A 57671-nucleotide genomic window follows, 5' to 3' on the forward strand; every position below is an offset into this window, starting at 1 on the left:
TCGCGCCTGGCTGAGATGAGCGGCCAACTGGATCGTGCCAAGCTGGAGTTGCGCGAGGCTACCCAGGCTCGCGACGCGGCGCGAGCGCAGCTGGAAGGTGAACGGACCCGTGGCACCAATACGACCACGCAGAGCTTGATGCAGGAGTCGGCACTGACCGTTAGTACGCCCGAACTTGATGCCCGCATCGACGGCCTGAAGCGCAACCTTGACGCCTTGCTGCAGCGCTTCACCGAGCAGCATCCGGACATCGTGTCCGCGCGCAAGTTGCTCAAGGATCTCGAAGAACAGAAGCGAAAAGAGGTAGCAGATCTGCGCAAAGCAGCCATCGCAGCGCAGTCGGTACCAAACGGGCAGCCGTCCAGCTTGGCTCAGCAGGAGTTGGCGCGAATGTTGGCGTCTTCGGAAGTCCTTGTGGCCGGCCTGCGAGCTCGAGTTGATGAATATTCTTCTCGTTATGCCCAGGCATTGGCCGCAGTTAAGACAGCGCCTCAATTGGAGGCGGAGTTTGCCCAGCTGAATCGCGACTACTCAATTCACAAGAAGAACTACGAAGATCTGGTGGCACGTCGCGAGTCGGCTTCGCTGTCTGGTGAGCTCGATGTTGCCAGCGGCGTTGCGGACTTCAAGCTGATCGACCCGCCCCGTGCCGACCCCAAGCCTGTGGCCCCGAATCGCTTGCTGCTCCTGGCTGGCGTGCTGGCTGTCTGCCTGGTGGCAGGTGTGTTCGCGACTTTTGTCGGCTCACAGCTGCGCCCGGTTTTCCATGACGCGGGCGAACTGCGCCTGCGCACCGAACTTCCGGTGTTGGGTGTCGTTTCCCGGCTGATCAGTGATGCTGAGAAGCGCCGTGTACGTGTCGATCTGGTTCGCTTCGGCGTGGCCAGTGGTGGCCTGGTGGTCGTGTTTGCCGTGGGCCTATCCATCATGGCGATTCTGATGAGCAAGCAGGTGGGTTGAACATGAGCAGCCTGATCGAACAAGCAGCACAAAGGCTGGAGCAACTGCGCCAGGCGGGCGTGATCCTGCCGGACGCGCCGGTGCAAGCCCCGCCGCAGCCCGAACTGCCGCCGGCGATGCCGGCGGCCGAGCCGGAATCCGAGGTACCAGCCCTTCAATCCAAGCGCGTCGAGCTGGACCTGATGGCCCTGGCTGCCCAAGGGTTCCTCGTGCCGACCGCGCCTCGCACTTTCATCGCCGATCAGTACCGGGTTGTCAAACGGCCGCTGATCAAGAACGCGATGGGCAAGGGTACCGAAAAGCTCAATCATGGCAACCTGATCATGGTGACCAGCGCCTTGGCTGGCGAGGGCAAGAGCTTTACCTCTCTCAACCTGGCGTTGAGCATTGCAGCCGAGCTGGACAACACCGTGATGCTGGTGGACGCCGACGTGGCCCGCCCCTCGGTGCTGCGCATGTTGGGCCTGCCACAGGGCCCGGGCCTCCTCGACGTGCTGGAAAACCAGGTCGACATGGCTGACGTGCTGCTGCGCACCAATATTGACAAGCTGACGATCCTGCCCAGCGGTACACCGCATCCAAGGGCGACCGAGCTCTTGGCCAGCGATGCGATGACGGCACTGCTGGCTGACATGGCCCAGCGCTACCCGGACCGCATCATCATTTTTGATTCGCCGCCGCTGCTGCTAACCACCGAATCTCGCGTGCTCGCTTCGCATATGGGGCAGATCGTCATCGTTGTGCACGCTGACAAGACGCTGCAAGGCGCGGTGCAGCAGGCTCTGGCCAGCATCGAGTCCTGCCCGGTCAAGATGATGTTGCTCAACCAGGCGCATGCTGGTTCCGAAGGCAGTTACGGCTATGGCTATGGCTATGGCTATGGCTACGGATATGGCAATGATCCCAAGCCGGAGTGATTTGCGAGGACTTCGCGTGCCGGCACTGAGGTACTTGACTCAGGCGCTGTTGCTCCTGTTGGCAAGTGAGATGGCCTGGGGCCAGAGCGAGGAGCGGACGGCTGAGCGTCGCATCTTCAGCATCCAGCCCTTGCTCTCAATCAGCGGTACTGCCACCGACAGCCTGAGCACACCGCAAACCGGCGCCAAAGATAGGGCCTTAATCGGCGTAATCTCGCCGGGCCTGAGCCTGCGCAGCTACAACGGCGCGTTCCGTGGCTCGCTGGACTATTCAATGGATGGTCTGGTGTACCTCCGTACCAGCCAGCGCGACCGCGTTCAGCATCATCTGACTTCACAGGCGACTGTGAACTTGCTTGATGGACGCTTCCTCATTGACGTTAGGGCCACTTTGGGCCAGCAGGCACGTTCTGCCTTTTCTGCAGAGCAATCCGTCAGTTCCAATCTTGGTAACGCCAACCAGGCGCAGCTGGCGAACCTCATGGTAGCCCCCAGATTGCGCGGCATCGTGGCCTCCGTGGCCAGTTACGAATTCAGCGCCACTGCTGTCGAGAGCAGGGTCAAGAATTCGATCATCGGCGATGGTCGCAGTGGCCAGGTCGCAGCGGGATTTGAGGGGCTGGGCGGCGCGCATCGGCTGATCAACTGGAACTTGTCAGCCAACGCGCAGCGCACCAGCGGAAATGGCCAGGCACGCAGCGTCGCAACCGACAGTGTGCTGGCGGGCATCCGCCTGCGCCCGAATCCGGACCTCAACCTGAACTTGCAGGCCGGCAAGGAGCGAAGCAACTACATGACGCTGAATCAAGTCACGGCAAGCACCTACGGACTGGTGCTTGCTTGGGCGCCGACGGAGCGCACTACGCTCAACGCGGACTGGCGTCGCCACCATTATGGAAACTCCCATAGTCTGGGATTCTCCCACCGCATGGCGCGCTCTTCGTGGCGCTATGCCGACTCGCAGATGGTGAATTCCCCCGGCGCTGTCGGTGCGTCCGGGCGATTGACCAATTACGCGCTCTACGATTCGATCTTCACGGCCCTCGAGCCCGATCCGGTCAAGCGCGATCTGCTGGTCCGAACCTACCTGCAAAACAATGGCTTGAATCCTGATGCACTGGGCAACAGCGGCTTCCTGTCCGGTGCCGCGACTATGACTCGCATGCAAACAGGCGCCGCCTCACTGTTGGGTGTGCGCAGCACGGCGACCGTAACCTTGAGCCAGGGCAAGACGCGCCGTCTGGACCCTTTCAGCTCGGTGGTGGATGACCTAAGCGGCGGCGGACTGTTGCTGCAGCGATCGGGAGCGTTCACGTTCTCGCACCGGCTTTCACCCGCTAGTGCGGTTAGTTTGACTGTGTCCGAGCAACGTAGCAGCAATGTGACGACCAGCCAGGCCACAGATCTGAAGAGTTTGTTGGCCAGCTGGAATGGCCGGATCAATCCATACCTGTCCTACTCGGCCAACCTGCGGCATGCACGCTTCAACAGTGCGCAGCGCTCCTATCAGGAGAACGCAGTGACACTTACCCTTACTCAGCAGTTCCAGTAGCAGCCATGTACGAAGCCTTTTACGGGCTCAGCAGCAAGCCCTTCCAGCTGAGCCCGGACCCGAATTTCTATTTCGGCAGCAAGCAGCATCGCCGGGCCAAGGCCTATCTGGACTATGGCGTGCTGCGCAATGACGGCTTCATCGTCATCACCGGCGAGATCGGTGCCGGCAAGACCACGCTCTTGCGCGGCCTGCTGGACAGCCTGAATCGCAGCAACGTGGTGATCGGCAATCTCGTCACCACCCAGCTCGACGCAGAAGATACGCTGCGCATGGTGGGGGCTGCCTTCGGCGTGCGCGTCAAGGACCTGCAGAAGTCCGAGCTCCTGATGACGCTGGAGGCCTTCTTCGTCAGCCAGGTCAGCCTGGGCAAGCGCTGCCTCTTGATCGTCGACGAAGCGCAGAACCTCTCGGCCCGCGCGGTCGAGGAGCTGCGCATGCTGTCCAATTTCCAGTTCAGCAACCAGTCGCTCTTGCAGACCTTTCTGGTCGGCCAGCCAGAGTTCCGCGGCATCCTGGCGCGGCCCGAGATGGAGCAGTTCCGCCAGCGCGTGGCGGCCACCTGCCATATCGGCCCGCTCGATGAAGACGAGACTCAGCGCTATATCGAGCACCGTTTGAAGTGCGCGGGCGCGGCCGGCAAGCCGACCTTTGAAGCCGATGCCTTCCCGGCCATCTACAAGGCCAGCCAAGGTATTCCGCGGCGCATCAATTCGCTGTGCGACCGATTGCTGCTGCTGGGCTTCATGGCCGGCAAGACCCACTTGGCGCTGGCTGATGTGCAGGAAGTGCTGCGGGACGTCGAAGCCGAGACTGCGGTGCCCGTCAAGCCCTCGGCCAGCAAGCTGGACGACCTGAGCTCGCTCACCGGTGAAGTCGAGATCGATTTGGACCTGCGCGATAGCGAGATGAGCCGGCTCGACGGTGAACTCTCGGCGCTGAGCCAATCACAGCAACTGGAGCGCTTCCAGCGTCTGGAGGCCAGCCTGCAAAGGCTGGAGAAGATCAATTTGCAGACCCTGGGTCTGCTGCAGAAACTGGTGAAGGCCGTGCGGCCCACCACGACAGAGACGCGCGAATGAGTGATGTTGCTGCAAAGAGCCTGGGGCCAGTGATGTGCATCGTCGGCGCCCGGCCCAATTTCATGAAGATGGCGCCCATCCTGCGCGCCCTGGCCCAGCATCAGCCGCCGATTCCTGCGCTCCTGGTGCATACCGGCCAGCACTACGACACCGACATGAGCAAGAAGCTCTTCGTCGACCTGGGCCTGCCCACACCTGATATCAATCTCGAAGTCGGCTCCGGCTCGCACGCCGTGCAAACCGCCGAGGTGATGAAGCGTTTCGAACCGGCGCTGGACGAGCACAAGCCCAGCTGCGTCCTTGTGGTGGGCGATGTGAACTCGACCCTGGCCTGCACACTGGTCGCGGTTAAGAAAGACATCCCGGTGGCTCATGTCGAAGCCGGCCTGCGCAGCTACGACCGCAAGATGCCGGAAGAGATCAACCGTCTCCTGACCGACCAGGTGGCCGATCGCCTCTACACGACGGAACGCAGCGCCTTGGCCAACCTCGTGCGCGAAGGCATTGCCGAAGAGCGCGTGGTGTTCGCCGGCAATGTGATGATCGATTCGCTGGAAGCCAGCCGTCCGCATGCGCGTACGCCGGCTGACACGCTGGCCTCGCACCAGCTCGACCCGGCGTTGATCAAGCATCCCAAGGGCTATGGCGTGGTCACGCTGCACCGCCCCTCGAACGTGGACGATGCCGAGACGCTGAAGTCCCTCTTGACCGTGCTTGACACGGTTTCGAAGGACCTGCCGTTGGTGTTTGCGATGCATCCGCGCACCCGCAGCAATATCGAGCGCTTCGGTCTCAAGGACATGCTGGACCCGTCCCGCGTGGCCGTGTTGCCGCCGCAGGGATATCTTGAAATGCTGGGCTTGATGGGTGGCGCCACGCTGGTGCTGACCGACTCCGGCGGCCTGCAGGAAGAAACCACGGCCTTGGGCGTGCCCTGCCTGACGCTGCGCGAAAACACCGAGCGCCCGATCACGGTGGAGCAGGGCACCAACACCATGGTCGGCCTGGACCGCGAAGCGATCCTGCGCGGCGTGGCCGAGATCCTGGCTGGCCAGGGCAAGCGCGGTCGCGTGCCCGAGTACTGGGACGGCCACACGGCCGAGCGCATTGCCGCCGACCTCTACCAATGGCTCGGGGCCTGAAAGCAGGCAAGCAAGCAAGATGTTGATGCCCACCCAGCGCGGTACGCGCAATGCGATGACCATCGACGTGGAAGACTACTTCCAGGTCTCGGCCTTCGCGCCCTACATCCAGCGCAGTGACTGGGACTCGCGCGAGTGCCGCGTCGAGCGCAATGTGCAGCGCATCCTGGCTCTGCTGGCGCAGGAGGGCAAGCAGGCCACGTTCTTCACACTCGGCTGGGTGGCTGAGCGCTATCCGCAGCTGATTCGAGACATCGTAGCTGGCGGCCATGAACTGGCCAGCCATGGCTATGGGCACCAGCGTGTCAGCGACCTGAGCCGCGAAGAGTTTGCGCAAGACATCCGCCGCGCCAAGCAGTTGCTCGAAGACATTGGCGGTCAGTCGGTGCTCGGCTACCGCGCACCGAGCTTTTCCATCGGCCAGGCCAATCTCTGGGCTTTCGACGTGCTGCTGGAAGAGGGCTATCGCTACAGCTCCAGTGTCTACCCGGTCAAGCACGACCACTACGGCATGCCCGACGCGCCTCGCTTCGCCTATCCGGTGCGCGAGGGTCTGCTCGAGATTCCGCCCACCACGCTGCGCCTTGCCGGTCGCAACCTGCCCAGCAGCGGTGGCGGCTATTTCCGCTTGCTGCCCTACGCGCTGTCGCGCTGGATGGTGGGCCGCGTGAATGAGAGCGAGCAGCAGTCGGCGATCTTCTATTTCCATCCCTGGGAAATCGATGCCGGCCAGCCGCGCATCGAAGGCATCGACGCCAAGACCCGCTTCCGCCACTACGTCAATATCGAGCGCATGGAGGGCCGCATTGCCCAGTTGCTGCGCGACTTTGACTGGGGCCGGATGGACGAGATCTTCCTCGGGCGCCGCGCTGATGCGCTTGCCGCTGCCCAATGAGCTCGTCCTTCACAGTCAAGCGCCTGCAAGCCCAGGACGCTGAAGCCATGCGGCGCTGGGACGAGTTCGTCTTTGCGCAGCCCAACGCCAGCTTCTTTCATCGCGCCGGCTGGCTGCGGGTGATCAGCCAGGTCTGGGGCCATGCCTGCTTCTTCCTATACGTCGAGCAGGAAGCTCGCATCGTCGGCATCCTGCCACTGGCGCAGGTGAAGAGTCGCCTGTTCGGCCATGCCCTGGTGGGGCTGCCTTTTGCGGTCTATGGTGGCGTGGTCGCTGAAGACGAGAGCGTGGCCAAGGCCCTGGAAGCCGAGGCCGGCAACATCGCCCGCCAACTCGGCGCCGAGCATCTGGAGCTGCGCCAGGTTCATGCCCGCAATGCAGACTGGCCACGGCAAGACCTCTACGTCACCTTCCGCAAGGAAATTCTTGCTGAAGAAGAAGCGAACATGCTGGCCATTCCGCGCAAGCAGCGTGCCATGGTTCGCAAGGGCATCAAGAACGAGCTGCAGAGCCACATCGATGCCGACGCCGGCCGCTTCTTCGCACTCTATGCCGACAACGTCCACCGCCACGGCACGCCAGCCATGCCGCGCCGCTGGTTCGAGGCGCTCCTGAAGGAATTCGGCCAGGACGCTGAAGTGCTGACGGTGACCGATGCAAACGGCCGGCCCCTGAGTTCGGTGCTGAGCTTCTATTTCCGCGATGAAGTGTTGCCGTACTACGCCGGCGACGACGAAAGCGCCCGCGACCTGGCCGCCAATGATTTCAAGTATTGGGAGCTGATGCGTCGCGCCTGCGCCCGCGGTTTGAAAGTCTTCGACTATGGCCGCAGCAAGCAGGGCACCGGCTCCTACAGCTTCAAGAAGAACTGGGGTTTCGAACCCACTCCGTTGAACTACGAGTACCAGCTGTACAAGCGCGACGCCATTCCGCAGAACAACCCGAACAATGCCAAGTACCAGCTGCTGATCAAGACCTGGCGCCGCATGCCGATCAGCTGGGCCAACTGGCTGGGTCCGTTCATTGTGCGCAGCCTGGGCTGAGAGAGAAGCAGTCGATGGCCAATATCCTCCTGCTCGTCCACCGCCTGCCTTACCCGCCCAACAAGGGCGACAAGGTGCGCTCCTTCCATCTGCTCAAGCACCTGCAGGCGCAGCACCGCGTGTTCCTCGGCACCTTCGTGGATGACCCGGACGACGAACAGCATGTGGACACCGTGCGCGCCATGTGCGCCGGAGCCCATGTCGCGCGCCTGCATCCCTCGCGCGCCAAGCTGGCCAGCCTGCGTGGCCTGCTGAGCGGTGAGGCCTTGAGCCTGCCTTACTACCGCGACGCCTGCTTGAGCGAATGGGTCCAGGAGCTTGGCGCCAGCGGCAAGATCGATGCCGTGGTGGTGTTCTCGTCTTCGATGGCGCAGTACGCCGAAGCCTTGCCCGCCTTGCCGATGCTGGTGGACTTCGTCGACGTCGACTCGGCCAAGTGGACGGACTACGGGGCCGCCCATCGCTGGCCGATGTCCTGGCTGTACAAGCGTGAAGGCGAACGGCTGCTGGCGTATGAATCCGCGGTGGCCGCCAAGGCACGCTGCTCCTTCTTCGTCACCGACAAGGAAGTGGCCCTGTTCCGCAAGCTGTCGCCACAAAGCGCTGCTGCGCCGGTCGAGGCCCTGTGCAACGGTGTCGACGCGCAGTTCTTCGAGCCTGCGGCAGGGCGCGAATCTCCGTATGCGGCGGGCGAGGTGCCCGTGGTGTTCACTGGTGCCATGGACTATTGGCCCAATGTTGACGCCGTGCAGTGGTTCGCCACCGAAGTCTTGCCCAAGCTGCGCGAGCGCCGTCCGGAGGTCCGCTTCCACATCGTCGGCCGCAGTCCCACGCCGGCCGTGCAGGCGCTGGCCAGCGATGTGGTCAACGTCACCGGCACCGTGCCCGATGTGCGTCCCTGGCTGCAGCATGCCGCCGTGGTGGTGGCGCCGCTGCGACTGGCGCGCGGCGTGCAGAACAAGGTGCTGGAAGCGATGGCCATGGCCCGCCCGGTTGTCGCGGCGCGCAGTTGCGTGGAGGCGCTGGACGTGGAGGAGGGCAGGGAGCTGGTAGCCGCCGAATCTGCGCAGGACTATCTGTTTGCCGTCGAGCGCCTGATTGGCTCACCGGCCGACGCTGCGGCCGTCGGCGCGGCGGGTCGTGAACGCGTGCTGAAGTCCTATGCCTGGACGGCCCATTTGTCGGGCCTTGATCGATATCTGACGCGTCCCGAGGAGATTGCTGGATGAGCCAAGTGATGCAAGAACCGGCGCGCGCGGCGTTGCCGGCTCACTGGCGGCAGCCGCTGCTGGCCTTGGCCCTGCTGCTGGCGGGCCTCGGCTGGCTGTTCCGAGACACCCTGACGGCCATGGTGCTGATCTGGGAGCGCTCCGAAACCTTTGCCCATGCCTTCGTGGTGCCACCCCTCGCCCTGTGGCTGATCTGGCGGCGTCGCCATGAGCTGGCACAGATGCAGCCCAAGCCCAGCCCCATCTTCCTCCTGCCCATGGCGCTCATGGGCCTGGGCTGGCTGCTCGGCGAGCTGGTCTCAACCAATTCCGTGACCCAGTTGATGGCAGTGGCCATGATTGTGCTGACGGTGCCGACGGTCCTTGGCAAGCGGGTGGCGGCGCATATCGCGTTCCCGCTGGGGTTCCTGTTTTTCTGTGTGCCCCTCGGCGAGTTCATGATGCCGATGCTCATGGAAAGCACTGCAGACTTCACTGTCATGGCGCTGCGCCTGACGGGCATTCCGGTCTATCGCGAAGGCCTGCAGTTCGTGATTCCTTCGGGCCACTGGTCGGTGGTCGAGGCCTGCAGCGGTGTGCGCTATCTGATCGCGTCACTGATGGTGGGCACGCTGTTCGCCTACCTGAACTACAACTCGATGAAGCGCCGCTGGGCGTTTGTCGGCGTGGCGATTGCGCTGCCCATCGTTGCAAACTGGGTGCGGGCTTATGGCATCGTGCTCCTAGGCCATGTGTCGGGCAACAAGCTCGCCGTTGGGGTTGATCATCTGATTTACGGCTGGGTGTTTTTTGGCATCGTGATGTTGCTGATGTTCATGATCGGCGCACGTTGGACCGAGCCCGAATTGGTGTACACGCCGCTGGCCACCGAGTCACCTGTGCGGAGCCAGAGCTACGTGCTCTGGCTCGTGTCTGCCGCTGCGCTGCTGGTGCTGAGCCTGCCGCGCTTTGGTCTGGATCGTCTGGATCTCCGTGAGGGCCCCCGTGAGCTGCGCATGTCAGTTCCCGTGCTCGGCAATTGGCAATCCCAGGCGGAGCTGCTGACTACTTGGGCTCCCGTGTTTGAGAATCCGGCCGCTCAATCACATGGGGCCTATGGCAAAAGCGGCGCCCAGGTCGGCCTGCATCTGGCGTACTACCGGCATCAAGGCTACGACAGCAAACTGATCAATTCGCAGAACATGCTCGTGCAGTCCCATGACAAGGAATGGGCACGCGTGAGCGACACGGCGAGCACGGTGGAGTTCGGCAGCGCCGGCTCGGTGGCCGTGCGAGGCATGCAATTGCGCGGCCTGACGAGCCAGGCCGCGCCTCGCCTGCTGGTCTGGCAGTTCTACTGGGTCGACGGCCACCTCACCAGCAGCGACATGCGCGTGAAGCTCTACACGGCCTTGTCGAGGCTGCAGGGCCGGGGCGATGATTCTGCCGCTGTCACCGTGTATACCTTGAACCCCGCAGAAAATGGCGAGATTGCGCCGCAACTGCTCCAGCAATTCCTGCGCGAGAACTGGCCTGCCATCGAGCAGCATTTGCAGGCCGCGCGCAGCGGGCAGAAATAACCGAACTTCGGATTTGAGAAAGAAAGTAGAGGAATCGAGATGGCGACAACCGTTGCAGTGATTGGTCTGGGCTATGTGGGCCTGCCGCTGGTGGTGGAGTTCGGCAAGCACATGCGCACCATCGGCTTCGATATCTCGGTGCCCAAGGTCGAAGCCTGCCAGCGCGGCACCGACCCCTCGCGCGAACTGACCGATGAGCAGGTGCAGGAAGCCAAGCACGCGGTCTACACCGCCGACCCGGCCATGCTGGCCGAGGCGGACATGATCATCGTGGCCGTGCCCACCCCGGTGGACGAGGCCCACATCCCGGACTTCAAGCCGCTGATCGGCTCCTCCACCAGCGTGGGCCGCCACATGAAGAAGGGCGTCACTGTCGTCTACGAGTCGACGGTCTATCCCGGCGCCACCGAAGAGGTCTGCATCCCGGTGCTGGAGAAGGAATCCGGCCTCAAGTGGAAGCAGGACTTCTTCGTCGGCTACAGCCCCGAGCGCATCAACCCGGGTGACAAGGAACACACGCTGACCAAGATCCTCAAGATCGTGTCCGGCGACACGCCGCAGACGCTCGAGAAGGTGGCCAAGCTGTACGAAACCATCATCATCCCCGGCGTGCATCGTGCGTCCAGCATCAAGGCCGCCGAAGCCGCCAAGGTGATCGAGAACACCCAGCGCGACCTCAACATCGCCCTGATGAACGAGCTGGCCATCATCTTCGACAAGATCGGCATCGACACCTCCGAGGTGCTGGAGGCCGCCGGCACCAAGTGGAACTTCCTGAAGTTCAAGCCGGGCCTGGTGGGCGGCCACTGCATCGGCGTGGACCCGTACTACCTGACCCACAAGGCCGACATGCTGGGCTACCACCCGCAAGTCATCCTGGCAGGCCGCCGCATCAACGACAGCATGGGCAAATTCATTGCCGAGCAGACCATCAAGCAGATGATTGCCAGCGGCAGTCCCATCAAGGGCGCCAAGGTCAATGTGCTCGGACTGACCTTCAAGGAGAACTGCGGTGACCTGCGCAACTCGAAGGTGATCGACATCATCAACGAACTCAAGACCTATGGTGTGCAGGTCTGTGTCGCGGATCCGCAGGCCGAGGCAGAGGAGGCAATGCACGAATACGGCGTGACTCTGGTGCCTTGGGATGAGCTGCCATGCGCCGATGCCATCGTTGCTGCCGTGGCGCACCGTGAATATTCATCCCTGAGCGTAGAAGACATCGGCAAGAAGCTGGTCAAGGGTGGCGCGTTCATTGACGTCAAGGCCTCGTTCGACGGCGCTGCGCTGCAAGGCGCCGGCTACAAGCTATGGCGCCTCTGAAAGTGGACTGCTGATGGCAGCAGCCGATCCTCGGCCCTTGGTCGTCCATGTACTCCACCGTTTTGATACTGGGGGCCTGGAAAACGGGGTCGTCAATCTGATCAACAGCATGCCCGCCTACCGGCATGCCGTGCTGGCGCTGACCGAGATCACTGCCTTCAAGGGGCGCGTGACTGCGGCCGGGACGCAGTTCATTGCATTGAACAAGCAACCAGGTCAGGGGTTCTGGCTGTATCGCCGCATGTATCAGGTGCTGCGCGAGTTGCGGCCCGCTGTCGTGCATACCCGCAATCTCGGTGCGCTGGAATTTGTGTTGCCAGCTTGGGCTGCGCGGGTGCCATTGCGCCTGCATGGCGAGCATGGCTACGATATTTCCGACCCCGATGGCCAGGCCAAGGGCCCCCAGTGGTGGCGGCGGCTGCTGGCGCCCTTTGTCCACGGTTTTGTTGCGCTATCAAAGGACTTGCAGTCTTACCTGACTGAGCGCGTCGGCATTGCACCGGCTCGCGTGCACCAGCTCTATAACGGCGTCGATACGGATCGATTCCATGCGGTGCGTGAGGGCGAGCAGCCGCCTGCGGACTGGCCGTGGACACCGGGCAAGCATCTGGTGATCGGATCAGTCGGGCGCATGCATCCGATCAAGGACCCCCTCAACCTCGTCGAAGCTTTCATTCAGCTGATGCAGCGTGCCCCCGAGCTCAAGCAGCGCACCCGCTTGGTAATGCTCGGCGGCGGCAGCTTGCATGGCACTGCGTGCCAGCGGCTCGAACAGGCGGGCCTCGCTGAGCTGGCTTGGTTGCCCGGTGATCGCTCCGACGTGGCTCAGGCCATGCAGTGGTTCGACATCTACGCGCTTCCCTCGCGTGCCGAGGGCATCAGCAACACGGTGCTCGAAGCCATGGCGTGTGCCCGCCCAATCGTGGCCACAGCCGTGGGTGGCACACCGGAGCTGCTGCAAGACCGCGTGTCGGGATTGCTGGTGCCGCCGAGCGACGCTGCTGCATTGTCGGCGGCGCTTGAGCAATTGCTGCAGCATCCTGAGCAGGCAACGGCCCTTGCGCAGGCTGCACTGGCACGCGTACATGAGAAATTCAGCCTGCGAGGCATGGTGGACGCCTATCAGGCACTTTATGACGGCAGCCTTCGCCGTTAAGGACAGACGAAATGTGTGGCATCACCGGCCTTTTTGATACCCGAGCGCAGCGTATGCCTGAGCGTGAACGACTGCATCGGATGAATGAATCGCAGCACCACCGCGGTCCCGATGAGGGAGACCTTCACCTGGAGCCTGGCCTCGGCTTGGGCCATCGCCGCCTGTCTGTGATCGACATTGCAACTGGCCAGCAGCCAATCTTCAACGAGGACCGCTCAGTCGGTCTCGTCTTCAATGGTGAGATCTACAACTACCAGGAATTGATGGTGGAGCTGCAGGCGGCGGGCTATCGCTTCCGCACCAAGAGCGACAGCGAGACCATCATTCATGCCTGGCAACACTGGGGCCAGGATTGCGTTCATCACCTCCGGGGCATGTTCGCTTTCGCCGTGCATGACCGCCGGCGCGGCACGCTGTTCCTGGCGCGCGACCGCATGGGCGTCAAGCCGATGCATTACGCGTTGCTGGATGACGGTTGGTTGCTGTTCGGTTCCGAGCTAAAGAGCCTGATGGCCCATGGCGGCCTGCCTCGTACGATCGACCCGCTTGCCATCGAGGAATACTTTGCGCTGGGCTATGTTGCAGAACCGCGCTGCGTGTTCAAGCAGGCTCGCAAGCTTGAACCCGGGCATTGCGTGCTGTTCGAACGCGGCAAGGCCGCGCCCACGCCGCGCCAGTACTGGGACGTCTGCTTCACGCTCGACAACCAGATTGGCGTCGACGACGCGTGCGCCGAACTGCGCGATCGAGTCCAGGAAGCCGTCCGAATCCGGCTGAAATCCGAGGTGCCACTTGGTGCCTTCCTGTCAGGTGGCGTTGATTCGAGCGCGGTTGTTGCCATGATGGCAGGCCTTATGGACGATCCGGTCAACACCTGTTCGATCGGGTTTGATGATCCGCAGTTCAATGAATCGGCCTTTGCCCAGACGGTGGCCGACCGCTACCAGACGAACCATCGCCTAGAAATCGTCGGCAGTGACGATTTCGACCTCATCGACACACTGGCCCATCTCTACGACGAGCCTTATGCCGACAGCTCGGCCATTCCGACCTACCGGGTGTGCCAACTGGCCCGCAAGCATGTGACCGTAGCGCTCAGTGGAGATGGTGGCGACGAAAGTCTGGGCGGCTACCGCCGCTACAAGCTGCACATGATGGAAGAGCGCATGCGGCGCGGCCTTCCGGCAGCACTGCGCCGGCCGCTCTTCGGCGCCCTGGGGCGCTTGTATCCCAAGGCCGACTGGGCGCCGCGCATGTTCCGGGCAAAGACCACGTTCCAGGCGATGGCGCGCAGCTCGGTAGAGGGGTACTTCAACACCATGGGCCTGGTTCGTGAGCCCGCACGCCAGAACTTGTTCAGTGCCGAATTGCATCGGGAGTTGCAGGGGTATAACGCTATTGATCTTTTCGAGCGCCACGCGGCCAAGGCTGGCACGGACGATCCGCTGGCCTTGATCCAGTACATCGACTACAAGACCTACTTGGTGGGTGACATCAATACCAAGGTCGATCGCGCGAGCATGGCGCACAGTCTGGAGGTGCGCGAGCCGCTGATGGACCACAAGCTCGTCGAATGGCTGGCTACCTTGCCTTCTCACCTGAAGCTGCGCGACGGCGAAGGCAAGATGGTCTTCAAGAAATCAATGGAGCCCATGTTGCCCCACGACGTGCTCTACCGTCCAAAGATGGGCTTCGCCGTGCCCCTGGCACGCTGGTTGCGAGGCCCGCTGAAACAGCGGGTGCGATCTGCGCTGCTTGACAAAGGCGAGCTCGCGGAAACGGGCTGGTTTGACCAGAAGGAGATCAATCGGCTTGTCGACCAGCATGAGCGTGGGATGCACGATCACAGTACGCCACTGTGGACGCTGCTGATGTTTGACGCATTCCTGCGCAACGTTTCACGCGCCGCCTGACCACCTTAGCGACAGACATCATGAAGATCGTATACCACCACCGCACCGCTTCGCGCGATGGCCAGTCGACCCATATTGAGGAGATGATCCGCGGCTTGCGGGCCAATGGTCATGTCGTCGTTGAAAGCGCTCCGGCGGTCGATGCTGTGGCGTCAACCAGCGGGGGCAGTGCGGGTTGGGTTGGAATCCTCAAGACTTGGCTGCCCAAGCCTGCCTACGAGCTGGCAGAAGTCGCTTATTCCTTCGTGGCTTATCGCAGGATGGCTCGAGCCATCCGGGAGCTCAAGCCCGACGGCATCTACGAACGATACAACCTGTTCCTGCTGGCCGGTGTCTGGGCCAAGAAGCGATTCAGGCTCCCTTTGATCCTGGAAGTGAACGCCCCGATGGCGGTCGAACGTGCACAGTATGGCGGACTTTCCATGCCTGGCCTGGCGCATCGCCTCGAGCGCTATGTGTGGCGCCAGGCCGACCGCATCCTGCCGGTCACCCAGGTCCTGGCGGACTACATGGTGAGCATTGGCGTCGATCCGTCCCGAATCCAGGTGATTCCAAATGGCATCAACCCGGCGCATTTCGAGAAGCTGCCAACAGCGCAGCAGGCCAAGGCCGAGCTGGGTCTTGAAGGACGTCTGGTCGTTGGCTTCACAGGCTTCGTGCGCGAGTGGGACCGGCTGGACCGCATCATGAAATGGATCGCAACTCAGCCAGCGGCGCACAACGTGCACCTGCTCGTGATTGGCGATGGTCCAGCGCGCGCCGAGATCGAGGCCTGTGCCGCCGACCTTGGCGTTTCCGACCGATTGAGCTTTACCGGTGCTGTCCCACGCGAGCGAGTGCCGGCGCTTTCAATGGCCTTTGATATCGCCTTGCAGACAGCGCTTGTTCCCTATGCATCGCCGCTGTGCCTGTTCGAGTACCTGGCGCTGGGCAAGGCCATCGTCGCTCCTGACCAGCCCAATCATCACGAAATTCTGGCGCATGGCGAAAACGCCTACCTGTATCGACCGGACGACGAACTGGGCATTGAGAAAGCGCTGGATGCCCTGACGGCCGACCCGCGCATGCGCGAGGACGTGTCCGCCAAGGCACGGGAAGTAATCACGAACAAAGGCCTGACCTGGAGCCAGCATGCCCGGCGCGTGGCCAAGCTGTTCGAAGATCTGGGCGTCCAAACGCGGCCCGTTGCCGCCTCGCAATCATGAGCCGACCGCTTCGCTTGCTTACCTTCTCGACGCTGTATCCGAGCAGCGTGCGACCGGGTCATGGCATCTTCGTGGAGACGCGGCTGCGTGAGCTGCTGTCAGGGGGCGGCATCGAAGCCAAGGTGGTCGCGCCGGTACCCTGGTTCCCCTTCACTCATCCCCGCTTTGGCGAATACGCAAAGATGGCGGCAACCCCGCGGCGTGAGCAGCGCAACGGCCTGGATGTGCTGCATCCGCGCTATCTCCTGCCGCCCAAGGTCGGCATGGCAATAGCTCCCGACTCGCTTGCGCGCGGCGCGGCGCGCGCCATCGACCAACTGCTGGACGAAGGCTTCGAGTTTGACGTCATCGACGCCCATTACTACTACCCGGATGGTGTGGCAGCAGCCTGGCTGGCGCGCCGCTACGGCAAGCCGCTGACCATCACGGCCCGTGGCACGGACCTGAACCTGATTCCGCAGAATGCGCGGGCGCGTCGGCGCATCCACGAGGCCGCACTACAGGCAGACGCGTCTATCGGCGTCTGCCGTGCACTGATCGACGTACTCAGGGACTGGGGGCTGCCCGAGCAGAAGCTGCATGTGTTCCGCAACGGGGTCGACCTAGAGCGCTTCCGGCCCACGGATCAGGCCAAGGCTCGTGAGGAACTCGGCTTGGTTGGCGCCGGCCCCTGGCTCATAAGCGTGGGCTATCTGGTGGAGCGCAAGGGCCACCACCTGAGCATCGAGGCGCTAGCCCAGCTCGGCAAGAGCCATCCTGAGGCGCGCCTGGTGCTTGTGGGGCAGGGTGAGGAAGAGCGTGCACTGCGCGCACTGGCCCAGCGACTGGGTGTAGCCGACCGCGTGATCTTTGCCGGCCCCCAGCCCAATGTCGACCTGTATCGCTGGTACAGCGCCGCAGACCTGTTCATTCTGGCAAGCAGCCGCGAAGGCTGGGCCAATGTGCTGCTGGAGTCCATGGCCTGCGGCACGCCGGTGGTGGCCAGCAGCATCTGGGGAACGCCCGAAGTGGTCTCTGACCCAGCAGTCGGCATGCTCGTGGCCGAGCGCTCTGGCCCCGCATTTGCCGCTGCCATCGCCGCGCAATTGGCCAAGCAGGCGGATCGCAGGCATGTGCGCCGTTATGCAGAAGGCTTCAGCTGGCAGGCGACCAGCGATGCGCAGCGCGAGCTCTTTAGCCGCTTGGCGCTGGGTCAAAAGGCAGCGCGCTCAAAATGAGCGAATTCATGCAGAAAGTCCGCGTGCGGGTGGTGCGCGCGTATGGTGGCGATTTGTCGTCACTGAAGCGCGATACTCTGCGCGGCATTAAAGAATCGGATCGGGAAAGATGAAAGTTACTGTCATTGGTTCGGGATATGTGGGCCTGGTCACCGGCGCCTGCCTTGCCGAGATGGGCAACCATGTGCTTTGCCTGGACGTAGACCCGGCCAAGATCCGCATCCTCAAGGAAGGCGGCATCCCGATTCACGAGCCGGGCTTGCTGGAGCTGGTGAAGCGGAACATGGCAGCGGGTCGCCTGGACTTCACGACCGAGGCAGAACGTGCCGTCCAGCACGGCACGCTGCAGTTCATCGCTGTAGGCACGCCCTCGGATGAAGACGGTTCGGCTGACTTGCAATACGTGCTGGCCGCCGCCAGCAATCTCGGTCGCTTGATGACCGACTACAAGGTCGTCGTCGACAAGAGCACGGTGCCCGTGGGCACGGCCGACAAGGTCCGGGCCGCCATCAAGGCCGAACTGCACAAGCGCGAGCTCCAACTTGATTTTGCCGTGGTCTCTAACCCGGAGTTCCTAAAGGAAGGCGCCGCCGTCGACGACTTCATGCGGCCGGACCGCGTGATCGTTGGCAGCGACGACGAGCGCGCCACGCTCTTGATGCGCGCCCTCTATGCGCCTTTTGTGCGCAACCGGGACCGCCTGCTGGTGATGGATCCGCGTAGTGCCGAGTTCACCAAGTACGCCGCCAACGCCATGCTGGCGACCCGCATCAGTTTCATGAACGAGCTGTCGCGCCTGGCCGAGCGGCTGGGCGCCGACATCGAGCTGGTGCGCCAGGGCATAGGCAGCGATCCGCGGATTGGCACGCAGTTCCTCTACCCGGGTGCTGGCTATGGCGGCTCCTGCTTCCCCAAGGACGTCAAGGCGCTGGTCCGGACCGCCTCGGAGTCCGGCATGCCGCTGGAGCTGCTTAGCGCGGTCGAATCGGTCAACGAGACGCAGAAGCTGGTGCTGGTCAATAAGGTCGTGACCCGTTTCGGCGAAGACCTCTCGGGCCGCACCTTCGCACTCTGGGGCCTGGCGTTCAAGCCCAACACGGACGACATGCGCGAGGCGCCCAGCCGGGTGATCATCGCCGAGTTGGTCCGCCGCGGCGCTACGGTGCGCGCCTACGATCCGATCGCCCGCGACGAAGCTCGCCGTGTCCTCGCGGTCTCGCCTCATCTGGCGCTGGTTGACAGTGCTCGCGAAGCGCTGGAGGGGGCAGACGCGCTTCTGATCGTTACGGAATGGAAGGAATTCCGCAGTCCCGATTTCGATGCCATCAAGCAGGCACTGACCCATCCGCTGATCTTTGACGGCCGCAATCTATACGAGCCCGAACTGGTCCGCGCCATGGGATTCGAATATCTGCCCATTGGGCGCTGACGGTTTGGCTGGCCTCTTGCCGCCTCGTGCGGGAGTGTATTGAGCGATGTTCACCCTGACTGTCGTTGCAGCGATTGCTGCGTTTGCACTTTATGGGCTCAAGCACCCTTGGATCGGCGTGCTTGGGTGGACCTGGGTCAGCCTGATGAATCCGCATGCGCTGACTTGGCGTCTGTCGGGTGCGCCGGTGGCCGCCGTCATGGCTGTCTCGACCCTGATCGGCCTGCTGGCGACGCGCGACCGCCGCGATTTCAGCTTCAGCCGCGAAATGGTGTTCCTTGCTTTGTTCATGGCCTGGATGTGCATCACGCTGCCGTTCTCAGTAGTGTTTGATCCCAGCTATGCGCTGTGGAACCGGGTGATGAAGATCGACCTCATGATCCTGGTCGCGCTGTTCGTCCTGTATTCGCGCCAGCACATCATGATGCTGGCCTGGGTGGTGGCCGGTTCGGTCGGCATCTACGGCGTCAAGGGCGGCCTGTTCACGATTGCGACAGGCGGCTCTTACAGGGTCTGGGGCCCGGACGGCACCTACATTTATGGCAACAACGAAGTCGCGCTGGCCCTGGTGATGACGATTCCGCTGATGCGCTTCCTGCAGATGACCACGGACAAGGCCTGGGTCAAACGGGCGCTGATGGCCTCCATGCTGTTGTGCGCGGCGGCTGCCGTGGGCAGCCAGTCACGGGGCGCCTTGCTGGCCATCTCGGCCATGGCCACCGTTATGTGGTGGCGCGGCCCGAACCGATTGCGCAGTGGCTTGCTGATGCTGCTGCTAGGCGTGCTGCTGGTGATCTTCATGCCGGACACATGGTCCGACCGCATGTCCACGATCAAGACCTACGACCAGGACGACTCGGCCAACCAGCGCCTGAACGCGTGGTCCATGGCCTGGAACATTGCCAAGGATCGCTTGTTCGGTGCCGGCTTCATGGTTTCGGTGCCCGAGGTGTGCCTGCAGTATTCGCCGATTCCCACCGATTGCCGCGCGGCGCACAGCATCTACTTCATGGTGCTGGGCGAGCATGGCTTCATCGGTCTGGCGCTGTTTCTCACTTTCTGGTTCCTGGTCTGGCGTTCGGCCGGCCGGCTGCGTCTGGACGCTGCCAAGCGACCCGAGACCCAGTGGCTGGCGCCGTTGGGCGCCATGGCGCAAGTCAGCCTGGCAGGCTATGCGGTAGGTGGTGCATTCCTGAGTCTGTCCTACTACGACCTGCCGTACAACGTGATGGTGCTGGTGGTTCTGGGCCGACGCTGGATGGCACGCGAGGCCTGGACGCAGGAGGCTGCCGTTGAGAAAGCCGAGCAGCCGGGCGCGAAGGCGAACGGTAAGACGTCGCTGCAGGCACGCATGGGAGTTGGTTGATGTTGCTCAGAAACATGCTGGCCCTGGCCGCACCTGCCGGTCGGCGTTCGCGCCTGTCGGTGCTGATGTTCCACCGGGTGACGCCCGAACCGGACCCCATCTTTCCGGACGAAATGCATGCGCAGCGTTTCGATGAGCTGTGCGCCCGCCTCAAGGGCTGGTTCAACGTACTACCCCTTGACGAGGCGGCGCGCCGGCTCGACGAAGGAAGCCTGCCGAGCCGGCCGCTCAGCATTACCTTCGATGACGGCTATGCCGACAACCACGAGGTGGCCCTGCCCATCCTGCAGCGGCATGGCCTGAGTGCGACCTTCTTTATCTCCACCGGCTTCCTCGACGGCGGCCGCATGTGGAACGACAGCCTGATTGAAGCCGTGCGCGGCTGCAGGCTTGCCGAGCTGGACCTGAGTTCATTGGGCCTGGGGCGTCATCCGCTCGGCAGCTTCGAGCAGAAGCGCCAGGCCGCCCAATCGCTGATCGGCAAGGTCAAGTACCAGCCGGTGGCGCGCCGCCTGGAGCTGGGCGTGGAGATTGCCGCCCTGGCCGGTGTGGAACTGCCGACCAAGCTGATGATGAGCAGCTCCCAAGTGGTCGAACTGCGCCGCGCCGGCATGCAGATCGGGGCGCACACACAGTCGCATCCCATCCTGGCCAAGCTCGACGTGGCGGCCGCGCGGGCGGAAATCCTCGGAAGCAAGCAGGCCCTGGAGACCATGCTGGGCGAGCGCGTCGGGCTATTCGCCTACCCGAATGGCAAGCCGGGCGAGGACTATTCGCCGGCCAACGTCGAGACAACGCGCGAGCTGGGTTTCGACGCCGCCGTTAGCACCGCCTGGGGCGCCAGCCGGACCGGCGACGATCTGATGCAGATCCACCGGTTCACGCCCTGGGACCGCTCACCGTCCCGCTTCGGCTGGCGCATGCTGGCCAATTTGCGCCGCGGCTGAGAGGCCAAGGTTGCCAAGGGATGGCAGCCAGCTGCGTTCAGCCAAGTCGGTAGTTAGGCGCCTTGGCGACCAGCCACTGCTCCAGCATCATGAGGATCCAGACCATCTCGCCGAAGTAGCCGGCATGTTCATTGAGTCGATGGTCCAGAAGCTGGCTGACAAACTCACGCCGCACGATGCCGCGATCGGCCAGGCCGTGCAGCGAGCGGCTGGCCAGCGCCTTCAGCTCGGCATTGCGTGTGGTCCAGACGCCGAACGGCAGGCCGAAACCCTGCTTCTTCTTGGTGATGATCTCGTCCGGCAGGAAGCCGCGCAGCGCCTCCTTGAAGAACCATCGCAGCCGCGTACCCTTGAGCTTGAAATCGGGCCGCAGCCGCTCAGAGAACGCCAGCAGATCGTCGTCCAGCATGGGAAATCCGACACTAAGTCCCGCGAGACCGGTGGTGCCCACGACCTTGGGTAGATCGCAGTCCGCCAGCGTGTAGCGCCAGTCGAAGGCCAGCATGCGGTTGACGAGATTCCCGGTCCGTGCCTGTGGCCACAGCGCGCGCTGCTGCTGCGCTGGATCCTCGATGTTTACCGCGGCCAGCAGTTGCGGCGTCAGTACCTCCTGCAGGCCCAAATGGAATAGCAGGTTGTAGGTCATCAGGCGGTCGGGCATGGGCACCTTGGCCTGGTTGACGTAGCTGGCGCCCTTCTTGATCAATGGAATCCGGCGCACCAGACTGTTGCTGCTGACCGGCTCCATCACGCCGTGACGCAGCGCCGCCGGAATGCTGTTGTAGAGGTCAAACACTGTCTGCTTGGCGTAGCGGGTGTTGCCGCCGAACAGCTCGTCACCGCCATCGCCTGCCAGGATGCGGGTGACGCCGTCTTCCCGGGCCATCTTGGCGCAGTAGTAGGCAGGCAGGGCGGACGAGTTGCCGAACGGCTGGTCGTAATGAGCCGCCACGGACGGGATGCTGGCCACCAGGTCAGCCGGCGTCACGTAGTACTCGTGGTGCTCGGTCTTGAAGTGCCGGGCCGCGAGGCGGGCATATTCCATCTCGTCGTAGCCGTCGGCATCGAAGCCGATCGAGTAACTGGCAGCCTGGCGGTCGGCGACCTGGCCGAGCATGCCGGCAACGGTCGAGCTGTCCGTACCACCGCTGAGGAAGCAGGCCGGCTTGCTGCCGTCCAGCTGGCTCTGCACGGCATGGCGCAACACGCCCTTGAATTCCTTGGCGAGGACCTCGAAGGACTCGCGGCCATCGTCAATGAAATCCGGCACCCAGTAGGGCTCGACGCTCAGGCTGCCCGCGTCGAAGACGGCCAGATGGCCGGCCGGCAGGCGCTGCACGCCGCGGTAGATGGTGCGAGGAGAGGGAATTACGTGGAAGTACAGGTAGTTGAAGATCGCCTGCGGATCGAGCTCGGGCTCGGCCGTGGCCAGCGCATCGGCTCGCGCGGCAAAACGCAGCTTGCCGGCGTCGAGCCGGTAGCACAGGCTGTCCAGCGAGAATCGGTCAACGGCCAGCAGGCAGCGGCCGTCCGCCAGCTGCAGGCCGACCGAGAAGCGACCTTTGACGCCGGCCAGCACCTCGGCGGCCGTACTGCCCGAGGCGAAGGCCTGCCTCCACGCGGCGAGGGCACCCTCGCTGGCCGCGAGCGCGGCCAGGCGGGCATCGGCGAAGCGCGGCGAGCCGGTGGCGAAGGACGGATCTTTTTCGGACATGAGGTCGGATGGTCGGTAAGAGAAAGAGTTCATTCCAGCGACTGCAGCGCGCCCGGCTGGCGTGCCGGGCCCTTGAGTGCCACCCAGTGGTGAGGGTGACGGTACTCGCCTTGGGGCATCAGTGGCACGCCGTCCTGGGCCGGCAGTTGCACGGCCGAGCCGCGCAGACGCGAGTGTCGCTTGAGTCGGTAGTCGGCGGTGGCGGGCGACACCAACTCGGCAGGCACAATGACGGTGTTGTTGCGGAAAGTTCCACTCGCCGACGCATCAAGCGAGCGATTGGCGGCAAGAAGGTTGTTGACGGCCGTCAGCTCGACCGACCCTGACGCGACGCGAAGCAGGCTGCCGCCGCGGCGCTCGTCGATTAGGGTGTTGTTGACCAGGTAAAGCGCGTTGCGTGGCCAGCGGTAACCTTCCTCGCCATAGGAGATGAGGTTCGGGTTCTCGGTGCTTGCGGTCTGCTGGATAATGTTGCCGATCACGTAGGCAAGCCCGCCATTGGGCAGGTTCAGCTCGTAGCTGGCGCGACCGCCCGTTTCGTCGGTCAGGCGGTTGTAGCGGATGTCGTTGACCTGAGCGCGGCTCTTCAACAGGTGGCCGATCAGGGCGTGGTGGAAGTAGCTGCCGCTGACTTCGAGCCGCGCGATGTTGCCTGCGTACAGGTGGTGCGACAGCCCGTCGCCGGCGCCGTTGAAGGCAAACTCGCTGTCGCGGACCGTGAGCCGCAGGCTCGCGTCGTTGCCGGTGAGGATGCCGTTCTCGTTATTGCGGAACAGGCAGTCCTGCACAAGCAGGCTGCCCTGTTCCAGCCGGATGCCTGCGCCATTGCGGTCGGGGACCTGCGCCCCGATGAAGTCGAAGCCGCGCACCTCGAAGCCTTCTGCGCGCACCACCCAGATGCCCTTGGCCTCTGCGGCTTGGCCGGCCGCGAACAGCTCGACACGTCCGCCTACAGCGACCAGGCGCAGGTCGCGCTGAGTCCACACGGCGACGTCTCCCGGGTAGGCGCCGGCGTCGACCTCGATCCGGTCACCGTCGCGCGCCACGGCGGCGGCGGCGGCGGGCGTCTGCAGTTCGCGTTCGGGGCCTACGCGCAGGGTCCTGCCGGTATCACGCGCAAGGGCCGTCAGGGCACACGTCGTGCCGCCGGCCAGTACGATCATCAGCAAAACGACCGAAGGCTGCGAAGCGAGTTGGCGAAGCGGGTAGGAACTTGAGCGCATCGGCGGTTTGCTGGAGAAGTGGCGACGACAGCGCCTGGAGGTTGGCCGCGCAGCGCGAGATTCTGCTGGCTGCTGCAGATGATCGCAATCGCGGCGATGCCACAAGCCGAGGACATACCGCCACTGCGTGCAATCTGGCGCCATTCGCGGAGCGGCAGCCACTAGCGCAGTGATAGCATGCCGCCGGCCCCAGGGTCACCATCCTGAGATCACGCTGACACGACGGAGCCCGAACTCGCATGAAGCGCGTGTTGATGATCGCCTACCACTTTCCGCCGCTGGCCGGCAGCAGCGGCATTCAGCGCACGCTGCGTCTGGTCCAGCAACTGCCTGAGTTCGGCTGGCAGTGCGCAGTGCTCAGCGCGAGTCCGCGGGCGTATGAGCGCACCAGCGACGACTTGATGGACGAGGTGCCGGCGGGCGTGCCTGTGCGGCGAGCCTTCGCGCTCGATACCGCCCGCCACCTGCAGGTCGCAGGCCGCTACCTGGCCTCCATGGCGCGGCCGGACCGCTGGATCAGCTGGCGCTTCGACGGCGTCCGCCAAGGCATGCAGCTGGTCCGCGAGTTCCGGCCTGACGTGATCTGGTCCACATATCCGCTGGCCAGCGCTCATTTGATTGCTGCGGCGCTGCATCGTAAGACTGGGATTCCATGGGTGGCCGATTTCCGCGATCCGATGGCGCACGAGGGCTACCCGGCCGATCCCGCGACCTGGCAGGAATTCCTGGCCATCGAGCAGACGGTGATGCGCGATGCCCGGCGTTCCGTATTCACGACACCCGGTGCTGCCGCGATGTACAAGGAGCGCTATCCCGATGCCGCTGCGCGCATCAGCGTCGTCGAGAACGGCTACGACGAGGAGAGCTTTGCCAACATCGTGGCACCGCCGCTGGCCGAGACCAGGGGTCGGCCAATCGTGCTTTTGCACAGCGGCATCGTCTACGCCATCGAGCGCGACCCGACCCAGCTTTTCATCGCCCTGGGCCGGCTGTACCAGGCCGGTCGCCTCTCTCCTGGTGACCTGCGCATCCGTTTTCGTGCGGCCGTCAACGAAGCTATGCTGCGTGAACTGGCGGGTCGGCATGGCGCCGCCGATTTCCTCGACATCTGCCCGCCGCTGCCCTACCGCGATGCGCTGGCCGAGATGATGGCTGCCGATGCGTTGCTGGTCATGCAGGCCAGCGACTGCAACGCCCAAATTCCCGCCAAGATCTACGAGTACCTTCGGGCTGGCCGTCCAATCATCGGCCTGACCGATCCGGCTGGCGACACAGCGGGTGTCTTGCGTGCTGCCGGTCTGCCGGACGTGGTTCGCATAGACTCCGCGGCCGCCATCGAGGCAGCCCTTCCTGATCTGTTGGCACGATGGCGCGCGGGCAGTTTGCCACTGGCTTCGCCAGCCGCCGTCCGGGCCGCATCGCGGAGGAGTCGGGCCAGAGACATGGCTGCCGTGCTGGGTGCCAGCCTGGAGGCGTCCTGAGGCTGGCAGCAGAACGAGAACCATCGCACGAGCCCACGCTTCTCGTTTGGTGCGTCGCCTGTCTCGGGCTCCGGAAACTGATGGAGGCCTCGGTATAGTCCGGGCATGTCGCTGCGTACCCGCCTGAAAACCATTGTCAAGAAAGAGCTGAAGTCCCTGCGGCGCCGCTACATGGACCACTTTCACGCCTTTTCACCGTCGGATCTGCAGGCGCGCCTGCGGGATCTTGGTCTTGGGCCTGGCGACGTGGTGCTTGTACACAGTTCCTTCGATGCTTTCGAGGGATTCCAAGGCAAAGCCAATGACGTGATCAGCGCGCTTCAGGCCACGGTTGGTCTGGATGGCCTGCTGCTGATGCCGACCATGGGATTCACAGGCTCGGCCATCGAAGTGGCACGCTCGGGTGCGGTCTTTGACGTCAAGCGCTCGCCATCGCGCATGGGCCTGATCAGCGAACTGTTTCGGCGCACGCCTGGCGTTCTGCGAAGTGTCCATCCCACGCACCCCATTGCCTGCTGGGGGCGCGACGCTGACGTGGCGGTGCGCGACCATCACCTCAGCAAAACGCCCTGCGGCCGCGGCACACCCTTCGAGTTTCTGTCCAAGTCCGGCGGCAAGATCCTGCTGCTGGGCACGGGCCTGGGAGTGCTGACCTTCTATCACCACCTCGAGGAGGTCTGCGAATCGCGCCTAATCGAGAGCCCGTTTACCAAGGAAATTTTCAGCTTCAAGTCCAAGGCCGCCGACGGCCAGGTGCTCGAGACCAGCAACCGGCTCTACGAACCGGCCCTGTCGAAGCGGCGCAACCTGCACAAGCTCGAGCCGGCGATCAAGCGCCAGGCCGGTGGCTGGCGCCAGGCCAGTGCCGGCCGGCTGGACATCATCCTGCTGTCGGTGCCTGCCGTGGAGGCGGCGATGAACGAACTGATGGCGCAAGGAATCTATTGCTATGACTGAGCAAGCCGTGCGGCCGCTGGCGGCCGCTACTATCGCGAGGCCCGAGGGCCGCGGCCTCGTCCAGGCACTGCTGGCCGAAGGTCAGTTGCAGGCAGCGATCGAGGCGGCACGCCTGCTGCTGCTCGACCAGCCCAGCACCCTCAACCAGCGCTTCGTGCGTCAACAGGCTCAAGCGGTGACGCAGCCGGGGCTCAAGCCGCTCAAGCTGGCCTTTCTGTCCTCTTTCTCCATCGAGTTCATCCACGATGCCGTGATCGCCCAGGGCTTTGCGAACGGCCTGGCGATCGAGATCTACCAGCCCGGCTTCGGCCAGGTGCGTCAGGAGATTCTGAACCCGGCCAGCGGCCTCTACGCCTTCGCGCCCGATCTGACCTTGCTGGCCATCGAGGGCGAGGATTGGCTGCCCGAGCTCTACGCGGGGTTCATGGATGCCGACCCTGCCACCGAGTCGCTGACCCAGGCGACGACGCGCTGCCTTGACGACCTGGTCGACCTGGCGCGGCAGTTCCGCCGCCATTGCAGCAAGCCGCTGTTGGTCCACAACTTTGCCCAGGCGCCGCACCGTGCGGCGGGCATTGCCGATGCCCGACTGGGCAAATCACAGGCGGCGCTGCTGGCCGCGTTCAACCGCGACCTCTGCCAGGCGTTGGCCGAGCTTGTCGACACCTACGTGTTCGACTACGCCGGCCTGGTGGCGCAGCAGGGAAGTCGCCACTGGTACGACGCCCGCATGCGGCTCTACGCCAAGGCGCCCATCGCGGCCGCCATGCTGGGCGCACTGAGCCGCGAGCTCATGAAATACGCACGCGCCTTCAGCGGCCTCAGCAAGAAGTGCCTGGTCCTGGACCTCGACAATACCTTGTGGGGCGGCGTCATCGGTGAGGACGGCATCGACGGCATCCAGCTCGGCGCCAACTACCCAGGCAGTGCTTTCGTCGAGTTCCAGCGTGCCGTGCACGGCCTGGCTCAGCGCGGTGTGATCCTTGCGCTGGCGAGCAAGAACAACGCCGCCGACGTGGACGCGGTGTTCGCCCAGCATCCCTTCATGCAGCTCAAGCCGGCCCAGTTCGCGGCCTCCCAGGTGCACTGGGAGCCGAAGTCCGAATCGTTGAAGCGCATCGCGAGCCAGCTGAGCATCGGCCTGGAGCACATGGTCTTCGTTGACGACAACCCGGTGGAATGCGAGCAGGTGCGGCGCGAGCTGCCCATGGTCACGGTGATCCAGCTGCCCAAGCGACCCGAGGCCTACGTCGATGCCTTGCTGGATGAGGGCCTGTTCGACACGCTGGGCCTGTCTGACGAGGACCGGCGCCGAGGCGCGCTTTACCAGCAGCGCGCTCAAGCCGAGAGCATGCGCAGCAGCAGTGGCAGCATCGAGGACTACTACCGCAGCTTGGCCATGCAGCTGAGCGTCGCGCCGGTCGATGCGGGCACGCTGGCGCGCACGGCCCAGCTGACCCAGAAGACCAACCAGTTCAACGTGACAACCTTCCGCTACTCGGAGGCCGACGTGGCCGGGCGTATGGCGGATGCGAGCTGGCTGGCGCTCACCGTCGGCGTGCGCGACCGCTTCGGCGACAACGGCATCGTCGGCATCCTGATGGCCCAGCAGCAGGGCGAGCGGCTGGAGATCGATACCTTCCTGTTGAGCTGCCGCGTGATCGGTCGCACGGTGGAGACCGCCATGCTGGCCCAGCTCTGCGAGGCCGCTGAACAGCGTGGCCTGAGCCACCTGGGCGGTCAACTGCGGCCCACGGCCAAGAACCAGCCGGCGCGCGATCTCTTCGAGCGCCATGGCTTCAGCAAGGAGAGCGAGGACGCCGAGGGCAACAGCCGCTGGGTGCTGGACCTGCGCGAGTCGTTCATCGCCTTTCCGGCCTGGTTCGTGCGTGGCGCCTGAGCCCGCCGTGCCGTCCAATACTGCAGATTATTTTTTTAATCGGAGCCCCTGAATGTCTAAGAACGTCGAGCAGACCATCAAGGAAGTGATGGCCGTCGTGCTGAACATCGACGCGGACCGCATCAACGACGACACCTCGATGGACAACACGCCGGGCTGGGACTCGGCCAATCACATCAACCTGGTGCTGGGCCTCGAGGACGAGTTCGCGATCTCCTTCGAGGTGGCCGAGTTCGAGATGATGCGAAGCTATTTCGACATCGTCGGCCTGGTCGGGGCCAAGCTGTGAGCAGCCGGCCAGAGGCTGCCGAACTTGGCTTCGGCGACATCGAGGTCGGCCAAGTCTACGAGATCGAGCGGAGCTTTAGCGCAACGGACGTGCAGGCTTTTGCGGCGGTCAGCGGCGACCACAGCCCGCTGCACGTGGACCCTGCCTATGCCGCCGGCACCGAGTTCGGCAGCTGCGTGGTGCACGGCATCCTTCTCGCCTCGCTGTTCTCGCAGCTGGTCGGCATGCGCGTGCCGGGCCGGCATGCGCTCTACCTCGGCCAGGACCTGACGTTCCGCCGCCCCGTCCTGGTGGGCGAGAGCGTGAGGGCCATTGCCAAGGTGACGGCCAAGAGCGAGGCGACCAGCACGGTGGTGCTGAACACCGAGATCCGCAGCAGCGATGACAAGGTCATCGTGATGGGCACGGCCAAGGTCAAGGTGCGCGATCAGGTCCGCGAATCTGTCGCCGCGGCTTCCGCCGCTTCGGCGGTGCCGGCCGGCGCAGCGCGCAGCGTGGCCCTGGTGACCGGCGCCTCGCGCGGCATGGGCGCCGAGATCGCCCGGACCCTGGCGCGCCGCGGCCATGCCGTGGCCGTGAACTACCTGCGCAGCGCCGACAAGGCTGAGCAGGTGGTGCAGGAGATTGTGGCAGCCGGTGGCGTGGCAATGGCCTTCCAGGCTGACGTGCGCGATGCGGAGGCCGTCCGGGCGATGACGCAGCAGATCGTCGAACGGCTGGGGCCGCCGACCGTGCTGGTGAACTCGGCTGTCGGCGAGTTCGCCAACCGGCCCATCGCCGAGCTGCGCTGGAGCGACTTCGAGGACCACCTCGAGTACCAGCTGAAGGCGGTGCTCAACACCTGCCAGAGCGTTCATCCTCTGATGAAGGCGGCCGGTGCTGGCGCCATCGTCAACATGCTGTCGCAGGTGGTCGGTGGCGTCCCGCCCAACGGCCTGGCTGACTATGTCAGCGCCAAGACCGCCTTGCTCGGCCTGTCCAAGGCCATGGCGGCCGAGTGGGCCGAGGACGGCGTGCGCGTCAACATGGTGTCGCCGGGACTCACGCGCACCGAGATGACACAGCACTACCACGAGCGCGTCTTCAAGATGGAAGCGGCCCGCACGCCGCTCAAGCGCATTGCCACGACGGCCGATGTGGCCAACAGCGTCAGCTACCTCGCCGGTGACGACAGCGCCTTCATGACGGGCGTGAATGTCTTCGTGACCGGCGGACAAACCATGATCTAAGGGGCACAGATTGAGACTCGGCACCAAGGCCCGCATCATCAAGAAGAGTTTTTTCACCGGGAGCTTGAAGGCCCGCTACTGGGCCGCCTCGCACCTGCTGGCCGAAGTGCGTGCACTCTGGGCTCCGGGCCGCGAGGCGTTCCGCCGCGAGGTGGGGCGCAACCAGTGGCGCCACCTGAGCGGTGACGTGCAGCCCGTCAAGGGCGAGTACGAGCAACGTGCCCGCGCGGCCGTGGACTGGATACTGCTCGGTCAGGCCGCGACGCCCGACGACGGCGTGGCCCTCGGCTATTTCCCATGCGACAAGGGCGGCAGTGGCAGCGGCTGGCGCGCTTCCTACCCGGAGACGACCGGCTACATCATCACCTCGCTGCTGGCCTATGCGAAACGCAGCGGCGATGCGGCAGTGGCCGAGGCGGCGATGCGCATGGCGTACTGGGAGGTCGACGTGCAGATGGCCTCCGGCGCGGTGCAGGGCGGTCCGGTCTGTGCCCCGCAGAAGCAGACGGCTGCGGCCTTCAACACCGGCATGGTGCTGGACGGCTGGTGCTCGGCCTACGCGCATTCCGGCGACCAGCGCATCTTCGCAGCCGCGCGCGGCGCTGCCGACTTCCTGGTCAACGACCTGGACGAGCAGGGCTACTACAAGACCAACGGCGCCTTCGTCAGCAGCGGCGAGATCAAGACCTACACCTGCCTGTGCGCCTGGGCCGTCTATCGTTTCGGCGAACTCAGCGGCGAGGAGCGCTACAGGGCCGCGGCCCTCCGCTCCATCGAGGCCGCTTTGCGGCAGCAGCAGCCCAATGGCTGGTTCGCCCACAGCTGCCTCACGCATTCCGATGCGCCCCTGACCCACACCATCGGCTACACCTTGCAAGGCGTGCTGGAGGTCGGTCTGCTGGCCGGCCGCAGCGACTTCGTTGCCGCGGTGCGTCGCACGCTGGATGCGCTGCTGCCGCAAATGCAGCCCAAGGGCTACCTGGCTGGCCGCTTCTACGCCGACTGGGAACCGGCGGCGTTCTGGTCCTGCCTGACAGGCTCGGCCCAGTTGGCCATCGTGGCCTACCGCCTCAGCCAGCACCTGGGCGAGCCCTGCTATGCAGACTCCGCCGACAAGCTGGTCGACTACCTGAAAGCATTGCAGCTGACTAGCTCGGACGATCCCGGCACCGTGGGCGCGATGGCTGGTTCCTTCCCCTTGTTCGGCGCCTACATGCGTGCCGGCTATCCGAATTGGGCGACCAAGTACTTTCTGGATGCGCTGATGCTGCAGCAGGAGCGGCGCGGACCCTGAGCCAGGCCCGGCCGGGCCGCCGGCGGCCCGGTCAGTTGAGCTGCCGCACGTGCCTGGCGTAGGTCTCGAGCACAGCCAGCACGTGGCCGCAATCGCGCAGTCCCAGCGCATGCAGGGCGGCGGCCAGCGTGACGCCGCCGGTCGAGAACGCACCCGAACGGCGCGCCGTTCCGAGCGCTTGCAGGGTTCGTTTCGCCACCGCCAGGCGCTCACTCGGCGACGTTCGGTGATGGGCCTGCTTCTCCTCCCATTGGTAGCTACCCACGTCGTCGCCCTTGACCGGGCAGGGCACGTGGCCGGGGTAAGTCTGCCAGGGCGTTCTGCGCGCCACCTCGGGCATGCATTCGAACCATTCGGTATACAGGCGATGAAGAATGCCCTGGCGAGCTGGCGTGGCCGCGATCGCCTTCAGGAAGGCGGCGTCGTAGAAGGGCGTGAGCAGTTCCAGGCCATGCTGGTCGATGGTCTCGAAATGCTTGAACAGATGGCGGCGCTGGTCATTGAACAGCAGGAACAGGTAGATCTGCCGGCCCGGCTCGCGACGCGCATAGCGCTGCATCTCCGCCAGCACCGCCTGGTGCAGGCGGCCCGGCATGGTGCCCGCGACCGCGCGTGCCATGGCCTTGGTGGGCAGGGCGATGCGGTTGAACTTCAGGAAGTACTGCGCGGCTTCGGCGAGCCCCCGCTGCTCTGCGATGTCGAGCATTTCCTCGTCCATGTAGACATGGCCCATCCCCACGCTGCCGCCGTCGCCGGACCAGATGAGCTGCCTGCGGTCCACGTCGATGGGCTGGACTTGCTCCAGTGCGGTCTTGGCGGCCAGGGCGAGGAAAGAGAAGTTCGGAAAGTTGCCGCCCGGCAGGCAGTGCAGGGCCAGGCGTGGCCCGACCTCGGCGGCAAGCTGCTGAGCAAAATACTGATCCTGGCTGGCCGTGGCCGAGAAATTGAGCGCCTCGATGCGACGCTCACCCTTGAGTAGCGTGGCCACGATGGCCCGCGAGTCCATGCCGCCGCTCAGGAAGCTGTAGACGCTGCGGTCTGCCCCGGCGCGTAGGGTCACGGCCTCCTCGAAGAGCTGGTACAGCTGCGGTGCCGTCGGAATGGCTGCCGGGCTCGCATGCGCGGCCTCGGCCCAGTCGTAGTAGGCCGTGCTGGACACCCGCCCCGTTGTCGCGACGAGGACTTCGCATTCACGCAGCGTGGTGACCTCGGCATAGGGCGTGCGGCCGGCAAGCGGAAAGGAGAAGGCACTGACCTCCGCCATGCCCAGCGGCGACAGGCTGCGCCGCAACCAGGGTAGGCTTTCGAGCATGCGCATGGCCGTTGCAAAGACGAGGATGCCGTCCTGCACGGCGTAGTAGACCGGCCGCAGGCCCACATGGTCTGTGCTCAGCGTCAGGCGGTGTTCGGCTGCCTCGTAATCTACGGCGGCAAAAGAGCCGCGGCTGCCGGCCAGCAGGTCGAAATGGCCCGAGCGCAGGGCCTGGCCGAGTCGGGCCGCCTGGCGCGAGCGCGACGCGGGCTTGCCACTGAGCAAAGGGTCGCCGGTCACTTTGGTGACGCCATCGGTGTTGCACAGCCAAGTCGATTCTTCGAAGGCACCGGAGTCCCAGCTTTCGAGCACGAAGGCCAACGCTTCGTAGCGACAACGATGGCCGCGTTTGTCGTCGGTGGTGCGCAGCGCGGCGTGCAGCTCGCGCGTCAGGGCAGTGGGGACCTGCTGCTTGGCATTCAGGCAATAGGCGCCAGCAAAGATTGTCATGCGGACTCTCTCATGGGTGGGAGGGCTTTTCGGCCTCGCCCGGTCGAACTAGTTTCAGCAACTGCCCTGCGCTGCCACGGTCCAGCCCGAACAGCATGCCGAGGTAGACCAGCGCGGCGACGCCGACCATCAGGCTGATGGCCGGCCAGCTCGGCAGGGCGACCTGGTCGCATGCACGGCCGGTGGCCATGACGGCGGCGGCCATTGTGGCGCTGAAGGCGGCGGGCTTGGCCAGGGCGCGTAGCGCATCGGGGATGCCGATGCCAAGGACCGCCGACGAGCGATGGATGTTCCGTGCCACAAGCAGAGGCAGACCGATCAACCAGGCCATGGCCAGGCCAGTGGCGCCGAAGCTGGCGCCGATCAGGAAGAAGATCGGCATCAGGATCACACCGGTGATGCTATTGCGCAGGTCGATGCCGGCATGCCCCGTGCCCTGGATGGCACTCGACTGCAGCACGCTCAAAAGGCGCAGCGGCAGGGCGAGGGCGACGATCTGCAGCGGCGCCACGGCACCGCCCCAATTGGGCCCGAGCAAGGCCGGCAGCAGCCAGGGCGATATTGCAGCCAGCCCCCACAGGACAGGCACGACCACGTAGGCGATCAGGCGCAGGCCGGTCAGCAGGGCGGGCTGGATGGCGGCCGCGTCGCGATGCAACTGGGCAATCACCGGGTAGGTCACCTGGTTGATGACCGTCATAACGCGGCTGACCGGGAGCATCGCCAGGTGCATGGCGACCGAGTACTCGCCCAAGGCCGTCTTGGACAGCAAGCGGCCGGCGATAAGCACGTCGCTCTGGCCGAAGACATAGCTGGCGACGCGTGACATCGCGATCTTGAAGCCGAAGCCTATCAGCCCCCTGGCCGGACGCAGGTCGAAACTGGGCATCACGTTCAGCGGCTCGAGCAGGTTCAGCAGTACGACGCGCAGCAGCGCGCCAGCCAGCGGCCCGGCTATCAGCGACCAGACGCCGTAGCCGCGCCAGGCAAGGATCGCCGTGGTCAGCGTGATGCTCAGGTTGACGAAGAACTCGATCACCGAGCTGCCCTTGAAGCGTAGGTTGCGCCGCAATTGCGCGTCCGACATGGCTGCCAGCGGCGCGAGTACCAGTTGCAGTGCCGAAACCTGGATCAGCGGCGTGGCCTCCGGCGCCTGGTAAAAGGCAGCCAGCAATGGCGCCAGGGCCACCACCAAGGCCGCACCGCCAAAGGAGAACAGGATGGAGGCGCCAAAGATGCTGCGCAGCTGCGGGCGCTCGAGTTTCTGGGATTGGACGATGCCGGCACCGATGCCGAATTCGGCCGCCATCGAGACGATAGACAGCACGGCCGTGCAGATTGCCGCCAGGCCATAGTCCTGCGGGGCCAGCGTGCGCATTACATAGATGGTGCCGACCCAGGACAGCAGCTGCGAGCCGAAGCGGCTGGCTGCCGTCCAGCGCAGGCCTTGCAGGAACTGGCGTTCTACGCTCATTGATGCCTCCTGGGCGTTTCGCGCCATCCCGGCGTGCGAGGACGATCATCGAGGGGCGGCCGGGCGAGGAGGCTCATGCGAGCAGTTCGCCCATCGGCATCGGATTCAGGCCTTCTTGAAGTTGCATTTCTGTCCGTAGGGCCTCGAGATTTAGTGCGAAGCCGCAGACGCTGGTGCAGCGGCCATGTCGGGCGCGCTCGGGACTGCCGCGGGCTCACGCCAGGCTCCGAGCTTCTGCATACGCTCCTTCAGCGCATCGATGTTCAAGCCGGCTTCCTGAGCGAGCTGGGCGTGGATCAGCGCTTTTTCCGGCTTGCCTGCGTCCAGGTACAGCGAGGCGATGTTTCGCAGGGTGAAGGGACTGGCACCCTTTTGTGCGGCGGCGAAGTCGATCTGGGCCTCGGCCTCGGCTGCGCGGCCAGTCTGGACCATGTGATGTGCATAGATCAGCCGAACCAGGAGGTCGTCCGGGCGGAACGCGATGCCCCGCTGAAAGTAGCAATCCACTGAGAATTTGGTCTCGATGGGCTGGGGCGTCTTCAATCGGATGGCCAGGTTGGAAAGCGAGATCAGGGCGCGGTGATGGTTGGGGAAGATGCCCAACGTGTACGACAGGTCCTTGCCCGGGTGCCGGACCAGCTTGCCGCGCAGGCCGGCCTCCACCTCGGGAGTGAAGTGCTCGATCTCGACAACCCTCAGCAAGGCCTCGTGCGAGCGGTAGGTGTTCTCGGGAATGTAGTGGTCCGGACGGTAGTCGAAGGGCCCCCATTGCATCGCCAGGCTGCCACAGGCGAGCGGCAGCGTCTGGGCTTGCGCCCCAAGACTGGACAGGCTCAGGGCGATGGCAAGGCTGATCGACTTCAAGATGGGCTCCAGCGAACTGATGGCGAAACGGATTGTGCAGCAGGCCCAGCGGGCCGGGGGCGCGTCGCGCTCTTGTCGGGTCATGCTGGGGCCTCGGGCTTGGTCCATAGGTGTCGGAGCCGGCTGACGACGACCTTGGCCGAACGCCTGCAGAGGTCGATGGCCAGATCCCTGAAGCCGACGAAGGAAAGCGGGTTGTAGGCCACGATGCCCCAGCGCTCGCGCCGCGCCGACATCCAGGTCTGCTTGTAAGGGTCGTCGCCGATGAGGTAGTCCACCTCGTGCACGTGATCGATGTCGATCACGTGCTTCATCAGCGCGGCCGTCAGCACCGTGCCGGGCGAGTAATGCTTGTATGCCTCGTCATAGGCCACCTTGTAGATGTCGGCCCGGTCGTTCGCCACGATCCAGATCTGCGCGGCGATCGGCTTCTCCCCGAGCCAAACCACGCCCAGGCGCAGCCAGCCGCGCTGCTCACAGCAATTGATCAGGCCGGGGATGAACTCAAGATAGGGCTCGGGCTGCTTCCAGCTGGCTGCGTAGACCTCGTTGTAGGCGCGGATGCCGCGTTCCATGTCGCCGTCGACCAGCACCTCGACCCGAGCGCCATCGGCATGCAGCTTCTTGCCCATGCGGGAGATGGTGTTGCGCTGTTTGCCCGCGCGCCCTTCAAGGTAGGCGGCCCAACTCGCCTGCTGGCTCAGGTACCAGTTGCCGAAGCAGAAGTAGGGAAAGCTGACCAGGTTGGCCAGGCGCAGGGCCGACAGCAGGCTGCGGAAGCTGCGCGCATCGGTCGCCATGGGGAAGAATTGGAAGGAACTGAGGCCGGGATGGTCGCGGACCACCGCCTTGAGCAAGCCGGCCAGCTCCAGGTCGGGCAGTCCGGCCGATAGCAGGGGGGCATACAGGGCGGTGTAGTAGTTGGCCAGCGCCTGAACGCGATGGCCGGTCAGCGTGGCTGTCACCAACAAGGGCAGAGCTGCTACCGGATGACCGTCCTTTTCCATGACGTAGAACTTCACGCCCGGATGGTCCTGGAACACCTTGTCAACGAGGTTGGTGTACCAGTCGACACCGAATTGTATGGACTGGGTTTCAGCTTCGGAGAAGAACTGCAGCAGGGCAGGCGGGAACTGCTTGGGATGGCTGTAGTGGCAGATCTGCATCGCGTTGGTTGAGGCTGTTCTGTCGGTGCGGCGTTTGTAGACACGGCGGCCCAGGCGCGTGGCGCGCGCCGTCGTGCGGGTCAGTGCATTGCGGTAGAAGCCCAGGTGGCGGATCCAGCGATGGCCGGTCGACCATTTCAGCTGCTCGTCGGTAGCATCGGTGTAGAACTCGATGCGTCCGCCGGGCAGTAGCCCGAAGCAATGCTCGATGGCCAGGCGCAGTAGCTCGCGGCCCGGTGCGTAGTTGGAGGCGCTTTCGAGGTAGGTGGTCTTCAGCATGACCAGGGTCGAGTCCTCGATGATGGCCAGGCGCGAGGCCACTAGCAGCTCGCCATGCCACAACTCCCACGCAATGGCCAAGCCGTTGCTGGCGTGCTGTTGCATGACTTCGTCGTAGAAGCTGCGCTGGGCGACCGAACTGCCCACGGCCGTGCCCTGGTTGCCCTTCCAGCCGGCGGTTTCGAGCTCGGCATAGCGCTGCACGGCCGCGGAGAGCTCGTCGGCCCGGGTTAGCGCTGTTAGGCGGACGGCCAGTCCATCGGTCGTGGCGCGCCGGCGGTAGCGGTCGAGGTTCTGCGCCAACTTCTTGGGCCGCGCCGCCCAGTACTCGGCAAAGCTGCCGGTCAGCTCGATGGACATGGTGAGCGCCTGGTCGACGCTGTCGCTGATTGCCAGGCTCTGCTGCGCGAGTTCGCCGAAATCGGGATCGCAGCAGAGCAGGTCCAGTTCGGCCACCAGTCCGGGAAGGGCCTGGATGAGGCTTTCGGCGTCATCGGCCTGGGTCAGCAGCGTGGGGCCGAGTTGCGACTGCTCGGGCAGGAAGCTGCGCCACGAGAAGTGGTTGCTTCGCTGAACGATGCACATGCCGTCCACGCGACCTTCGCGTGTCAGGATGCAGAGATGCTCGGCGCCCGTCCCGAAATTGGCGAGCAGTGCATTGACGAAGCGGCTGCCCAGCATGGGGTTGGGTCCGAACAGCCGTCGGCGCAAGGCGTCCCAAGCTTCGGAATGCTCGCCCAGGCTCCATGGCAAGCGATGGATGCTCCAGTTCGACCCACTCATGGGCCTGCCTTTCGCTGCGGCGCCGCAAGGCTCGCGCCCATCCATTGAGCGGTCAGCATCTCCACCTCGCGTCGCCAGGCGGCCGAAGAAAAGGTGTGGTCCACCCCCTCCAGCAGGTGCTGCTTGGTGTCACGACCTTGGACCAGCCTGCTCCAGGCCGGGCTGGCACGGACCAGATCCTGAAATTCCTTGGCCACGTAGTCGTCGCCGCTCAGCAGCAGCAGGACCGGTCCCTGGAATGCCGACCAGGCGCGCGCCATGCGGTCCTGAAAGGTAAGTGTGGCGCCCGAACCGCTCCTGCGCTGTCGGCTCGCACTGGCTGTTCGCAGCTTGCCGAGGAATTCGCGCAGCGCCTTCAGGCCGGTACCGCCACGCAGCAGCTTGAGCCAGAACTCCTTCTGCCGCAGGCGCTGCGTGTAGTAGTGGCGGACCTGGGTCTTGGCCAGCGTTTCGGCCGACCGCACCCAGGGGTTGAGCAGGACCAGGCCGTCAACGCCAGCGGCCGGGCCGGCAGCATCCAGGTAGAGCAAGGCGGCACTGGCACCGTCGCAGAGTCCCCAGAGCACCACCTTGTCGACAGCCGGGCAGTGCCGGCGAAGACTTTGCACGGCAGCAGCCACGTCAGCCTCCACGTCGATGAATGTATGGGTTTTACCGGGACTGTCGCCCATGCCCCGGTAGTCGAAGCGCAGGCAGTGGTGGCCCTGGCTGGCCAGCGCACGGGCCAGCAGGGTGAACTGGCGATGACTGCCAGCGCGGTACTGCGGCCCTCCAACGATGACGATCACGCCGACGCCACTCGCCTGCCGTTCGCCCGGCGGCTCGGACAGGATGCCGAGCAGGGGCTCGCCCTGACATTCGAAGCAAAAGACGCTGTCCCGTCCGGTCACGCGCCACTCCTTGCGGCGACGTCGGCCGCCAGCAGCAGGCGCGAGCAGGCCTCGATGAGGGCAGGAACCTCCTCGATCTCCGCTGTCTGCCAAAATCCTGCCCCCCGCACCAACTCGCAGGACAGCGCATAGCCGGCATCGCGCCAGTGCTGCTGTGCCTGCTGGGATACCGGCGAGAACTGGGCGTCCTCCCGGCTTACCAGTTCAACCCAGACCAACTGCGGGGGGCTCGCGCGGGCACCCTGCGGGGGCAGCAACTGGGCAGTTTCGAGGCCCTGTGCGAGCGCTGCTGACAGGGTGTAGCCGGCAATTTCCAGGGCCTGGCCCTGCTCCAGGTCGGCGCGCATCCGGGCCATCAGGCCCTTGCTGCTGCCGTCCAGCATGTCGCCGGCCAGCTTGAGTCGCAGGAACTGCTGCAGGAGTGGCTTGCCGGACACCGGCGGCTGGACGAAGAGCAGGTGGGACGGCACGGCAAGGCGCCGGTGAGCCTCGGCCGCCAGCAGGCAGCCGCTGCGCAGGCCCCAGAGCCACAGCGGCAGGTTGCTTGGGCGCGCCAGCAGCCATTCGCAGGCGTGCAGCACGTCGTCGATCCAGGCCTCCCAGCTCGCGTCGCCGAAGTCGCCCGAGCTATCGCCGCAGCCAAGCAGGTCGATCTGCAGGACGTCGAAGCCGGCCTTGGCGAGCGCACGCGCCTGCAGGGCCGCCATGCGGCGGGCCTTGTTCATTTCGTCAGCGAACGGGGCGAGGTAGAGGATGCGTCCGCGCGGCCGCTCTCCATCTGCCTCGTGGTGAACGCAGAAACGCTGTCCGTGTCTTGGGCTGTCCAGGTAGAAGGCGTGCATTCTTGAAGTGGTGCTGGCTCAGCGTGCCGTAGCCAGGGGCAGTGCATCAAACAGGCGGGCAAAGGCGGCCACTGAGTTTGCGCGCTCGAAACCGGCCACGCGGTCGGCGTCCAGCACCGCTGCGCGCCCGTCCTCGATGTCCGCCAGAAACTCGCCAAGGGCACTGGCAATCCGCTCTTCGTCGTCCAGCGGGGCCACTGTGCCCACGCCTTCCTTGCGTAGCAGCGCCGCCGTGTCGCCATGCGAATCGGCCAGCGCGAGTATGGGGCGACGGGCCCTGAAGTACTCGTACAGCTTGGCCGGGATGGCGGGATTTGAGGTGTAGCCCTGAAAGATCACCAGACCATCGACCGCAAGCATTTCGCGCAGGGCGGATTCATAGGGCAGTCCGGGCGCGAAGCTGACCACATCGGCCAGCTTGAGCTCGTCCAGCAGGCCGCCGTAGAGGCCCTCGACCCCAGAGGCACGCAGTACCACCTTGACCGGCCGGGCATTGCTGGGCCTCTGGTCCAGCGTGCGACGTAGGGCGCGCAGGAAATGCGAGGGGTCGCGATCCGGGGACGGATAGATGGTGCCGCTGTGCAGCAGGACGATGGCTTGCTCCGCGCCGGCCGCGCCACCGCCGCCGCCTGCCAGGCTAGCCTCGGCGGCCAGGAAGGCGGCTTCGTCGAAGCCGTTGGGAACGACATGCCAGCGCTGGTGGTCGGCGTCCGGATATCGGTCCACGCAGATCTGACTGGCGCTCGGCGTGCAGAACGTCAGGGCCGCGGCATGGGCGGCGGCGCGCCGCTCGATCGCGAGCCTGGCCTTGCGCAGGGCCGGCCAGCCGGGCGTCCACTCACCGGTATGGATGTCCTGCTCAACCATGGGGTCGCGGAAATCGGCCACCCAGGGAACGCCGGACAGGCGATGTAGGGCATAGCCTATCCAGTGCGCGGTGGTGATGGGATAGGTGCTCCAGATGACCTGCGGACGATGGCGGCGAATCATCGCCAGGCCGGCCGGAATTGCGCTCAGTGCCCATGTCTGCCAGCGGTCCGGCAGCGTCGCCCAATGCGGGTAGCGCCCCGCGATGGCGAGGTGGCGCGCCGTATCCAGGGCCAGGGAGCGCCTGACCACGGTCCCGGCAGGAATCTGTGTCATGCGCTCGTCGCTGACGGCAGGGTAGGCCATGGGTGCGGCGCTTAGCACCAGCGGTTCCCAGCCCAGTGTCGGCAAGTGACGGGCCAGCGACAGGGAACGCTCCAGGCCGCTGCTGGCCTTGATGGGCGGGAAGTGGAATGCGACCAGTAAGGCCTTCTTGGACATGGCTAGCCTGCGTCCCTTGCGGGCTCTGGTGGGTTCGGACGCAGTTTGGCCCGCGAGCGGATAGCGAATGCCGTCAGGCGTGCCTTGGGACTGCGGTTGAACAAGCGGTACTCGTGGCAGAGGTAACTGCCGTTGCGGTTCGACCACCGCAGCTTGTGCGGATCGCTGCGACCCATGAAATCGAAGGTGAGCACGCCGCTGTCGCGCAACCTGCCGAAGACCCATTCATTCAGTAGGTAGCTTGGGCTCAGCTTGTCGAAATCGGCGGCATGGCTGTGCTTGAGGCAGCAGAAGACTTGATCGCGTACCGTACCGAAGATGTGGGCAATCGGCTTGCCGTCCTGCCAAAGTGCAGCCGCGTAGAGCAAGCCGGCCTCCAGCGCATGCGGGAACAGCGTGCGGTAGAAGGCTTCCTGGCGCGGCTGCGCCGTGATCGCCGTGCCGGCCTCGTGCTTCCAGGAGTGTCGCTCGACCTGGAGCACCAGGTCCAGCAGCTCGGTGGCCTGGTCAGGCCGCAGGTACTCGCGGAACTCGATGGGCGGGCCGAGCTTGGCGAACTTGTTCCTCGCTGTGCGCAGCATCTGCAGAACGCTCTTGGACACGCCGTCCTTGAATTCCTCGGCCGTTGCGAAAAGCGGGAAAAAGGGCGACTCGCAGTGCTGGGCCTGCTGGACGGCATGGCCGCGCCGGCGTGACTCCTCCAGGGCCACGGTCGTCGCAGGGCAGCGCGATTCGAAGTTCATCCGCATGCTGATCCAACCCGGGAAAGCCTTGTCCACGCCCTTGAGCAAGGCGGCCCAGATGGCCGGATCGGGCTCGCTCATCAGCGGCGCAACCCGCCCGCAGTAGAGGACCGTGGTCAGCGTGACTGTCGGTCCCAGGCGCGATGGCGTTCCGGCATGGACGGGTAGCAGGCCGATCAGGCGGCCGTAGCGCCGCGCCGTGATCACGCAGCCCTGAAGGGCCTCGGGAAAGGCAGTGCGAAGCGCTTCGAACCATTCGTGGGTGCAGGTTGCATCCTGGCCGATGAGAGTGTCCGGGGCCTCGCGGACCAGGACGTTCCAGTCGTCCCGCAAGGCACGAAGATCGGAGTCTTGCGTCAGTACCTCGACGTCGATGCTCATGATTGCGCAACGGCGCTGAGGCTGGCAGCGGGTGCTGCGAGGTCCTCGCAGAGGATGCTGGCGGAGGCCGCGATCTGCTCGGAGCTGAGGTCCTGATGGACGGCGAGGCAGAGACAGTGCTCCGCCAAGTAACGCGCGTCGGCCAGCGTGGCGGCGTCAGCCTGCTCGGCCAGAGCCGAATGCAGGTAGATGCCGAAGGTGTGCAGGGCCACGCCGCGTGACCGCCAGACATGGTCGCGTTCGCTGCGACGCTCCAGCAGCACCGGGAAGACCCAGGGGCAGGCGCCCTCGGGCAGGTTGGGCGCGAGCGGGCGTACCGGGCTTGTGGCCGGCAGCAACGCGGCGTAGGTCTGGTAGTTGGTGCGGCGTCGACGGGCGATGGTGGCCAGGTCCTGCGCGACCAGCATGCGCCGCGTCGACGTCGGCATGCCCGAACGGACCAACTGGGGATCGAAAGGGTAGTGGTCTTCACCGGCGACCTGCCGTGGAACGTCGTTGCTGCCCTCCTGCTGCGATGCCGGCGGCACGCCCTTGATGCCGACACGCCACTGCTCGAGGCTTTGGAAGAGCTGGCGCAGGCGCCGATGTTCGGATGCCTTGATCGCCTCCTCGAAGAGGCGCTTGAAGCGCACAACACGTTCGCGCAGCGGCGCCTGGCCCAGGGCTGGCGAGGCGGTCGCGCCCCTCTCGCGCCAGAGGCCGCCGCCGACGCCGGTCGGCGCGATCTTCCAGAAACTGTAGATGCGGTAGTCGCTGCCGCCGCCGGCGAGTCGCGGCGGATCTCCCTGCATGAAGGAGTGCGACCAGTCCTCGACCAGGGCCACGCCTGCCTGGCGCAGCGCCTGGAAGGGGCCCAGATCGGTCGGCAGGCCGAAATAGTGGATGACCAGCAGGGCAGCAGTGCCGGCCGTCACTTTGGCGAGCAGGTCCGCCTGATCAATCTGCAGATCGCGCCGCACGCGGTAAAAGATCGGCTTCAACCCTGCCTCCAGGGCCGGCGTGACGCAGCTCGGGCAGTGGTAGCCAGGCAGCAGGACCTCGGTCTTGCCGCTGCGCGCGATCTCGCGAAAGGCCGTGTACAGGGCCCCGCGGCCGCTGTAAGTCAGCTCCAGCTGCGGCGCTTCCAGCAGGCGTTGGCTGTCGGCGTTGGGACGCGGGAGGAACAACGCCGACAGTGTCGGGCTCGGGTGCGCTGCAGGATGCAGTTGCGTTGCCGGCATGCTCTACGGCTCCCAGAAGAGCATCAGCCCAGCTTGGCGGCGACGAAGTCGACCAGCGATCCGACCGTGGCAAAGGTGGCGCCGTCGATGTCGTCATCGTCGACAGTGATGCCCAGCTGCTCTTCCAGGCTGGTGATGAGGCTGACAACGGCCATGGAATCGAGCTCGGGAATGGCACCCAGCAGGTGGGTGTTGCGGCCGAAGCTGGCGCTGCGGCCGTCCAGGCTCAGGACTTCGTCGAGGATGCGAAGCACGTGGGTCTCGATTTGCATGGGAACTCTGGGGCGCAAGGCGCAATCTGGCTAGCCGCGCATCTTACGTCCGAGTCCCCGAGGCCTCGGGCCGGACTGCCCCCTAAATTTAGGGCAGTTGCGGCATGCTTCACGGCAGTCGTCGGGCGCGTTTGGGCTGCTGCGCTACATTGGCGGCTGACTGTCCCGGCGCCTGCCCACCATGCGCTGCCTGCAAACCGAAGCACCAAGACACCTCCGATGCACGTTCGTCACGACGCCAGCCATCTGCACCACCTGATCCTGCGCAGTGCCGACCGGACGCCAGCAGCGGCCGCGCTGACCTACCAGGGCACCACGCTGAACTATGGCGACCTGGCGGATCAGGTCGGAGCCATCGCTGCTGCGCTGATGCAGCTTGGCCTGCCGCGCGGCGCTCGGGTGGGCATATACCTGGAGAAGCGCTTCGAGACCGTCGTGGCCAGTTTCGCCGCGCCTTTCGCCGGGATGGTGTTTGTGCCCTTGAACCCGCTGCTCAAGCCCGAGCAGGTCGGCTTCATCCTGCGCGATTGCGACGTGCAGGTGCTGGTGACCTCGCCGGAGCGTCATGCCCTGCTGACCGAGGAACTAGCTGCTTGCCCTACCGTGGAAAAGGTCGTGCTGACTGGCCAGGCCACTTCAGGGGCCGGGGGGCAGGTCTTGCTCGACTGGACCGAGTTGCTGGCCACGCCGGCGTGTGCGGGCCATCGGGTGATCGATACCGACATGGCGGCCATTCTGTACACCTCGGGTTCGACCGGCCGACCCAAAGGTGTGGTGCTGTCGCACCGGAACATGGTGGCCGGCGCCAAGAGCGTGGCCTCCTACCTGGAGAACAGAGCGGACGACACCTTGTTGGCCGCATTGCCGCTGTCTTTCGACGCCGGCTTCAGCCAGCTGACGACCGCCTTCCACACCGGCGCTCGCGTCGTGCTACTGAACTACCTGATGCCGCGCGACGTGCTGAAGGCGCTGGAGCGCGAGAAGGTCACCGGCCTCACGGCAGTACCGCCGCTCTACATCCAGCTGACGCAGTTGGAATGGCCGGCTGCGATCAACGAGCACCTTCGCTACTTCGCGAATACGGGTGGTCGTATGCCCCGCGAGACGCTTGATGCGCTGCGGGCCCGCGTGCCGGCGGCCAAACCCTATTTGATGTATGGCCTGACCGAGGCTTTCCGCTCGACCTACCTGCCTCCCGAGGAGGTGGACCGACGGCCGGATTCAATAGGCAAGGCCATACCGAACGCAGAGATCCTGGTGCTGCGCGAGGACGGTACGCCCTGCGCACCCGAGGAGCCGGGCGAGCTTGTGCACCGCGGTGCGTTGGTGGGCATGGGCTACTGGAATGACGCCGAGAAGACCGCCGAGCGCTACAAGCTGCTTCCCACCGGTGCGCCGGGCCGCCAGGCCGGGCTGCAACTTCCCGAGTACGCCGTCTTCTCCGGTGACACCGTGCGCCAGGATGCCGAGGGCTTCCTGTACTTCATCGGTCGCCGTGACGAGATGATGAAGACCTCAGGCTACCGCGTGAGCCCCACCGAGGTCGAGGAAATCCTCTATGCCACCAAGCTGGTTGGCGAGTGCGTGGCCTTCGGTGTCGACCATCCGACGCTGGGCCAGGCCATCCAGGTCATTGCCACGCCGCCCGCAGGTGCCGCCGCGCTGGATCTGGCGCTCCTTGCCGCCGAATGTCGCAAGCACATGCCGGCCTACATGGTGCCGGCCGGCATCGCCGAACGTGCGGGCCCGCTGCCACGCAACCCCAACGGCAAGATCGATCGCAAGCTACTCTCGACCGAGTGGTTTGCCAACCTCTGATGCACGCCTGATGTCTGATTCCGCACTCCCACTTCGCAAGGCGCCGCCGGTTCACGCGCCCATGTCCCAGTTCCGCATCGAGCAGGGCGAACTTGTCGTTGGCGGACTTCCGCTTACGCGCCTGGCTGCGCGAGTCGGGCAAACGCCCTTCTATGCCTACGACCGCGAGCTCCTGAAACGATGCGTTGCCGAGCTGCGCTTGGCGCTGCCCAAGGCCGTCAAGCTGCATTACGCGATGAAGGCCAACCCGATGCCGGCCGTCGTCGGCGTAATGGCAGGCCTGGTCGATGGCATCGACGTTGCTTCGGCTGGCGAGCTCAAGGTGGCCCTGGATGCAGGTGCCGATGTGGCCGAGGTCAGCTTCGCCGGCCCCGGCAAGCGCGAGGCCGAGCTTCGTCAGGCTGTGGCGGCCGGCGTGCTTCTCAACATCGAATCCTTCCGCGAGGTCGAACTGCTGGCTGGCATTTCCAAGGAGCTGGGTTTGCCGGCTCGCGTGGCCGTGCGCGTCAATCCGGATTTCGAGCTGAAGGGCTCGGGCATGCGCATGGGCGGTGGCCCGAAGCAGTTTGGCGTCGATGCCGAACTGGTGCCGGAACTGCTGGCGCGCATTGGGGTGCTGGGTCTGGCCTTCGAGGGCTTTCACCTGTTCGCAGGTTCGCAGAACCTGAAGGCCGAGGCCATCTGCGAGGCCCAGCAAAAGTCATACGAGCTGGCACTTCGCTTGGCTGCTGATGCACCGGCGCCGGTGCGCTTTCTGAATCTCGGTGGTGGTTTCGGCATTCCTTATTTCCCCGGCGAGGAGCGTCTGGACCTGGCCCCCATTGGTGCCAATCTGGCGCAGTTGCTGGAGCGAGCCGCGACGGAAATGCCCGAGGCGCATCTGGTGATCGAGCTGGGTCGCTACTTCGTCGGCGAAGCCGGCGTGTACGTCACCCGCGTGCTGGACAAGAAGGTGTCGCGCGGCCAGGTCTACCTGGTTACCGACGGCGGCCTCAATCACCATCTCTCGGCTTCAGGCAATTTTGGTCAGGTGGTGCGCAAGAACTACCCGGTCACGATCGGCAACCGTGCCGATGCAGCGCAGCGCGAAGTCGCGTCGGCCGTGGGCCCGCTATGCACGCCGCTGGACCTTCTGGCAGACAAGATGGACCTGCCGGCTGCACGGGAGGGTGACCTGGTCGTGGTGTTCCAGTCGGGTGCCTATGGCGCTAGCGCCAGCCCGCAGGACTTCCTGGGGCATGCAGGCGTGGTCGAAGTGCTGGTCTGAGCGTCTGCCGTCAGGCGATCTTGACCGCCAACAGCGGCTTCAGCGGCGACATGGCGACTATCAGGCAGCCGTAGGCCGGATCAAAGAACATTCCCTTCAGGCTGTTGCACTTGGTCGGTGGCGTGCCAGTCAGCGTCTTCAGCGTGGCCGTGGCCGCCGTCGTGCCGCTGAGCTTGAGGGTCACTACCACCACGGTGGAAATATTCGGATCGGTGCGTATCGAGTCGTTGTTGAACGCACCCTCGGTGATCCACAGCGTGAGATATGCGCCGAGCGGCTCTATCCATTCCACGCCATAGCACTGCAGGCCGGTGGGGATTGTGTAGCCCGACACGGTGATCTTGTTGCGTGCACCGTTCGTCAGGTCGCAGTACTCCACGTCCCAGCCGTTCGCACTGCCACCGCTGCTTCCGCCGACATGGATCGTGGACTTGCTGTCGGCGCTGATCGCCAGCCGAAAGCTCGGGAAGGCGGCGTTGTTGCCCCCTACATGGCTGTGTGTGTTCGTGGCGAAGCTGTACTTCTTCAGGCCCTGCTCGTGTGGCCAGTAGTAGATCGTCGAGCCGTCACGGCTCAGAGCGCGCGGGGTGTTGGACTCTTGTGCCACGCCGCCCAGCGATGGAATGTCGGCATAGAACTTGGGCGTCCGCCAGCCGCCCCCGCGCGGGTAGCCGGCCACGTCGCGCAGTGAGAAGCCGGGGCCCGACAAGCTGATGCCGTCCGCCGAGCTTGCGAGGCCGGCGATGCCGAAGCTGACGAACTCGTCGCGCGCATCGACATACATCGTGTTCCAGTAGGAATGGGGTGAATAGGGCTTGCCGTCGGGAAAGTAGGCCGTGGTCGCGAGCTTGCTGCCGAAAACCCAGGCCCTCCGCATGGCCTCGGGCGTCGGCATGCTGACGACCTCGAGGCTTGGAACCTCCTTGTGCAGGTTCCAGCGAGTGAGCATATTGATGGTCGTGGCCGCGTGGCCGCCGCCGAACATCCAGATTTCGTGGTTTTTGAGGCTGTAGGTCGGCCCCGAGTAGTCCCAGGTCGACAGGTAGCTGCGGGCCGGCCCGGGGTCCAGGTCAGTGATGGCCGGTGCCAGGCGCTGGCCGTCACTGCGCATGGCGTCGATCCAGAGAGTCCCGGGGATCTCGGTCCAACGCCAGGGTGTGGTCGGCAGCCACCCGGGCAGGTAGCGCGAGCGGCCGCCGCGCAGGCTGTCGCTGCGCGGTAGCGGTGGCGTGAAATCACCGGCCCATTCGTAGGCGGCGTCGTTAAGCGCCGGCGAGCCGCTGATAGGCGCACCGGTGTACTCGCCGGTGTTGGCCAGCGTGGCCACCGCCACCTCGGAATTGGCGGGGTAGAGCGCAACGAAGGTGCTGGCTCGAGAAGTGTCCGAAGCCACGAGATTGTTGCGCACGGTGGCCGTCACGGGGATCTGAACGCCGCCGCCGCTGAGCAACTGGGTCGCCACGCCCGTGGGGTAGAGGTTGATCAGCGGCTTGTCGCTGCCGTCCGCCGGGCGTCCGTTGTACTTGCGCAGCGTATTCTGGGCGAGCAGCAGGGAATGGCTGTTCAGCGCGGGGTCGGGGTTGGTGTCCACGCCCAACTGGTACTGGTCTTCGCCGTAGCGCAGGCAATTGCCGTCGTTGTTGTTGCTGAGCGAGCCGTAGTGGTTGATGACGTTTCCGGCGATCACCACCGCGCCCCCATTGGGCGTGTTGATGTTCTGGGCGCAGCCGCCCGTGCCGTCGCTGAAAATCTGCACGTCGAGCATGCAGGCGAGCACCGTGGTCGCCCGGCTGCGTGACTTGATGCAATGACCCATGCCGGCCTGCGGATAGCCTTGGCCCGGGGTTTTTCGGAAGCTGCAACCGAGCACATAGGTCAGTGCATTGCGGCCGGTGTAGATGTCGTGGCGCAGGCCTTGTGGGTCGCTGTTGTCCTCAAACACACTGTAGCGCACGTAGGTGCTGAGGCCGTAATGGGTCTCCTGCGTGTGGATGCCATCGATGCATTGCCAGAACTTGCAGTACTCCACCGTCAGGCTGCAAGCCGGGTAGCTGCCATTGGCTGAGCTCACCGTCGTCCAGATGGCGGCGCCGGTACGGCTCTCGACCTTGGGCGGCCGGGCACCGCGGAAATGCAGGCCGCGCACCGTCAGGTTGCGGCAGGACTGGCCCATGGTCAGCAGCTGAGGCTGACCGCCGCTGAGCATGTTGATCTGCCAGTATCGGCTGTAGTCCAGCACCATAGGCTGGCCCGGCGTCTCCCACTCGATGACTGCGTCGGCGACCAGCACGCCGGTCTGGATGCCGCCCTGATTGGTCACCAGGGTGGTGTTGCCCGGGTCTGTGGTGGCGTACACCACGTAGGTGCCGCCGGTGGCCTTGACCACGTCGCCGCTCTGCCAGCCGCCCTGGTCCTTGACCTGCTGCAGCGTGGCATATCGGCCCACAGTATTGCCGGCGCGTACCAGCCGGAACGGTGTGGCCGAGCCGGGGGTGGCCGCCACGGCCTCGTACGACAGCGGTCCGACCGGGTTGGTAAGCCCGCCGTCATTGTTGAGCGATATGGACTTGGCGCCGGCCGATGCCGGCGCATAGAGAAAGGTCGCCGTGGGGGCGCTGGCGCTCAGGAAGACCGAGCCATAGTCGCCATCCTGACTCAGCGAGGACCAGAACTGCCCACCCGCGCCGTCGCTCGGGGTGACGCGCACCTTGCTGCCGGGTGCTACTGAGCAGGAGACCGTGAACAGGCCGGACAGCGAACGCTCCAGGCCGCTGGTCGGGCCGCTCAGGCTCAACTGACCACTGTTGGGGGGCGGCGCGGGTGCGGGTGTCGGGCTTGGTGCCGGCGTGGGGGTGCTGGGCGTTGGGGCCGGCGTAGGAGTCGGACTCGGGCTGGGAACGGGCGTCGGCGCCGGGCTGGTTGTTCCGCCGCCACAGGCGCTTAGGGTCGCGCCAGGCAGGCTGGCAGCACCAAGCAGGAATTTGCGGCGGTCAATGTCTGTCATTCGGCAGGATCGGTAGTGCAGGGACGTCGCAAAGTCTAGGTGCAGCCTGTGTTGCCGAGCTTACGGGATTCGGCCCGCATCGGCTGTAAGCGATGGAATCGGGCCGGGACCTCGACCACTCTGGTGGTGCCGGGCGGCACCACCGGCTTCAGAGGCTCAGGCCCTTGAGGTATTCCCTGAACCCCGGCCCCAGCTGCGGATGCGCCAGCGCCAGCTCCACATTCGCCTGCAGAAAACCTTCCTTGCTGCCGCAGTCGTAGCGCTTGCCCTCGTAGCGATAAGCGAACACCTTCTCCCGGCGGAGCAGTCCTGCGATGCCGTCGGTCAGCTGGATTTCGCCGCCCACGCCGCGCGGCTGGTTGGCGATTTCATGGAAGACGCCGGGCGTCAGGATGTAGCGGCCGGCCACCCCCAGGCGTGAGGGCGCGTCTTCGGGCGCTGGTTTCTCGACGATGCGGCTCACATCGACCAGCTTGTCATTGACCACCGAGCCGGCCACGATGCCATAGCGGCGCGTGTGTTCCGCGGGCACTTCCTGCACAGCGAGGATGGAGGCTCGCCATTCCGCGTACTGCTCGACCATCTGCTTGAGGATGGGGGTTTCACCGACCATCAGGTCGTCTGCCAGCAGCACAGCGAACGGTTCATTGCCGACCAGGCGCTGTGCGCACAAGACGGCATGGCCCAGGCCCAGCGCCTGGGCCTGGCGCACATAGATGCATTCCATGTCGTCGGGCTTGACGCTGCGCACCACCTCGAGCAACTCGGCCTTACCCGCCTGTTCAAGGGCTACCTCGAGCTCGAAAGTCATGTCAAAGTGGTCTTCGATCGGCCGCTTGTGGCGGCCGGTCACGAAAATCATTTCGCGTACGCCGGCGGCATAGGCCTCTTCAACGGCGTACTGGATCAGCGGCTTGTCGACCACCGGCAGCATTTCCTTGGGCTGGGCCTTTGTGGCCGGCAGGAAGCGCGTGCCCAAGCCTGCAACAGGGAAGATCGCTTTTGTGACCGATGTGCTGAATGCCATGCCCGAAATCTCTCAGATGAATTTGCGAGGGATTGTTGCATGGGGCCCCCATGTCTCCGTAGCAGGACAAGCGGAGCCCGTTGCGTCGTGAGCATGCTGATCGTCGAGCCGCTGGAGGCCGAAGTGATGCAGTGGCTGGCCGAGCGCCATGCCGTTCATTACGCGCCCGACCTGGCCACCGAGCCCCATCATCTGCGCGAGGCCCTGCATCAGGTGCAGGCAGTGGTGCTGCCGCCCTCGGTGGCGGTGGACGCCACGCTCTTGCGCGCCGCGCCGCGCCTGCGTGTGGTGGGTCGCATGAGCGGCGGTGCCGAGAACATCGATGCCGAAGCCTGCCGGGCCGCGCGTGTCGAGGTGGTGCGCAGCCTCACGGCCACGGCCGGCGCCGAGGCCGAGTTCGTCGTCGGCGGCTTGCTGGCCATGTTGCGTCGCGTGCCTGTGCTTTCCAGCGACGGCATGCTGGTCGGCCGCGAGTTGGGTTGCGCCACGGTAGGCCTGATAGGCATCACGCCGGCCGCCAAGCTGCTGGCACAGCTGCTTCCAGCTTTCGGCACCCGCGTGGTCGGCTACGACCCGAGCCTGCACCAGAGCGACCCGATCTGGGCGCAATGGGGCATCGAGCCCGTGCCTTTGCGCGAGCTGATGGAGCTGAGCGACGGCGTGGCTTTGCTGCTGGGCTTCTTCCAGCGCTATCGCGGCCTGCTGGGCGAACGCGTGCTCGGTTTTGCCAAGCCGGGCCAGGTGCTGATCTGCATCGGCCATTCGGCCCTGGTGGACGACGCTGCGCTGGCCCGCGTGCTGCAGGAGGGCCGTGTGCTGGCAACCTGGTTCGACAGCCTCGAGCCCGGCCTGATGGACCCGGGCAAGCCCTTGCATGGCCTGGCCGGCATCCAGGTCACGCCGCGCCTCTCGGGCACGACCAAGGAGTCACGCACGCGCGCGGCCTGGGGCGTGGCCCGCCGCATCGACGAATTGCTCGCCGCCACGCCGGAACCGCCGCCAGAGTTCCGCTCGACCTTCCCGGCCGACCTCCCGGACCCCGCAGACGAGCTGCGGTGGCGGTAAGCCGCTTCAGCGGTTCAGCAACAGAGTCAGTTGCGCGCGCAAGCGCGTGACGGTATTGCTGTAACCCGCTTCAGCGGGCCAGCAACTGATCCAACTGCGCGCGCAAGCGCTTCACGGTATCGCTGTAACCCGCTTCAGCGGGCCAGCAACTGATCCAACTGCGCGCGCAAGCGCTTCACGGTATTGCTGAAATCCGTAACCCGCTGACGCTCCTGCGCCACCACTGCCTCTGGCGCACGCGCCACGAAGCCTTCATTGCCGAGCTTGGCCTCGGCCTTGGCGATCTCGCCTTCCAGGCGGGCGATTTCCTTGCCCAGGCGGGCCTTCTCGGCTTCCACGTCGATCTCGACCTTCAGGGCCAGGCGAGCGTCACCATGCACCAGCACCGGCGACATCGAGCTGGCAGCCTGGAAGGCAGCTTCGTCGTCCATGATCTGCACCTCGGCCAGCTTGGCCAGCGTCTTCAAGATCGCGGCAGCTTCCTTGACGAAGCCGGTGTCACCACCCACGAGCAACGGCACGCGGTCTGAAGGCGAGAGGCCCATTTCGCTGCGCAGGCTGCGGCAGGTGCCGACCATGGACTTCAGGTTCGCCACCCAGGCATCGGCCGCGGGGTCGATGCGCTCCAGCGCGGCGATGGGGTAGGCGGCGGTCACGATGTACTCGCTCACCTTGCGACCCGAACCATCCTGAGTGCCGGGCCCACGGCCCGCCACGGGCGCCACCTTCTGCCACAGCTCCTCAGTGATGAAGGGCGTGATCGGGTGCAGCAGGCGCAGCGTGGTTTCCAGCACGCGGATCAGGGTGCGGCGCGTGGCGCGCTGTTGCGCTTCGTCGCCGCGATCCTTGGCATCTTGGATCTGGACCTTGGCGATTTCCAGGTACCAGTCGCAGTACTCATCCCACACGAACGAGTAGATGGCGCTGGCCACGTTGTCCAGTCGGTACTCGGCAAAGCCTTGCGCCACGGCGGCTTCCACGCGCTGCAGCTCGCCGGCGATCCAGCGGTCTGCCTTGCTGAAGCTCATGTAGCCCGGTGGGCACTGGCCTTGCTCATGCGCCAGGCCGCAGTCCTGGCCTTCGGTGTTCATCAGTACGAAGCGCGTGGCGTTCCAGAGCTTGTTGCAGAAGTTGCGGTAGCCCTCGCAGCGCTTGGAGTCGAAGTTGACGCTGCGACCCAAGGTCGCCATCGAGGCGAAGGTGAAACGCAGCGCATCGGCGCCGTAACCAGGAATGCCTTCCGGGAATTCCTTCTCGGTGGCCTTGCGCACCTTGGGCGCGTTTTCGGGTTTGCGCAGGCCGGTGCTGCGCTTGTCCAGCAGCTCGGGCAGGGCGATGCCGTCGATCAGGTCCACCGGGTCCAGCACATTGCCTTCGGACTTGCTCATCTTCTTGCCCTGTGCATCGAGCACCAGGCCGTGGATGTAGACATGCTTGAAAGGCACCTTGCCGGTGAAGTGCTTGCTCATCATGATCATCCGGGCGACCCAGAAGAAGATGATGTCGTAGCCGGTCACGAGCACGGAGGAGGGCAGGAAGAGGTCCTGCTCGATGGTCTTCTCGGGCCAGCCCAGCGTGGAGAAAGGCACCATGGCGGAAGAGAACCAGGTGTCCAGCACGTCTTCGTCGCGGGTCAGCGTCTTGCCGGGCGCCTTCGCCTGAGCTTCAGCTTCTGTCTTGGCCACGTAGACCTTGCCGTCTTCGTCGTACCAGGCCGGGATCTGGTGGCCCCACCAGAGCTGGCGCGAGATGCACCAGTCCTGGATGTTCTTCATCCACTGGTTGTAGGTGTTGACCCAGTTCTCGGGCACGAACTTCACCTCGCCCGAGTCCACGACCTCGATGGCTTCGTCAGCAATGCTCTTGCCGTTGGCGCCAGCTTTCGTCATCGCCACGAACCACTGGTCCGTCAGCATCGGCTCGATCACCTGGCCGGTGCGGGCGCAGCGCGGCACCATCAGCTTGTGCTTCTTGACCTCGACCAGCAGGCCTTCTTCTTCCAGCTGGGCCACGATCTTCTTGCGGGCCACAAAGCGGTCCAGGCCGCGATAGGCCTCAGGCGCCTCGTCATTGACCTTGGCTTCCAGCGTGAAGATGGTCAGCATCGGCAGCTTGTGGCGCAGGCCGACCTGGTAGTCGTTCTGGTCGTGCGCCGGCGTCACCTTCACGACGCCGGTGCCGAAATCCTTGTCCACGTAGTCGTCGGCGATCACCGGCACCAGGCGGCCGGTGATGGGCAGGCGCACCTGCTTGCCGATCAGGTGGGTGTAGCGCTCGTCTTCCGGGTGCACCATCACGGCGGTGTCGCCCAGCATGGTCTCGGGGCGGGTGGTGGCAACCACCAGCGACTCAGCTCCTTCGGCCATCGGATAGCGGATGTGCCAGAGAGACCCGTCTTCCTCCTCGCTCTCGACCTCGAGGTCGGACACGGCCGACTTCAGGATCGGGTCCCAGCTCACCAGGCGCTTGCCGCGGTAGATCAGGCCTTCTTCGAAGAGCTTGACGAAGGTGTCGGTGACGACGGACGAGAGCTTCTCGTCCATCGTGAAGTACTCATGCTCCCAGGACACCGAGTCGCCCATGCGGCGCATCTGGCGCGTGATGGTGTTGCCGCTCTGCTCCTTCCACTCCCAGACGCGGGCAACAAAGTTCTTGCGGCCGAGCTCATGCCGGTTCTGGCCCTTCTCCTGCAGCTGGCGCTCCACCACGATCTGCGTGGCGATGCCGGCGTGGTCGGTGCCCGGCACCCACAGCGTGTTGTGGCCGAGCATGCGGTGGTAGCGGGTCAACGAGTCCATGATGGTCTGGTTGAACGCATGGCCCATGTGCAGCGTGCCGGTGACGTTGGGCGGCGGCAGCTGGATGCAGAAGGACTCGCGGCTCGTGTCCAGCGATGGCTTGTAGAGGCCCTGGGACTCCCACAGCGGGCCCCAATGGGCTTCCAGGGCGGCGGGTTCGAAGGACTTGGCAAGTTCGGTCATGGCTCGCGGGCGGCCTGAGGGGCCGCCAGATCAATGGCTACGGGGGAGGGGCGATTGTAGAGGGCGCCTCCTGGCTGGATACAAAACGAAACCCAGCGATACGGCAGCGAGATGCCCCGCACGGCGGGGACGGGAATCATTCGCCCCATCCCAGACGCCACGAGAGACACGATGATGAGATTCCTTGCCATGAGCCTGTTCCATCGCAACGGCCGTAACCATGGTCACGCCAACCACCATGGATTCGACCATCGCCACCACGGTCATGCATCCCAAAGCCTTGAGGACCGCGTCGACCAAGTGGCCAGCCACCTGGACCTGACCACGGCCCAGCAGCGGCAACTTGACGAGTTGCTGAGCTTGGCCCAGCGCCAACGTCGCGGGCTGCGCACGGCGCTGTCGCCGGCTGGCGTGCAAGACCTGGTGGCCAGCGAGAACTTCGACCGGGCAGCGGCGCGCGAGATCTTCAACGCCCGGCTGGACGCGCTGAGAGATGCCGGCCCGGCCTTGATCGATGCCGCCGCAGACTTCTTCGACGGCCTGGACTTTGACCAGCAGCAGGCCCTGCGCTTCCTGCTGCGTAGCCGCCTGGGCCGCCGGGCACAATGAAGCGATGCACCGCCTGCTCCTGATCGACGACGACGAGGCGCTGTCCGCCCCACTGGCCCAGTACCTGAAGCGCTTCGACTTCGAGCTCGAAGCGGTCACGCGGCCCAGCGCGGCGCTGCAGCGTCTCAAGGCCCAGCGCTTCGATGCGCTCATTCTCGACGGCATGCTGCCCGAGATGGACGGCTTCGAGTTCTGCAAGCGGCTGCGCGCTGGTTCCGAACCCTGGCGCGACATGCCCGTCCTGATGCTCACCGCCCGTGGCGACCTGACCGACCGCGTGGTCGGCCTGGAGCTGGGTGCCGACGACTACCTGGCCAAGCCCTTCGAACCACGCGAACTGGCGGCACGGTTGCAGACCATACTTCGGCGCACCCGTCTGGCGTCTTCATCGGCCAGCGCCCAGCTGCTCTTCGAGGGCCTGGAGATCGACACGGCGCGGCGCGAGGTGCGATGTGGTGCCAGCTTGCTGGAGCTGACCAGCACCGAGTACGAGCTCTTGCTGCTCTTGGCCCGCGAGCCCGGCCGCGTGTTCTCGCGCGACGAGATCCTCAACCGGCTGCGCGGGCAGGAGGCCGATCTCTACACACGTGCCGTGGACATACTGGTGAGCCGCCTGCGCCGCAAGCTGGAGCCCCTGGAAGCCTTGAAGACGCTGCGCAATGCCGGCTATTGCTTTGCCTTGCCGGGGCGTGGGCAATGAGGGTCGAGCCGGCTGCCTGCCGCCGCGAGGTGAAGCACCGGACCAAGCACCGGATGAAGCTCCGGCTCAAGCGACGCATTCAATTGAGCCGCAAGCGCCCATTGATGTGGCGGCTGCGTGCGCGTCAGCGTTGGCATGACCGCTGGCACCGGCACCATGCGCATTTCAAGCATTCCATTGGCGCACGACTGATTGCCGTCTTCATCGTGCTGGCCGCGCTGGGGGGGCTGATCCTCTGGGGCGTTCAGGAGGGCCGCTATGGCATGGTCGTGGCCGGCTTCCTGCTGTTCCTGGTGATTGGCTTGGCCTTCGGTGCGATCCGCCGCATGCTGAGGCCCTTGCGGGCGCTGGCGGCGGGGGTCGAGGCCTTTGGCCGTGGCGACCTGGAGCACCGCATCCGCTACTTTCATCGTGATGAACTCGGTGATCTGGCGCATCGTTTCAACCAGATGGCGTCAGACATCCAGGCCATGCTGGACGGGAAGCGGGCCTTGCTGCTGGCGATGAGCCACGAGCTGCGCAGCCCCCTGACCCGGGCGCGCCTGCATGCGGAACTGATCGACGAGAGTGAATCCAAAGAGGCGCTCTTGCATGAGCTGGGCGAGATGCGCGATTTGATCTCGGCCTTGCTGGAAAGTGAGCGACTGGGCAGCGGCCACAGTGCCTTGCAGCTTCGTAAATGCGATCTCGCTGCCTTGGTGCGAGAAAGCGTGGACGCTGAGGTGGCGCTGCAGATCGAGCCGGGGCTGCCGCTGCTGGCGGTGGACGCCATGCGTGTCCAGCTGCTGCTGCGCAACCTGGTCGCCAACGCGCTGAGACACAACGATGCGGCGCGCGGGCCGGTCAGTGTGGCCCTGAGCCGCGCAGGGCAGGGCGTGCGGCTCGTGGTGCGTGACCACGGCCCCGGCGTGCCGCCCGAGGCCCTGGGCCAGTTGGGCGAACCCTTCTTTCGACCCGACGCGGCACGCAGCCGCAACGAGGGCGGTGTCGGCCTGGGCCTGAGCCTGTGCAAGCTGGTGGCGGCAGCCCACGGCACACGGCTGGAGCTGCGCAACGCACATCCTGGCCTCGAGGTGGCGGTGAGCTTGGCCTGAGCGCTACATTGCAGCCTTGAACTTGTTTGTTGAAGGCTGTTGCTCCATGCGTCCGACCCTGCGCTTTCTTGCTCTCGTCCTTGCCGTCCTTGGCGCAAGCCAATCCCGCGCCGATTTCGGCATTCCCGGTTTCGAGCTGGTCCACACCGTGCCGGTCGAAACCGCGCTGGCCACGCCCGATCTGCGCGAACCGGTGCAGGTCTGGCGCGAGATGTTCGACGCTGCGAAGAAGGAAATCGTCGTTGCCCAGTTCTACGTCGCGGGCGAGCCCGGCGAAGTGCTGGAGGGTGTGATCGATCGCCTGGAAGCGGCCGCGGCCCGAGGCGTGAAGATCCGCTTCCTGATGGAAGACAAAGGCCAGCGCCTGTCGGTGCCGGCCACGCTGGAGCGGCTGAAGAAGATCCCGGGCATCGACTTTCGCCTGCTCGACTACAACAAGCTCAGCGGCAACGGCATCATTCACGCCAAGTACTTCATCGTGGACGGCAAGCAGGCCTTCGTCGGCAGCCAGAACTTCGACTGGCGCGCCTTGAAGCACATCCATGAGACCGGTCTGCGCATCAGCGAACCCGTGATGGTCGCCAAGATCCAGGCCATCTTCGAACAGGACTGGCAGGCGCAGGCCCTGTTGGCCGCCGGCAAGACTGTGCCGGTGCTGCCTCAGCCGGCCGAAGCCTTCGACATCACGCAGAAGGCCTTTCTGCTTTCCAGCCCGCGAGCCTGGAATCCGCCGGGCGTTGGCGATTCGGAAGAGGTATTGCCGCGTCTGCTCGCCGAGGCCAAGAGCGAGGTGCGGGTGCAGGTGATGGACTATGCGCCGCTGAGCTACGCGCCGGGCCGCAGGCCGTTCTATGCGGTGATCGACAACGCGGTGCGCTCGGCCGTGGCTCGGGGCGTCAAGGTCAAGCTCATGGTGTCGAACTGGAACACCGAGGAGCCGCCCATCGACCACCTGAAGAGCCTGGCCATGCTGCCCGGCATCGAGATCCGCATCGTCACGCTGCCGCAGGCCTCCACGGGCTTCATTCCGTTTGCGCGCGTGATCCACACCAAGACCATGGTGATCGACGGCGAGCTGGCCTGGGTGGGCACCAGCAACT

At 65.0% G+C, this 57671-nt stretch carries 45 protein-coding genes (2 of these 45 only partly in view); 30 read left to right on the forward strand and 15 right to left on the reverse strand.

The genetic code is table 11. The annotated features are described in order from the left end of the window. From ABT392_RS06540 to ABT392_RS06620, 17 genes are all read left to right on the forward strand, one after another. A protein-coding gene (locus tag ABT392_RS06540) for an XrtA system polysaccharide chain length determinant (protein WP_395386270.1) crosses the window boundary here: on the forward strand, window positions 1–960 show its 3' portion. The gene continues 624 nt to the left of window position 1, outside the view; only the last 960 of its 1584 coding nucleotides appear in the window; the start codon falls outside the window, past its left edge; its stop codon occupies window positions 958–960. Window positions 961–962: 2 nt separating this feature from the next. Beyond that, window positions 963–1877 (forward strand): XrtA-associated tyrosine autokinase, encoded by a 915-nt coding sequence (locus ABT392_RS06545; RefSeq protein WP_395386269.1) that lies wholly within the window; start codon window positions 963–965, stop codon window positions 1875–1877. Between the two features lie 70 nt (window positions 1878–1947). Beyond that, window positions 1948–3429, forward strand: a complete 1482-nt coding sequence (locus tag ABT392_RS06550; protein ID WP_464970980.1) for a TIGR03016 family PEP-CTERM system-associated outer membrane protein — start codon at window positions 1948–1950, stop codon at window positions 3427–3429. 5 nt (window positions 3430–3434) lie between these two features. After that, window positions 3435–4511, forward strand: coding sequence for an XrtA/PEP-CTERM system-associated ATPase (locus ABT392_RS06555; RefSeq protein WP_395386267.1), 1077 nt, complete (start codon window positions 3435–3437; stop codon window positions 4509–4511). Further along, on the forward strand, window positions 4508–5653 hold the full coding sequence (gene wecB, locus ABT392_RS06560) for a non-hydrolyzing UDP-N-acetylglucosamine 2-epimerase (protein ID WP_395386266.1): 1146 nt from the start codon (window positions 4508–4510) through the stop codon (window positions 5651–5653). The genes ABT392_RS06555 and wecB overlap by 4 nt, the downstream gene beginning before the upstream one ends. 19 nt (window positions 5654–5672) lie before the next feature. Further along, window positions 5673–6548, forward strand: a complete 876-nt coding sequence (locus ABT392_RS06565) for an XrtA system polysaccharide deacetylase (RefSeq protein ID WP_334277026.1) — start codon at window positions 5673–5675, stop codon at window positions 6546–6548. Continuing rightward, window positions 6545–7591 (forward strand): FemAB family XrtA/PEP-CTERM system-associated protein, encoded by a 1047-nt coding sequence (locus tag ABT392_RS06570; RefSeq protein WP_395386265.1) that lies wholly within the window; start codon window positions 6545–6547, stop codon window positions 7589–7591. Before ABT392_RS06565 ends, ABT392_RS06570 begins: the two co-directional genes overlap by 4 nt. 14 nt (window positions 7592–7605) lie before the next feature. Next, window positions 7606–8820, forward strand: coding sequence for a TIGR03087 family PEP-CTERM/XrtA system glycosyltransferase (locus tag ABT392_RS06575; RefSeq protein ID WP_395386264.1), 1215 nt, complete (start codon window positions 7606–7608; stop codon window positions 8818–8820). Then, a complete protein-coding gene (xrtA, locus tag ABT392_RS06580; RefSeq protein ID WP_395386263.1) occupies window positions 8817–10379 on the forward strand; it encodes an exosortase A in 1563 nt (520 codons plus the stop codon). The genes ABT392_RS06575 and xrtA overlap by 4 nt, the downstream gene beginning before the upstream one ends. Window positions 10380–10418: 39 nt before the next feature. Further along, window positions 10419–11702: a nucleotide sugar dehydrogenase gene (locus ABT392_RS06585; RefSeq protein WP_395386262.1), complete on the forward strand. Its 1284-nt coding sequence runs from the start codon at window positions 10419–10421 to the stop codon at window positions 11700–11702. 13 nt (window positions 11703–11715) lie between these two features. Beyond that, entirely contained in the window at window positions 11716–12858 is a 1143-nt protein-coding gene (locus ABT392_RS06590) for a TIGR03088 family PEP-CTERM/XrtA system glycosyltransferase (protein WP_395386261.1), read from the forward strand. A gap of 11 nt (window positions 12859–12869) precedes the next feature. Further along, a complete protein-coding gene (locus tag ABT392_RS06595) occupies window positions 12870–14771 on the forward strand; it encodes an XrtA/PEP-CTERM system amidotransferase (protein WP_395386260.1) in 1902 nt (633 codons plus the stop codon). A gap of 20 nt (window positions 14772–14791) precedes the next feature. Then, complete coding sequence (locus tag ABT392_RS06600; protein ID WP_395386259.1) at window positions 14792–15976, forward strand: glycosyltransferase family 4 protein; 1185 nt, start codon at window positions 14792–14794, stop codon at window positions 15974–15976. Next, window positions 15973–17193, forward strand: coding sequence for a glycosyltransferase family 4 protein (locus ABT392_RS06605; RefSeq protein ID WP_395386258.1), 1221 nt, complete (start codon window positions 15973–15975; stop codon window positions 17191–17193). The genes ABT392_RS06600 and ABT392_RS06605 overlap by 4 nt, the downstream gene beginning before the upstream one ends. Before the next feature lie 109 nt (window positions 17194–17302). Beyond that, window positions 17303–18622 carry a UDP-glucose dehydrogenase family protein gene (locus tag ABT392_RS06610; protein WP_395386257.1) on the forward strand — a complete coding sequence of 440 codons (1320 nt, stop codon included), beginning with the start codon at window positions 17303–17305 and terminating at the stop codon, window positions 18620–18622. Between the two features lie 46 nt (window positions 18623–18668). Beyond that, window positions 18669–19988: a putative O-glycosylation ligase, exosortase A system-associated gene (locus ABT392_RS06615; RefSeq protein WP_395386256.1), complete on the forward strand. Its 1320-nt coding sequence runs from the start codon at window positions 18669–18671 to the stop codon at window positions 19986–19988. Further along, a complete protein-coding gene (locus ABT392_RS06620) occupies window positions 19988–20935 on the forward strand; it encodes a polysaccharide deacetylase family protein (protein WP_395386255.1) in 948 nt (315 codons plus the stop codon). The genes ABT392_RS06615 and ABT392_RS06620 overlap by 1 nt, the downstream gene beginning before the upstream one ends. Before the next feature lie 37 nt (window positions 20936–20972). Here the strand turns inward: ABT392_RS06620 and ABT392_RS06625 are convergent, their stop codons facing one another. Together ABT392_RS06625 and ABT392_RS06630 are read right to left on the reverse strand one after the other, a co-directional pair. After that, window positions 20973–22649 carry an asparagine synthetase B family protein gene (locus ABT392_RS06625; RefSeq protein WP_395386254.1) on the reverse strand — a complete coding sequence of 559 codons (1677 nt, stop codon included), beginning with the start codon at window positions 22647–22649 and terminating at the stop codon, window positions 20973–20975. A gap of 29 nt (window positions 22650–22678) precedes the next feature. Continuing rightward, window positions 22679–23872, reverse strand: coding sequence for a right-handed parallel beta-helix repeat-containing protein (locus tag ABT392_RS06630; protein ID WP_395386253.1), 1194 nt, complete (start codon window positions 23870–23872; stop codon window positions 22679–22681). Between the two features lie 239 nt (window positions 23873–24111). Between ABT392_RS06630 and ABT392_RS06635 the strand changes: the two genes are divergently transcribed. The 6 genes from ABT392_RS06635 (at window position 24112) to ABT392_RS06660 (ending at window position 31022) form a co-directional block, all read left to right on the forward strand. Beyond that, a complete protein-coding gene (locus ABT392_RS06635; protein ID WP_395386252.1) occupies window positions 24112–25353 on the forward strand; it encodes a glycosyltransferase in 1242 nt (413 codons plus the stop codon). A 105-nt stretch (window positions 25354–25458) separates the two neighbouring features. Beyond that, window positions 25459–26310 (forward strand): AAC(3) family N-acetyltransferase, encoded by an 852-nt coding sequence (locus ABT392_RS06640; RefSeq protein ID WP_395386251.1) that lies wholly within the window; start codon window positions 25459–25461, stop codon window positions 26308–26310. Next, window positions 26303–28210 carry an HAD-IIIC family phosphatase gene (locus ABT392_RS06645; RefSeq protein WP_395386250.1) on the forward strand — a complete coding sequence of 636 codons (1908 nt, stop codon included), beginning with the start codon at window positions 26303–26305 and terminating at the stop codon, window positions 28208–28210. The genes ABT392_RS06640 and ABT392_RS06645 overlap by 8 nt, the downstream gene beginning before the upstream one ends. A gap of 52 nt (window positions 28211–28262) precedes the next feature. After that, entirely contained in the window at window positions 28263–28499 is a 237-nt protein-coding gene (locus ABT392_RS06650; protein ID WP_395386249.1) for an acyl carrier protein, read from the forward strand. After that, window positions 28496–29728, forward strand: coding sequence for an SDR family oxidoreductase (locus tag ABT392_RS06655; protein WP_395386248.1), 1233 nt, complete (start codon window positions 28496–28498; stop codon window positions 29726–29728). The genes ABT392_RS06650 and ABT392_RS06655 overlap by 4 nt, the downstream gene beginning before the upstream one ends. 10 nt (window positions 29729–29738) lie before the next feature. Further along, on the forward strand, window positions 29739–31022 hold the full coding sequence (locus ABT392_RS06660) for a glycoside hydrolase family protein (protein WP_395386247.1): 1284 nt from the start codon (window positions 29739–29741) through the stop codon (window positions 31020–31022). A gap of 31 nt (window positions 31023–31053) precedes the next feature. Here ABT392_RS06660 and ABT392_RS06665 read toward each other — a convergent pair whose 3' ends face one another. From ABT392_RS06665 to ABT392_RS06710, 10 genes are all read right to left on the reverse strand, one after another. Then, the gene (locus tag ABT392_RS06665; RefSeq protein ID WP_395386246.1) at window positions 31054–32784 is read right to left on the reverse strand and encodes an asparagine synthase-related protein; all 1731 of its coding nucleotides are present in this window, start codon (window positions 32782–32784) and stop codon (window positions 31054–31056) included. A 10-nt stretch (window positions 32785–32794) separates the two neighbouring features. Next, window positions 32795–34258 carry a lipopolysaccharide biosynthesis protein gene (locus ABT392_RS06670; protein WP_395386245.1) on the reverse strand — a complete coding sequence of 488 codons (1464 nt, stop codon included), beginning with the start codon at window positions 34256–34258 and terminating at the stop codon, window positions 32795–32797. A 150-nt stretch (window positions 34259–34408) separates the two neighbouring features. Next, a complete protein-coding gene (locus ABT392_RS06675; RefSeq protein ID WP_395386244.1) occupies window positions 34409–35206 on the reverse strand; it encodes a hypothetical protein in 798 nt (265 codons plus the stop codon). Then, entirely contained in the window at window positions 35203–37350 is a 2148-nt protein-coding gene (locus ABT392_RS06680; protein WP_395386243.1) for a GNAT family N-acetyltransferase, read from the reverse strand. Before ABT392_RS06680 ends, ABT392_RS06675 begins: the two co-directional genes overlap by 4 nt. After that, window positions 37347–38240: a hydrolase 1, exosortase A system-associated gene (locus tag ABT392_RS06685; protein ID WP_395386242.1), complete on the reverse strand. Its 894-nt coding sequence runs from the start codon at window positions 38238–38240 to the stop codon at window positions 37347–37349. The genes ABT392_RS06680 and ABT392_RS06685 overlap by 4 nt, the downstream gene beginning before the upstream one ends. Next, window positions 38237–39082: a hydrolase 2, exosortase A system-associated gene (locus tag ABT392_RS06690; RefSeq protein WP_395386241.1), complete on the reverse strand. Its 846-nt coding sequence runs from the start codon at window positions 39080–39082 to the stop codon at window positions 38237–38239. The genes ABT392_RS06685 and ABT392_RS06690 overlap by 4 nt, the downstream gene beginning before the upstream one ends. Window positions 39083–39100: 18 nt before the next feature. Continuing rightward, complete coding sequence (locus ABT392_RS06695) at window positions 39101–40390, reverse strand: glycosyltransferase (protein WP_395386240.1); 1290 nt, start codon at window positions 40388–40390, stop codon at window positions 39101–39103. Window positions 40391–40392: 2 nt separating this feature from the next. Next, on the reverse strand, window positions 40393–41514 hold the full coding sequence (locus ABT392_RS06700; RefSeq protein WP_395386239.1) for a GNAT family N-acetyltransferase: 1122 nt from the start codon (window positions 41512–41514) through the stop codon (window positions 40393–40395). Continuing rightward, window positions 41511–42734, reverse strand: a complete 1224-nt coding sequence (locus ABT392_RS06705) for a DegT/DnrJ/EryC1/StrS family aminotransferase (protein WP_395386238.1) — start codon at window positions 42732–42734, stop codon at window positions 41511–41513. The genes ABT392_RS06700 and ABT392_RS06705 overlap by 4 nt, the downstream gene beginning before the upstream one ends. 23 nt (window positions 42735–42757) lie before the next feature. After that, window positions 42758–43006, reverse strand: a complete 249-nt coding sequence (locus tag ABT392_RS06710) for an acyl carrier protein (protein WP_395386237.1) — start codon at window positions 43004–43006, stop codon at window positions 42758–42760. Between the two features lie 219 nt (window positions 43007–43225). Here ABT392_RS06710 and ABT392_RS06715 point away from each other — a divergent pair, with 219 nt between their 5' ends. Next, a complete protein-coding gene (locus ABT392_RS06715) occupies window positions 43226–44824 on the forward strand; it encodes an acyl-CoA ligase (AMP-forming), exosortase A system-associated (RefSeq protein WP_395386236.1) in 1599 nt (532 codons plus the stop codon). 61 nt (window positions 44825–44885) lie between these two features. After that, window positions 44886–46091 (forward strand): pyridoxal-dependent decarboxylase, exosortase A system-associated, encoded by a 1206-nt coding sequence (locus ABT392_RS06720; protein WP_395386235.1) that lies wholly within the window; start codon window positions 44886–44888, stop codon window positions 46089–46091. 10 nt (window positions 46092–46101) lie between these two features. Here the strand turns inward: ABT392_RS06720 and ABT392_RS06725 are convergent, their stop codons facing one another. Together ABT392_RS06725 and galU are read right to left on the reverse strand one after the other, a co-directional pair. Further along, on the reverse strand, window positions 46102–48885 hold the full coding sequence (locus tag ABT392_RS06725) for a hypothetical protein (protein ID WP_395386234.1): 2784 nt from the start codon (window positions 48883–48885) through the stop codon (window positions 46102–46104). Window positions 48886–49243: 358 nt separating this feature from the next. Then, window positions 49244–50122: a UTP--glucose-1-phosphate uridylyltransferase GalU gene (galU, locus tag ABT392_RS06730; protein WP_395386233.1), complete on the reverse strand. Its 879-nt coding sequence runs from the start codon at window positions 50120–50122 to the stop codon at window positions 49244–49246. A gap of 93 nt (window positions 50123–50215) precedes the next feature. Here galU and ABT392_RS06735 point away from each other — a divergent pair, with 93 nt between their 5' ends. Further along, complete coding sequence (locus tag ABT392_RS06735; RefSeq protein WP_334276996.1) at window positions 50216–51187, forward strand: NAD(P)-dependent oxidoreductase; 972 nt, start codon at window positions 50216–50218, stop codon at window positions 51185–51187. A 134-nt stretch (window positions 51188–51321) separates the two neighbouring features. Here ABT392_RS06735 and ABT392_RS06740 read toward each other — a convergent pair whose 3' ends face one another. Continuing rightward, a complete protein-coding gene (locus ABT392_RS06740; RefSeq protein ID WP_395386232.1) occupies window positions 51322–54168 on the reverse strand; it encodes a valine--tRNA ligase in 2847 nt (948 codons plus the stop codon). A 171-nt stretch (window positions 54169–54339) separates the two neighbouring features. Between ABT392_RS06740 and ABT392_RS06745 the strand changes: the two genes are divergently transcribed. The 4 genes in view from ABT392_RS06745 to ABT392_RS06760 are tightly spaced (at most 53 nt apart) and all read left to right on the forward strand, a layout consistent with a single transcriptional unit that may run on beyond the window. Beyond that, window positions 54340–54777: a Spy/CpxP family protein refolding chaperone gene (locus ABT392_RS06745; RefSeq protein WP_395386231.1), complete on the forward strand. Its 438-nt coding sequence runs from the start codon at window positions 54340–54342 to the stop codon at window positions 54775–54777. Between the two features lie 4 nt (window positions 54778–54781). After that, window positions 54782–55477, forward strand: a complete 696-nt coding sequence (locus ABT392_RS06750) for a response regulator transcription factor (RefSeq protein WP_334276993.1) — start codon at window positions 54782–54784, stop codon at window positions 55475–55477. Between the two features lie 53 nt (window positions 55478–55530). Further along, entirely contained in the window at window positions 55531–56571 is a 1041-nt protein-coding gene (locus ABT392_RS06755; RefSeq protein ID WP_464970938.1) for a sensor histidine kinase, read from the forward strand. 46 nt (window positions 56572–56617) lie between these two features. Further along, a protein-coding gene (locus tag ABT392_RS06760; RefSeq protein WP_395386228.1) for a phospholipase D-like domain-containing protein crosses the window boundary here: on the forward strand, window positions 56618–57671 show its 5' portion. Its footprint extends 167 nt past the window's final position; the window shows 1054 of its 1221 coding nt (coding positions 1–1054); it begins with the start codon at window positions 56618–56620; its stop codon lies beyond the right edge, outside the window.

This window comes from Paucibacter sp. JuS9 (assembly GCF_044043925.2).
Taxonomy (GTDB): domain Bacteria; phylum Pseudomonadota; class Gammaproteobacteria; order Burkholderiales; family Burkholderiaceae_C; genus JAUASW01.

Excerpts from the sequence above, each read along its gene's own strand:
- ABT392_RS06545 (WP_395386269.1), top strand. The coding sequence starts at position 963 with ATGAGCAGCCTGATCGAACAAGCAGCACAAAGGCTGGAGCAACTGCGC.
- ABT392_RS06550 (WP_464970980.1), top strand. The coding sequence starts at position 1,948 with ATGGCCTGGGGCCAGAGCGAGGAGCGGACGGCTGAGCGTCGCATCTTC.
- ABT392_RS06555 (WP_395386267.1), top strand. The coding sequence starts at position 3,435 with ATGTACGAAGCCTTTTACGGGCTCAGCAGCAAGCCCTTCCAGCTGAGC.
- wecB (WP_395386266.1), top strand. The coding sequence starts at position 4,508 with ATGAGTGATGTTGCTGCAAAGAGCCTGGGGCCAGTGATGTGCATCGTC.
- ABT392_RS06565 (WP_334277026.1), top strand. The coding sequence starts at position 5,673 with ATGTTGATGCCCACCCAGCGCGGTACGCGCAATGCGATGACCATCGAC.
- ABT392_RS06570 (WP_395386265.1), top strand. The coding sequence starts at position 6,545 with ATGAGCTCGTCCTTCACAGTCAAGCGCCTGCAAGCCCAGGACGCTGAA.
- ABT392_RS06575 (WP_395386264.1), top strand. The coding sequence starts at position 7,606 with ATGGCCAATATCCTCCTGCTCGTCCACCGCCTGCCTTACCCGCCCAAC.
- xrtA (WP_395386263.1), top strand. The coding sequence starts at position 8,817 with ATGAGCCAAGTGATGCAAGAACCGGCGCGCGCGGCGTTGCCGGCTCAC.
- ABT392_RS06585 (WP_395386262.1), top strand. The coding sequence starts at position 10,419 with ATGGCGACAACCGTTGCAGTGATTGGTCTGGGCTATGTGGGCCTGCCG.
- ABT392_RS06590 (WP_395386261.1), top strand. The coding sequence starts at position 11,716 with ATGGCAGCAGCCGATCCTCGGCCCTTGGTCGTCCATGTACTCCACCGT.
- ABT392_RS06595 (WP_395386260.1), top strand. The coding sequence starts at position 12,870 with ATGTGTGGCATCACCGGCCTTTTTGATACCCGAGCGCAGCGTATGCCT.
- ABT392_RS06600 (WP_395386259.1), top strand. The coding sequence starts at position 14,792 with ATGAAGATCGTATACCACCACCGCACCGCTTCGCGCGATGGCCAGTCG.
- ABT392_RS06605 (WP_395386258.1), top strand. The coding sequence starts at position 15,973 with ATGAGCCGACCGCTTCGCTTGCTTACCTTCTCGACGCTGTATCCGAGC.
- ABT392_RS06610 (WP_395386257.1), top strand. The coding sequence starts at position 17,303 with ATGAAAGTTACTGTCATTGGTTCGGGATATGTGGGCCTGGTCACCGGC.
- ABT392_RS06615 (WP_395386256.1), top strand. The coding sequence starts at position 18,669 with ATGTTCACCCTGACTGTCGTTGCAGCGATTGCTGCGTTTGCACTTTAT.
- ABT392_RS06620 (WP_395386255.1), top strand. The coding sequence starts at position 19,988 with ATGTTGCTCAGAAACATGCTGGCCCTGGCCGCACCTGCCGGTCGGCGT.
- ABT392_RS06625 (WP_395386254.1), bottom strand. The coding sequence starts at position 22,649 with ATGTCCGAAAAAGATCCGTCCTTCGCCACCGGCTCGCCGCGCTTCGCC.
- ABT392_RS06630 (WP_395386253.1), bottom strand. The coding sequence starts at position 23,872 with ATGCGCTCAAGTTCCTACCCGCTTCGCCAACTCGCTTCGCAGCCTTCG.
- ABT392_RS06635 (WP_395386252.1), top strand. The coding sequence starts at position 24,112 with ATGAAGCGCGTGTTGATGATCGCCTACCACTTTCCGCCGCTGGCCGGC.
- ABT392_RS06640 (WP_395386251.1), top strand. The coding sequence starts at position 25,459 with ATGTCGCTGCGTACCCGCCTGAAAACCATTGTCAAGAAAGAGCTGAAG.
- ABT392_RS06645 (WP_395386250.1), top strand. The coding sequence starts at position 26,303 with ATGACTGAGCAAGCCGTGCGGCCGCTGGCGGCCGCTACTATCGCGAGG.
- ABT392_RS06650 (WP_395386249.1), top strand. The coding sequence starts at position 28,263 with ATGTCTAAGAACGTCGAGCAGACCATCAAGGAAGTGATGGCCGTCGTG.
- ABT392_RS06665 (WP_395386246.1), bottom strand. The coding sequence starts at position 32,784 with ATGACAATCTTTGCTGGCGCCTATTGCCTGAATGCCAAGCAGCAGGTC.
- ABT392_RS06670 (WP_395386245.1), bottom strand. The coding sequence starts at position 34,258 with ATGAGCGTAGAACGCCAGTTCCTGCAAGGCCTGCGCTGGACGGCAGCC.
- ABT392_RS06675 (WP_395386244.1), bottom strand. The coding sequence starts at position 35,206 with ATGACCCGACAAGAGCGCGACGCGCCCCCGGCCCGCTGGGCCTGCTGC.
- ABT392_RS06680 (WP_395386243.1), bottom strand. The coding sequence starts at position 37,350 with ATGAGTGGGTCGAACTGGAGCATCCATCGCTTGCCATGGAGCCTGGGC.
- ABT392_RS06690 (WP_395386241.1), bottom strand. The coding sequence starts at position 39,082 with ATGCACGCCTTCTACCTGGACAGCCCAAGACACGGACAGCGTTTCTGC.
- ABT392_RS06695 (WP_395386240.1), bottom strand. The coding sequence starts at position 40,390 with ATGTCCAAGAAGGCCTTACTGGTCGCATTCCACTTCCCGCCCATCAAG.
- ABT392_RS06700 (WP_395386239.1), bottom strand. The coding sequence starts at position 41,514 with ATGAGCATCGACGTCGAGGTACTGACGCAAGACTCCGATCTTCGTGCC.
- ABT392_RS06705 (WP_395386238.1), bottom strand. The coding sequence starts at position 42,734 with ATGCCGGCAACGCAACTGCATCCTGCAGCGCACCCGAGCCCGACACTG.
- ABT392_RS06710 (WP_395386237.1), bottom strand. The coding sequence starts at position 43,006 with ATGCAAATCGAGACCCACGTGCTTCGCATCCTCGACGAAGTCCTGAGC.
- ABT392_RS06715 (WP_395386236.1), top strand. The coding sequence starts at position 43,226 with ATGCACGTTCGTCACGACGCCAGCCATCTGCACCACCTGATCCTGCGC.
- ABT392_RS06720 (WP_395386235.1), top strand. The coding sequence starts at position 44,886 with ATGTCCCAGTTCCGCATCGAGCAGGGCGAACTTGTCGTTGGCGGACTT.
- galU (WP_395386233.1), bottom strand. The coding sequence starts at position 50,122 with ATGGCATTCAGCACATCGGTCACAAAAGCGATCTTCCCTGTTGCAGGC.
- ABT392_RS06735 (WP_334276996.1), top strand. The coding sequence starts at position 50,216 with ATGCTGATCGTCGAGCCGCTGGAGGCCGAAGTGATGCAGTGGCTGGCC.
- ABT392_RS06740 (WP_395386232.1), bottom strand. The coding sequence starts at position 54,168 with ATGACCGAACTTGCCAAGTCCTTCGAACCCGCCGCCCTGGAAGCCCAT.
- ABT392_RS06745 (WP_395386231.1), top strand. The coding sequence starts at position 54,340 with ATGATGAGATTCCTTGCCATGAGCCTGTTCCATCGCAACGGCCGTAAC.
- ABT392_RS06750 (WP_334276993.1), top strand. The coding sequence starts at position 54,782 with ATGCACCGCCTGCTCCTGATCGACGACGACGAGGCGCTGTCCGCCCCA.
- ABT392_RS06755 (WP_464970938.1), top strand. The coding sequence starts at position 55,531 with ATGAAGCTCCGGCTCAAGCGACGCATTCAATTGAGCCGCAAGCGCCCA.